The sequence below is a fragment of the Ruegeria arenilitoris genome, from assembly GCF_013035425.1.
Lineage (GTDB): Bacteria > Pseudomonadota > Alphaproteobacteria > Rhodobacterales > Rhodobacteraceae > Ruegeria > Ruegeria arenilitoris_A.
Genome location: NZ_WQHX01000002.1, coordinates 1 through 57,671 on the forward strand (window position 1 = coordinate 1; position 57,671 = coordinate 57,671).

Consider the following 57,671-nt stretch of genomic DNA (forward strand, 5'->3'; position numbering starts at 1 on the left):
GCTCGCCTTTCTTTCACCGAAGATCCAGGCTGCGATCCGTGATGGCACACAGCCGCCGGAGCTCACATTGAAACGCATTCTGGACCGACCTGTTCCGCTCGATTGGGACCTTCAGGACCGGCTTTACGGGTTTTCCTGATCACGCCTGAACCCCTCGTGCAGATTTCCCTGCAAATTCCCTGCTCGACACCTCAGGGAATTGCACGCTAACCCACTGATTCAGTGGGAAATATCTGCGTCAGAGACAGCTCAAAGAGCGCCAATGGGAGAAAATTCCCTGTAAATTCCCTGCTAGCAGGGAAATTACGGGGCAAAACCGACCCCCGGTATTTGCCGTGCAGAGACGCAGCGGGGAATACGAGAAAATACCGTCTCCGGGTGGCGTCTCCGCGCGTTGGAACACGGCGCAAGCCCCCGGAATAACGGGACAAAATCAGGAACTCACATTAATGTCTCACGATGAATTAGGTGTGTGGCGGAGAGACAGGGATTCGAACCCTGGAGACGGTTTCCCGCCTACACACTTTCCAGGCGTGCGCCTTCGACCACTCGGCCACCTCTCCATGTCGGCGATACTTGGACCATCGAAACGAGATTTGCAAGGCCAGAATAAAGTCGAATTATGCTTCGTCGCCGTCGTCGGATTCCATATCAGTTTGGTTTAGGTCAACAGGCCCGGCTTGCCTTTTAACTGCCGCACTTTTAGCAGGCACCTTGGGTTCTCCAACTGATGTTTCGTGAAGAACTTCGGCATTACGCAACCAAATATCGCGCTGGGCAAATGGGATTTCGATGCCTTCGTCGACGAACCTGCGGTTGATCTCATGGTTCATATCGGATTTGACAGATAGAACCCAGTTCACGTCCCGAAGTATCGCGCGGATTTCGAAATCAAGCGAGTCGGCCCCGAATCCTTGAAAAACTATGTTTGGCGCGGGATTGCCCAGAACCATGGGATGGTTGTTGGCAATTTCACGCAGAATATTCTCAACTTTTTTTGTATCAGTGCCATATGCAACACCCACTGGAACGATTACTCGACCAATTGTGTTACCTCGGGTGTAATTGGTTACGACCCCGCTTATCAGGTCTGAATTCGGAACAATCACGTCGGTCCGGTCGAAGGTTTCAATTCGTGTGGAACGAACGGAAATATCCCGAACGTAACCCATCATTCCGTTTACATCGATCCAATCACCCTTTGAGATAGGACGCTCGACCAATAAAATAATACCCGAGACGAAGTTTGAAACAATGGTCTGCAGTCCAAAACCGATCCCGACCGACAGTGCGCCAGCGACGATTGCAAGCGAAGACAGATCAAACCCAGCCACGATAATCGCAGCGAGTGCGGCAAAGAAAATGCCCACATACCCGGTTCCAGCGACAATGGCGTTCTGGCCGCCGGGATCGATACTCGTCTTCGGTAGAAGCGAATTGCGTAATCCGCTTTGCAACAATCGCGTCAGGGTATACCCGATGGCGAACACAGCGACGAATGTCAGAAAGTTGCTGGGGGAAATTGTGACACCGCCAATGTCAAAGCCCAACTTCAAACGTGACCAGGCCTCGCTTAAATCGGATTGTCGTGCGCCCCAATACAACGCGAGTATCGGCAGTGACAAAATTGCGAGTAAAAAGCCGACTAAAACAGAGAACAACGAATCCTGAGATTTTTCACCCTGACCAGTTATCCAACCGTAGATCGCGGTGATGAACCTCTGAAAAATTACGAGCGCTGCAATCAACACCAAAGTTTTGATGGTTGGAAAAACGATTGCCTCGGCAGCGTTAATAAATCCGGCAGCAGCAAGAACAGGCGTGGTAATTCCAAGCAAAAACAAAGCACGACGGATGAACTCAATCACTTGGCTAAAGCCAGCTGCCCTGCCGGAATAGGCTTCGTTTTCCGCCATTTCTGTCGTCGATTGGCGAACCTGCCGAATTCGAAGCAAAAGCAGAGAGCTCAGAACAATTACTGGGAACCCGACAACAGCCCGCGTCGCATCCGAAATATTTTCGATTTGTTCGAATAAAACAGCCAGCTCATGTAAAATTAACATCGCAGCGAGAAGATCAATGTAAACTCGCAATTCTTTGATTTTAGGGGCTGAAAGGCGCTTAAAGTTGTTGGACTGTCCCATCAAGAACGCTTGACGTCCGATCCAATCGAAGTAGAGGATTATCGCTGCCCAATACGGAATTTTCTCGAAAAGCAAGCTTCCACGCAGTCCAAGTACACCGGTCAGAACAACCGCTTCCACTAAGAAAACAACCCCGATCCACGGAAGAACTATACGCAACAGGGACACTATGAATGTCCATACACCGCTGCCCTTGCCACCAAAGCGCCTGAGATATTCGCCGCCTTTTTCGGACCATCGGCGACCATACAAAAGCAGTACCGCTGCGATAATAACCAAGATTAGAATTTGCGGTCCACGATCCTGCAACTGTTCTTTGAAAACGTCTGACCGAACGTTTTCAACTGTTTCATTGACCAAACTCCGCGCGGCTTCGGTCACGTCAATCCAGGCGGGTCTCCAATGAACCGGGTTAAGCGGCGAAGGCCCGCGCTCTAACAGTTCCTTTTTTTGGCGTTCGCGTATGATTTGGTCGATTTCGTTAATCAGACCGTTTGCTCTACTGTATGCTTCTTCGGAAATAATCCGTGGGACCTTGAGACTATCTAATTGGGTTTCCAGATGGGCCCTCAGCGTGGCGATGTCTTCTGGTTCGGTTGTCCCTTCTTCAGGTTTGGGGCCCAAAGCCTTCAACTGGTTCTCAAGCGTCTGAATGCGATCGGTATTTGCACTGCGGGCGCTGTTAAAGTCTTCCCTGTAACTATTTATTTCTGAACGTAGATTTTCTAGTGAAGCGTTCGATGCTCGGTTGGCCTCGATCACTGCTTCGGCGCGGTCCGCAGTACTTATCCACCCTCTATAATAATCGCTTTGCTTATCCGTTAGCTGGGCGAAAACCGGACCGCCCAGCCCGAACAGGCAAAGCATAACAAAGGCTAGGAACAGGCGAACCTGCTGCTGCATCATACGTCCTCAAACACGCCAGGTATGCTGCGAGGTGCTTCGGTCATCCAATCTGGAACAGGAAGCTCTTTTTCTCGCAAGAAGTCCGGATTGAACAATTTCGATTGATAGCGCGTGCCGTAATCGCAAAGGATGGTCACAATGGTGTGGCCCGGCCCAAGCTCACGTGCCAAACGCACAGCTCCGCCCATGTTTATAGCTGTCGAACCGCCCATAACCAAACCTTCCTCGCGCAGCAAATTGAAGATGTAAGGCAGTGCTTCGTTATCGGTCATCTGATAGGCGTAGTCCGGTTGGAACCCTTCAAGGTTTTTCGTGATCCGAACCTGGCCAATACCCTCGGCGATTGATCCGCCTTCCATCGCTATCTCGCCGGTGGTGTAGTAAGAATAAAGACCTGCACCCATCGGATCGACCAAACCGACCTTGACACCTTTTGGCTGTAGCGCCTCCGCCACCCCAGCAAGCGTGCCGCCAGACCCCACCGCGCAGACGAAGCCATCAACCTTGCCTTCGGTTTGCTCCCAAATTTCTGGTCCGGTGGTTTCAACATGCGCCCGACGGTTGGCAACGTTGTCGAATTGGTTGGCCCAGATCGCACCATTAGGCTCAGTGTGGGCCAATTCCTCTGCCAAGCGACGCGAGTAATGCACAAAGTTGTTGGGATTGCGATATGGCGCTGCTGGCACCTGAACCAGTTGAGCGCCAGCTAGACGCAGCATATCTTTTTTTTCTTCGGACTGAGTTTCTGGAATAACAATAACCGTTTTAAAACCCATCGACGCACCTACCAGGGCAAGTCCGATGCCGGTATTGCCCGCTGTACCCTCGACGATCGTTCCGCCCGGTTTCAATTCCCCCCGCGCAATCGCATCCCGGATAATAAACAGTGCTGCGCGGTCCTTAACCGATTGACCAGGATTCATAAATTCGGCCTTGCCCAGAATTTCGCACCCGGTTTCTTCGCTTATACGGCGCAGACGGATCAGTGGTGTTTTCCCGACCGCGTCGGCAAGGTCTCGTGCAATGCGCATGGCACCCTCTTGTCGTTAGGTTCGCAGAAGATTTACAGGTGCCCTGCCCCAACCACAAGCTGTGATAGCCAAGTACGTTGTCGTTCTGAATGAGGTGCTGGCCAGTGAACCGACATCGGCAAGGGAGAACTCTTGTTTTTCGGCTGTGCATCTGATCCTTGAAACCCGAGAACAGCTCTATTTTTCGACGTCCTTTTAGTCTTCGGCAGTCAGTCCACTACCTACGACGGTACAGACCAATTCCGCCAAAACTACAAATAAATATACGATTTCTACCAAAGCCCCGCATTCCGACTGAGCATCCCCAACAAACTCAAGGGCTGTCAATGCAATAAACGCTTCTTCCATTGCATCGTATCGTAGTGAATGGTCTGACTGGATGCTGCACCTTGTTCGGTCAATCCGGCAAAAGCATCCGAAATCCGCGGCTTGGGATCTTTGACTAGAAATCGGCAAACGGATTTGGTCAATCAGTAGACCCGAATCGCGCACTTGGGTAAAAAAAGAACGGCATCTGCACAGACAAAAAATGGACCGACATGCTTTCGCAAGTTCCAATGTGTCATGACGCTTTTTGTGCAGAAGGTTGGTGCTTTGATAACAGCGGCTTAGATCGGTTATTGACCTAGGGTCGATGGTGCGAAAATATCACTTTTTATTTATTTCAATAGGTTAGGAATCAAAGCTCATTTAATTTAAAAGAAAATTTTTTGGCAAATCGTGTGTTACTTAAATTTTTTACCGCCACAGTTTGCACAGTGCTTGTTTCAAGCCTGTAGCCTACAATACCCGTTTTGAGGACAATCTGGCCCAAATCGTTGCAACTCCGATAGGGTCCACGATCGGCCCATGTTGCGGAACCCGCCTTGGGCGCAATCACTGAAAAAATTCCTCTTGAATCTCGTGATCGGCCTATTCAGCCTTTAAAATTCGTTTCTCAGCACATTTACGTACTGGCAACCCTTTCTAAAACCAGAACATGTGGAAACACGGAAGAAAATGCAATTGTCACACCCAAAAACCTGCTTGCAGGGCTCCGCCAACCTAATTCCACCGACGAGCAGCAATCTCGGTCATTATACCAGATACTACGGCTCCAATTACCAGAGTTAGAATAATTTCGGATGCCCAGAGCTGCTCGGCAAACCCAACCCCAATTTCAAAAATCGCCAATATAGCCTCAAATGGCCCTTCGAAACGGTTACGCATGGCCTGCCTGACCATCTCATACGTACCCTGAACGAATAGCCCCCAGAACACCAACGAAGCAACGCCTGTAAGACCATTATTAACCGCAGCCGTCCAACCACGACCAGCCCGTTTGCCCATGACGGTCCAGCCACACGCGACACCAAGCGCCATATTCACCACGGGGAAATACCCGTAGGATTTACCTTCCTCGCCGTTGGCCATTATCATGGACGAAACCAAAAACCCTATGACCAACAGGCACGTGGCGGCAACAAGGCGTGCAGCGGTAGGCATTTTGCTTGGTCCGTCCATTAACTGGGTTTCGCTATTGTGATCTGTGTCACATCGCAATTACCCGTGTCAAAGGCTGCGCCACATGCGGTCAAATAATAATTCCACATGCGGCGAAAACGCTCATCAAAACCCATTTCTGAGATCTGATCCCATTTGGAATTAAAAGTTTCGTACCACCTTCGCAGGGTCAAATCGTAGCTTTTTCCAAACTCTTTAGATCGGACCAGTTCCAAACCGGCCAGACCAATTTGCTCTTTCAGAATTTTAGGAGCAGGCAGCATCCCACCTGGAAAAATGTATTTCTGAATGAAATCGATCCCGTTTTTATAAACATCCCAACGATGGTCAGCTACCGTGATAATCTGCAATGTGGCTTGAGCGCCAGGTTTCAAGCGCTCGCGTACAGTATCGAAATATACCGGCCAATATCTTTGACCAACGGCCTCGAACATCTCAATCGAAGCAATTCCATCGTATTGCCCACGTTCGTCGCGGTAGTCCTGGAGCTTGAAGCTCACAAGATCTGAAAGCCCTTTTTTATCAATACGTTCTCTGGCGAAATTAAGTTGTTCTTGACTAATAGTCAGGCCTGTGACACGCAATCCACGTTCTTTTGCTGCATACTCGGCAAAACCACCCCAACCACATCCTATCTCCAGAATATGATCCCCGGGCTTGGCACCCATCTCGTCCACAAGACTGGAATATTTCGCAGTCTGCGCATTTTCCAAGCTTTCCTGCCCTGTTTCAAAGATCGCGCTGGAATACGTCATGGTGTCATCCAGCCATAGGCCATAGAAATCATTACCCAAATCGTAATGGTAAGAAATATTCTTTTTCGCCTGCCGTCGATTGTTTCGGTGTAACCAAAATCGCAGTCTTTCATACGCACGGACCAAAAACTTGCCAGTGAAATCGTCATAGACTGTCTCGGTACCCAAGTGCACAAGGTCCATGAAAGCCCGAAGATCAGGAGTGCTCCAATCGCCCTCCAGATAACCATCCGAAAAGCCTAGTTCCCCCTCACGGATCAACCGCGAAAAGACCTCGGGATCGTGGATATCCACTCGGGCCACCGGCCCCGGTTCTGCACCCTCGGCTCGAAACACGCGACCATCTGGCAGCACTATATCAAGCCGCCCGGCCTTCATATGGCCCAGCATTTTGAAGACTTGCGTAAAATATCTTGGCAGGTTCTCCTGCCCATCAGTCGTCGTCAGAAACATCCGCTCTCCCCTTTGCGGTTGCGACGTAAGGCTAGGACGGGATTTCGTTTCTGGCAAGTTTTCAATTCCTTACCGGTGATTTTCTGCTTTCGTACGCGGCAAGCGCCCGTTCACGCCCTTCTTTCAATCCGACGATCGGTTGTGGGTAAGAATCACTAGGCTTAAGCCCCCATGATCGGGGTACTGCGTCGAAATAGGCTAGTGCCGTAGACGTTGGGCTGGTGCTGCCTTCCGCTATCCACTGCTTGAGGTACGTTCCCTTTGGATCAAATCTTTCCCGCTGTGTCTCTGGATTAAAAATTCTGAAGAAGGGCGCCGCATCCGGACCAGACCCGGCAACCCACTGCCACCCCATTGCGTTAGCTGCCGGATCCCAGTCCGTAAGGCATTCAGCGAACCAATCCATTCCGATCTTCCAGTGAACCATCAGATGTTTAGTCAGGTAACTAGCAACAATCATTCTTGCGCGGTTATGCATCCGACCGGTCACGAACATCTGCCTCAAACCGGCATCGACAATCGGAACACCGGTACGTGCCTGTTTCCAGCAAACAGCAGACTTCGCAATTGTGCAGGTTTCCCACGGAAATTGTCCCCAGTCAGGCTTCCAGTTGTCAGTCAGCATGTGCGGAGTGTGGTACATCAGGTGATATGAAAACTCGCGCCAAATCAGTTGCCTCAGAAACGCATCAGTTCCTGACGCACCTAGCCTCGCCGCATTCTGAACCCTATGCCAAATTACGCGAGGGCTAATTTCTCCCAGCGATAAATACTCCGACAAATCAGAGGTTCCGGCTTGGTCCAAGCTGTCGCGTCGACCTGCATAATCACTGATGCGCCGCAAGAACGCGTCTAGCCGATCAAGCGCGGCCGCCTCTCCCGCTTTAACAAAGGAACGAACTACGTCAGCACCACGATTCATTTTGCGATCAAGATGCCAATCACCCAGCCGATCAGATCGGGGCCATTTCGACATGGGCCGCAATGACCTGGGTTCTGGCCGCGGCGTCGCGACGTCGCGACCACTTACCGCGCGCCACATAGGGGTAAACACTCGAAAGGGCTGCCCTGCCTTTGTCGCGACCTCCCAAGGTTCGAATAACAAATGACCAGCAAACGAGCGCGCCTCAATGCCCCGCTCTGCTAATTTTGACTTAATCAGAGTATCCCGGGTAATCGAAGTTGGGTCGTAAGAGCGTGTCCAAAAGACGCTCGTTGCTCCAGTTTCGGCTATCACCGCTTCAAGAGCCTCCAGCGCAGATCCGCGACGGAAAATTAGGCGACTGCCGCGTGATTGTATTGTTTCGGCTAAAACTCCAAGGCCTAAACCCAACCGGAATTTTGGCGCAGCACCCAACTCTTGCACTGGGTCGTCATAGATAAACAACGGAAGAATTGGACGACCCGACGCTGACGCTGCCTCCAATGCAAAATGGTCATGCAGGCGCAGATCGCGCCTGAACCACAATATAATTGGAGAAAGCCCGTTGTTCATTTTCTAACCCGCTTTCCTACTGGTACGAAAACGAGCCGACGCTGGATCACAAAACGCTATCAAGCGCCTCAAGCAACTGATCAATTTCCTGTCGCGAAGTATAGTGCGTGAAACTTAGCCTCAACACACCCTGATCTGGGTCAACACTCATCGCCTGAAGCGGACGAACGGCATAAAAATCCCCTCCGCCAGCCATTATGCCGTGCCCTGCAAGTTCTGCGGCAACCACCTCTGCTTTCCTATTTAGCGCCAAAGCTACGGTTGGCGCGCGCCGCCCGGCATCACTCGGTCCGATCAACCTCACAGCGTTTCTGTTTTTCACTGCATCCAAAACAGGTTGCAGCAGAGAGATTTCGTGTTCGCGCATTAAATCGTGAACGAATGCTCCGCTTCCCGCCGCACTGTCTTTCGGCCCATTGTGATGATCGCAAAGTAAGTCAACATAATCCACCATTCCGGCGCTTGCGGCGATCTGAGCATGATCCGGACCGGCAGGTGTGAAGCGTTTATAAAGTATGTCACCGTTAAAATAATGGGCCTGATTGGGCAACAGATTGCCTAACGCTTGTCTAATAACCATGCAGCCTTGATGAGGGCCATAAGTTTTGTAGGCCGAAAACAAATAGATATCTGGGCCAAGCTCACCCACGTTCGGAAACCCATGCGGTGCATAGGACACTCCATCAACGCAGACGAACGCCCCAGCCGCATGAGCAATCGCGGTAATTTCGGTTACTGGATTGATTTCGCCCACAACGTTGGAACAATGCGGAAAACATACAAGACGCACACGCTCATCGAGTAGATTTTCAAGGTCTCGCGGGTTAAGCGACCCAGTCTCTGGGTCGATTTTCCATTCTCTGACTTCGACACCTTCTTCCGCCAAACGGCGCCATGGACCCGAGTTCGCCTCGTGATCTTGATTGGTGACGATAATAGCGTCACCCGCTTGCATCCATTGCCGGAAAGCTTGCGCCAGCACGTAAGTGTTTTGCGTTGTCGAGGGCCCGAAAGACAATTCATCCGTGTCCACTCCCAACACTGCCGCAAGACGCTGACGAGCTTCATCCATCTCTTCACCGCCCAATCTGCTGGCTTCGTAGGCCGAATAGGGTTGAACTTTGCGCTGCGTGTAAAAGCGAAACAGACGATCAATCACAGGCTTGCAGGTGTACGAACCACCCGCATTCTCAAAAAAAGCCTGCCCGCTGAGACTGGGTTCCGCGAAGGCCGGAAATTGAGTCCGAACGAAGTCAATATCTAAATTGCTCATGCCTCTACTCTCCTCGGATTTGCTTCTTTGACAGACCGTAGTCAAAACAATGTGGAATGAAGGTTGTTCATTTGCGCGGGACTTTTTGCTATAAGATCAGAAGCTTATCCCTGAACCTTGGTGTACGTGCCCTCGCCCGCCAAAATACCTCGGAAGCCGCCAGGCTCATCAAGTCCGAATACGATCAGCGGAAGATTATTGTCTCGCGCCAGCGCTATAGCCGAAGCATCCATTACTCTCAGGCGTTTTGCGAGAACGTCGTCGTAGGTAACAGTTTTTAATCGCACAGCATCCGAGTTCGTCTTAGGATCTTTGTCGTAAACACCGTCAACGCCGTTCTTGCCCATGAAGATCGCTTCGCAGGCCATCTCATTAGCGCGCAGCGTTGCAGCAGTGTCCGTAGTGAAATAAGGGTTTCCGGTGCCTGCCGCAAAGATACAGACCCTGTTTTTCTCTAGGTGTCGCACGGCGCGACGGCGGATATACGGCTCACAGACCTCGTCCATACGAATGGCTGAAATGACGCGGGTAAAAACACCAATGCCTTCCAGTGCAGACTGCATTGCAAGCGCGTTCATTACGGTTGCTAGCATCCCCATATAATCTGCCGTGGTTCTCTCCATCCCTTGCGCTGACCCCGATAGACCACGAAAAATGTTGCCGCCACCGATGACCATGCAAATTTCCACGCCCAGATCGTGAACAGATTTAACTTCTTGCGCAATACGTTGGACTGTCGGGGGGTGCAGTCCAAATCCCTGATCCCCCATCAGCGCTTCGCCTGATATTTTTAGCATCACACGCCTGTACTTTGTGTTTGGGGATTCATCTGTGTCTGTTGGCGGGGAAAGGGTCATATTGCGCTCCGGGCTGGCACGGGTTTATTTTCCGGCGCAAAATGGAGCAAAACTTCCGCAGGTTCAATGCGGATAGTCACGATTAAGGCGGACTTGAATGGCCGATACTACCAAGAACCGGCTGTTGGAACGGCTACCCGACCTTTCGGATGACAAACCTGTCCTAATCGCCGGACCAACCGCATCAGGAAAGTCCGAACTGGCCTTGCAAATTGCGGAATGCTTCGGCGGTGTGATCGTCAACGCGGACGCCAGTCAGGTTTACGATTGCTGGCGCATCATTTCGGCGCGTCCGTCAGAGCAAGACGAAATCAGGGCGCGGCATGCACTGTACGGCCATATCGCGTTTGACCAAGTCTACTCCACTGGCCATTGGCTACGTGAAGTCATTCCTTTGCTTTCACGCAACACGCGCCCGATCATAGTCGGGGGCACCGGCCTGTACTTTTCCGCACTTACCGAAGGGATGGCCGACATTCCCACAACGCCACCGTCTGTAAGGGCTCGAGCGGACGAAATGGAACTCCATGAGTTGATCCATGGTATCGAAACCAAAACCTTGCAAAGGCTAGATGCTAACAATCGCGCCCGCGTTCAGCGCGCTTGGGAGGTACAGGTCGCGACAGGTCGCTCATTGCGCGAATGGCAGGAGGAGACCCCTCCCCCGGCCTTATCACCGGATAACGCGGTTCCGATCGTCTTTGAAACGGACAAGGCTTGGCTGAACGAACGCATCACACGCAGATTTGACCAGATGGTGCAAATGGGTGCGCTGGATGAGGTTGCTGCTATGCGCGGTAAATATGATCCGGCTCTTCCATCTTTCAAAGCCATCGGTGTGCCGGAATTGATGGCACACTTGGACGGTCTATGTTCTTTGGAGGAAGCAACCGAAAAAGCCACTGTCGCTACCCGGCAATTTGCCAAACGCCAGCGGACTTGGTTTCGCGCTCGTATGAAAACTTGGCATCGCTTCGACGTCGCCAATTAGTCAAATTTCAGTACTGAGCAATTCAGGAAAAAGAAGCAATGACAAAACATTATGGCACCTTCTTTGCCGATGATTGGTTCTTGTTCGTTCGATCATTCAATATCCGTTTGTTCACAAATGGTTCAAACCACAGTTCGCCGACTTTCTAAACGAATGTCGTTTTTGTACTCTGGATGACGATTTCGAACATTGACGCGAGTCGAAAACTGGTGCCGAATACCCGCATGGGGATGTACAGTATCCGAAATCAAGAACCCTTCGCTTTACGGACCGGCCCTCAAAGGGTCGCGTAACGCATCGAACAATCAATAAAATACGTGTCACAGGGAGACATTTATGAGTAATCAACTATCCGCTAAGAATAAGGTGCACTGGGCGGCAGAGATGCACGCGCAAGAGTACCGCGATGGCAAACTTAGCCGTCGTGAGTTCATGGCACGCGCCACAGCGCTGGGCGTCGCGGCTCCGGCGGCTTACGGTCTGATCGGACTGAAATCGCCTGCAGCCGCGCAGGAGCCTCAGCGTGGCGGCACTATTCGCTATCAGATGGAAGTGCGCGCACTTAAAGATCCGCGTACTTATGACTGGACACAGATCGCCACGTTTACTGCAGGTTGGCTGGAATACCTGGTCGAGTACAACAACGACGGTTCGTTCAAGCCGATGCTGCTAGAAAGCTGGGAAGCCAACGATGACGCGACCGAATACACTTTGAATGTTCGCAAGGGCGTCAAGTGGAACAACGGAGACGATTTTACTGCAGAAGACGTCGCCAGGAATATCACGGGATGGTGCGACACAGCGCTCGAAGGTAACTCGATGGCGTCGCGTATGGCATCTTTGATTGACGAAGGGACGCAGCAAGCTGCGGACGGCGCAATCACTGTTGTCGACAGCCACACCGTTAAGTTGAAGTGTAACGCGCCTGACATCACCATCATTCCAGGTATGGCCGACTATCCAGCAGCTATCGTTCACAGCAGCCATGATGCCAACAACATGTTGGACAACCCTGTCGGTACAGGCTTCATGATCCCAGAAAGCCACGAAGTCGGCGTAAAGGGAGTATTGGTTCGCAACGAAGGCTTCGAATGGTGGGGCTACGAAGCGGGCAAAGGTGGTTATATCGACCGCATCGAGTTCATTGACTATGGCACTGACCCAGCAGCTTTCCTCGCTGCTTACGAAGCCGAAGAAATCGACATGAACTGGGAGTCCGTTGGCGAATTTGTCGACATCTTCGACGGCATCGGTCTGGTTCGGTCTGAAATCCCATCCGGGTTCACTATTGTTATTCGTCCGAACCAGTTGGCGGAAGACGCAAACGGCAACAAGATTTATGGCGACAAGCGTGTACGTCAGGCTCTTGCCATGGCTGTGGACAACGAAGTGTGTCTGGAACTTGGTATGTCGGGATACGGTATTCCTGCTGAAAACTGTCACGTTGGACCAATGCATCCGGAATATGACTCGGCAGTGACTCGCATCCCTTATGACCCAGCGGGTGCAAAAGCATTGATGGACGAAGCCGGAATGGGCGATTTCGAACATGAAGTGCAGTCAATTGACGATGACTGGCGTCGCAACACGACGGCGGCTGTCGTTGCCCAACTGAACGACGCGGGCATAAAGGCAAAGCATACAGTTCTTCCGGGATCTACCTTCTGGAATGACTGGACCAAGTATCCTTATTCCTCGACCAACTGGAACCATCGGCCGCTTGGCACGCAGGTACTTGCTTTGGCCTACAAATCAGGTGTCGCGTGGAATGAGTCCGGTTTTGCCAATGATGAGTTTGATAAGCTCTTGGCTGAAGCAAACTCCATTGCCGACGTTGACATGCGTCGGGAAGTGATGGCCAAGCTTCAGGCCATCATGATCGATGAGGGCGTGGTCATACAACCGTATTGGCGGACGGCAATGCGCCATCACCGTGACAATATGGTTGGCGTCGAAAAACACATTGCAGACCTTCCGCAGCTGTATAAATTCGGCATCGTTTCCTAAGCTGAAAAAGATAGGCCGCGCCAAACAGGCGCGGCCTTTTCGTCCTGATTGCGGCGAACATAAAAACAGCTAATCGTAAAGCCTTAAGGCATTTACGCAAGCCTACCAACAGGGGCTAACATGGGACTATTTATTCTAAGGCGCGTCGGCATCATGCTGCTGACTGCATTATGCCTAACTTTTTTGGTCTTTTTCCTTACAAACCTCTATCCGAACCTCGAAAAGCTCGCCAAAACGCAGGGCAATTTCAGAATGTCGGATGAGCAGGTCAGCAGTTACCTTGAGAAAAACGGGTACCTTCAGCCGACGCCTATCAAATATGGCGAATGGCTGGGCGTCCTTCCTTCATTCCGTCATACAAATGAAGACGGTACTGTTCAGGGTAGATGCATTCTTCCCGGTCAAGCAGCAGACGAAGCGCCTAAGTTTTGCGGTATACTTCAAGGATATTGGGGATACTCTACTGTTTTCAAAGAAGAGGTGTCGGTCGTTGTTGGCAACAGGTTGGCGTTAACCGGACGATTGATGTTTTGGGTTATGCTGTTGATGGTCCCGTCGGCGCTTATTCTGGGCATTCTTGCTGGTATGAAAGAAGGTTCAGCAACGGACCGCACTCTGTCCACCTTCGCTATTACGACTACGGCTACACCTGAATATGTGTCAGGTGTTATCTTCATTGCGATTTTCACATCATCCGCCGTGGGTTTAAAATGGTTCAAGGGTACGGCAACTCAGGCGATGGAAAATCCGACGTTTGAGAACTTTTTCCTGCCTGTTCTAACAATTGCGCTGTATGGAATGGGCTATATCGCCAGGATGACCCGCGCCTCGATGACCGAGGTCATGACGGCACAGTATATCCGAACAGCGCGGCTTAAGGGTGTATCGTTTCCGAACATTGTAATGAAACACGCACTGCGTAATGCTCTTATCGCGCCTTTCACCGTCATCATGCTGCAGTTCCCATGGCTGCTGAACGGCGTGGTGATCGTCGAGACCCTTTTCAATTACAAAGGGTTTGGTTGGGCGCTGGTTCAGGCGGCGGGGAACAACGACATCCAGCTATTGCTGGCAATTTCGGTCGTGTCTGTCTTTGTGGTGCTGGTTACGCAGCTGATCTCGGATATCGGCTATGTTTACCTCAACCCACGCATCCGTATTTCATAAGGGAGGATAGGACATGGAACCTCTTACCTGGACCGGCTCTATCGCCTTTCTGAACCCGCTGCTGGCCGTCGCTCTTGCTCTGATGGCTCTGTCGATTGTCGTGTGGATCCTGGCAAGCATCATCCTGCCCGAACCACAGATGACCGTGAACCCTGATGGTACTCTGACATCAGGCTCTGGTGTACGGAACCTCATTCAATCGGTGCTGCGTTACAGCTTTTTGGCAAGCGTAGGTCTGGCGGTTGCTTATATCTTGCTGGGCATTCTGTTGGGAACCGGCGCTGGAATTATCGGAGCGATGTCGCAGCAATTTCTACCTGTCTGGCTATCGCTGATTATCCTTTATGCAATGTCTATTGCTTTCAAACGCAAGCTTGGCCTTTACGGTAAACTATTCGACAGCCCCATTGGGATGATTGGATTTGGGCTTGTTATGTTCTGGGTGTTCACCGGTATTTTTGGAGCGCTTGATCTGATCGTCACTCACGATCCATTGGCTCAGATTTCGGGAATGAAAAACAAGGTGCCTGGAACACCGCTACCCGGCTCGGAAGAAGGTGCCTATTCCTGGTACTTGCTCGGCGGCGACAATCTGGCTCGTGATGTTTTCAGTCGCATGGTCAAGGGTGCTTGGATCGTTGTTCAAATTGCGCCTCTGGCGACAATGTTTGCCTTCATGGTAGGGATCACGTTGGGCTTGCCTGCCGGATATTATGGTGGACGTCTTGACACGCTTTTGTCGTTTCTGGCGAACCTGATTTTGGCATTCCCGGTGATCTTGCTATTCTACTTGCTGGTCACTCCCGAGATCGTCGCAACCGGCGTGCCGAACTATATGGCAGCCGTGCTATTCGTCTTTCCGATATTGTTCTTGGGCGTCCTGCTGAATTCGCGTTACTACACCCGCCCAAAATTCCGGACGCCTCTGTTGATCGGGGTTCTTGGTGTCGCGATCTGGCTCTACCTATCGCTAATCTCGACAGGCGGTTACATCATAAATACCGATAGCTACCGTATCTGGGGATTGCCGACCTATCTGGACCTGTTTGACATCCCCGGTGGTATTCTTGTGGTGTTTGTATCGGTTGTCTTTGTAAACTCGCCAACCGTGTTCCGTATTGTGCGCGGCCTGGCACTGGACATCAAAACCCGAGATTACGTTGCTGCAGCTCAAACCAGGGGCGAAGGTCCTTGGTACATCATGCTGTGGGAAATTCTGCCGAATGCGCGCGGTCCGCTGATCGTCGATTTCTGTCTACGTATTGGGTACACCACCATCCTTTTAGGAACCTTGGGTTTCTTCGGTCTTGGCTTGCCACCGGAAAGCCCGGACTGGGGCTCAACGATCAATGAGGGGCGTAAGCTTCTTTCGATTTATTTGCACCCTGCCCTTCCGCCTGCTTTGGCCCTTCTGTCACTGGTTCTTGGCTTGAACCTTTTGGCAGACGGATTGCGAGAAGAAAGTCTGAAGGACTGACGTGATCAAATCCGGGGGCCAGCGCCCCCGGGTGCATGACGTATTTTTAGCAAGATGACGGGAAAACCCCCGACTCTCGCGAGGAGATAGAAGATGAACAAACTGGCGGACTACGACGGCCCAATACTAGAGATTGACAAACTGTCCATTTCATTTTTCACCCGCCTCAGGGAAATTCCCGCAGTAATGGACTTTTCAGTCAGTGTTGAACCCGGCGAGGCTGTTGGGCTGGTCGGTGAATCTGGTTGCGGAAAATCCACTGTCGCGTTGGGCGTGATGCAGGATCTTGGAAAGAACGGTCGCATTGTTGGCGGTTCGATCAAGTTTAAAGGCCGCGATCTGTCCGAGATGACGACAGAAGAACTGCGAGACATTCGCGGCAATGAAATAGCGATGATCTATCAGGAACCGATGGCTTCGCTTAACCCCGCGATGAAAATCGGCAAGCAGTTGATGGAAGTGCCGATGATCCACGAAGGAGTCGGTGCAGAAGAGGCTTATGCGCGGGCCTTGGAAGTGGTCACTGACGTTCGCCTGCCTGACCCCGAGCGTATGCTGAACTCTTTCCCGCATCAGTTGTCCGGCGGACAACAGCAGCGCATCGTGATCGCGATGGCACTTATGTCTAAACCCGCCTTGTTGATCCTCGACGAACCGACGACCGCTTTGGACGTGACAGTCGAAGCGGCAGTAGTAGAACTGGTAAAAGATCTGGGCAAGAAATACGGCACCTCGATGCTTTTCATTTCGCACAACCTTGGCCTGGTGCTGGAAACCTGCGACAGGCTGTGCGTGATGTATTCAGGCGAAGCGGTCGAACGCGGATCAATCCATGACGTTTTCGACGAAATGCAGCACCCCTATACTCAGGCGCTCTTTCGGTCTATCCCTTTGCCCGGCGCTGACAAGAATTCGCGGCCGCTGGTGGCAATTCCCGGCAACTTTCCCTTGCCGCATGAACGTCCGTCAGGATGTAACTTTGGCCCACGCTGTGACTACTTCGAAGAGGGTCGTTGCGATGCGCAGGATGTCTTAATGCAAGCTGTGCCGGGGAATGATCGCCATCACACGCGCTGTTTGAAATTCCAGGAAATCGATTGGAATGCGCCAATCGCAGCGGCGGAACAAAAAGAAAAAGGTGCCATCGGTCGTACGGTACTTAAGATGGACAACCTCAAGAAATATTACGAGGTTGCGGCAAACGCCTTGTTCGGCGGCGGTGAAAAGAAAGTAGTCAAAGCCAATGAAACGTTAAGTTTCGAGGCGCACGAATCAGAAACTCTGGCAATTGTAGGTGAGTCAGGATGTGGCAAATCAACCTTTGCTAAGGTCCTGATGGGGCTTGAGACAGCTACCGACGGACAAATTTTGCTGGATAATCGCAATATCGAAGACGTGCCCATCGAAGAACGGGACGCCAAAACCGTGGGCGAGGTTCAGATGGTTTTCCAGAACCCGTTCGACACATTAAATCCCTCGATGACAGTTGGACGTCAGATTATTCGAGCACTGGAAATCTTTGGTGTTGGAAATTCGGAAGCCGAGCGCAAAAAACGCATGCTGGAGCTGCTGGACCTTGTTAAGCTGCCACGTGCCTTTGCGGATCGGATGCCGAGACAGTTGTCAGGTGGTCAAAAGCAACGTGTTGGCATCGCGCGTGCCTTTGCGGGCGACGCCCGTATTGTGGTCGCTGACGAGCCGGTTTCAGCCTTGGACGTTTCGGTGCAGGCTGCGGTCACGGATTTGTTGATGGAAATCCAGCGTGAACAAAAAACCACGCTATTGTTCATTAGCCATGACCTTTCCATTGTTCGCTACCTGAGTGACAGGGTCATGGTTATGTATCTGGGTCACGTGGTCGAGCTGGGCACCACCGATCAAGTGTTCAGCCCCCCTTATCACCCCTACACCGAGGCCCTTCTGAGTGCGGTTCCTATTGCGGATACTTCAGTAGAAAAACAACACATCGTTTTAGAGGGCGATATCCCGTCGGCTATGAACCCCCCACCCGGCTGTCCGTTCCAAACCCGGTGCCGTTGGAAATCCGAAGTTCCGGACGGTCGTTGTGAATCCCATGTACCCCCAGTGCAAACCCTCGCTGACGGCCATCAGGTCAAATGCCATCTGGCCGAGGACATTCTGGCGCGTATGGAACCCGTCATCAAAATTGCGGCCGAATAGCGTATTTTTTGACGCAGAAAAGGGCTGGTTGATCAAACCAGCCCACAATGCGCCTTGGGTTTGCAATTTGGTCAATCCAAACGTTGTTTGGAATTTTAACCGCCCCAGATGACTTTCACGTAATTCTGGGTTTCGGCATATGGTGGGATGCCATCATACTGCTCAACCGCCTTAGGTCCGGCATTGTAAGCAGCCAGCGCCAATCGCCAAGACTTAAACTTGCGATATTGCCAAGACAGATATCGAGCGCCACCTTCGAGATTTTGGATCGGATCGTACGGGTCAACGCCAAGCAATCGTGCGGTCTGGGGCATCAACTGAGCCAACCCAAGTGCGCCTTTATGGGACACCGCACCCGGATTCCATCCGCTTTCTTGTTGCACAAGGCGTAGAAACAGCTCCTCTGGCACGTCATGTTTGCGCGCAGCCTTTCGCGCATGATTCAGAAACTGACCCCGGTAACTTCCGGTGTACCGCTTGGAGAAGCCGGATGTTTCGGACTTTGGCTTCAGGCGTTCGGAATCGCGATACTGCGTCGCAGCGCGATTATCTAACACTCTGGCTTGCTTTAGAAAAATCGCCTTGCGATTCTTGGTAGATAGCACCTGCGAATGCACCGGAACGGACGTCAGGCACAGACATAAAGCCGCAAAACCACTCACCAGAACACGCATTAAAGGCAATCCCGTTCGCATATCAACCAGACCAATTATAAGTATCAGACCCCAAAATGAAAGCTTGGTTAACGCAGTCCTAAAATTTTTGCAGCGAAAGTTGCATGATCATCGATGTTTTAACCCTGGCACAGGCCGTATAGGGTCGATTCCAGAATTGGGCGCCAGATTCGGGTGTCCACCAGTCAGAAAAGAACGAGGTTTAAATGGCGGGTTCAGTCAACAAGGTCATTCTGGTCGGCAATTTGGGCCGCGATCCTGAGGTGCGGACTTTCCAGAACGGCGGTAAAGTCTGCAACCTGCGGATCGCGACATCGGAAACTTGGAAAGACCGCAATACCGGGGAACGCCGAGAACGTACGGAATGGCACTCGGTCGCGATCTTCAACGAAGGTCTTGTCAGGGTCGCTGAGCAATACCTGCGCAAGGGCTCGAAAGTTTATCTGGAAGGGCAACTGCAAACCCGCAAATGGCAGGACCAGTCCGGGCAGGACCGCTACTCGACCGAAGTCGTCCTGCAGGGCTTTGGTTCAACGCTCGTAATGCTGGATGCACGCGGTGAAGGCGGCGGAGGCGGGTTCGGCGGCGGTCAAGCCGGTGGTGGCTATGGCGACCCATATGGCGGATCGTCTAACGCACCTGCACCTGCATCGGGCGGGATCGACGACGACGAGATTCCGTTCTAAGAAAAGCGGAGATAGAAATGGCATGGTCCTTCCCTCTTGGGCGATTATTCGGCTCAGAGCTTAGGGTGCATGCCACCTTTTTCCTGCTTCTTGCGTGGATCGGGTTCGCTGCTTACTCCGAAGGCGGATGGCCGGCGGCGATAAACAATCTCATATTTGTTGTGGCCCTGTTTGCCTGCGTTGTCGCTCACGAATTTGGCCATGCGCTAATGGCACGTCGGTATGGCATCCGTACACCAGACATTACCTTGTTGCCGATTGGCGGGTTGGCCCGGCTGGAGCGGATGCCTGAAAATCCTATCCAAGAAGTCTGGGTCGCTTTAGCCGGACCTGCCGTAAATGTTGTCATATGGGCAATTCTTATGGTGTTAGGCTCGGGTACGCAGGTCGATACACTTGCACAGTTGGATTCAGGCCACGGGAATTTGTTGGGACGCCTTGCGTTCGTGAACCTGCTTTTGGCCGCATTTAACATGATCCCGGCATTTCCAATGGACGGTGGACGTGTGTTTAGGGCGCTGTTGTGCCTGAAAATGGACCGCGTCAAAGCCACACACATAGCGGCTGTTAGTGGCCAGATGGTTGCTGTTGGCCTCGGGTTTCTCGGATTGACCACAGGTAATCCAATTCTCGTCTTGATTGCAGTATTCGTTTTCATTGCAGCAAATGCTGAAAGTCAGGATGTAGCGTTGCGCGCCGTAACCCGCAAAGTATTGGCACGTGACGCAATGATCACCGAATTCCAATCGCTATCACCAAATGACACTCTGAATATGGCGGCGCAGGCAGTCATTCATACGACACAGCCCGAGTTTCCCGTTTTAGATGGACACGGCCGTCTTCTTGGGTTCCTCACGCGCAATCGCCTTTTGAGCGCTCTTGCCAGCGAACATCCAAGATCCGATCCGATCACCTCGATCATGGATGTCGATATCCCGCAAGTCGCTTTGACCAGTGGGCTAAACGATGTTCTTGACGGCTTGCACATGGGCGCTCCAGCAATTGCAGTCAAAACCAAAGCTGGAAAGATCGTCGGCTACATCACGCGCGAAAACATCGGTGAGCTGATGGTGATAAGCGGACGTTGATCAATTCGATCTGCGATTGGCCAACGCGTCTTGAAGAACCGAAGCGACTGCTTCTTGCGGAACATCCGATGTCACGAAAGCTTCCCCGATACCGCGGGCCAGAATGAACCTTAACTGGCCGTCTACTACTTTTTTATCTTGTGCCATTAGGGCGACCAAAGCCGCCGCATCGGGCAAATCACCAGGTATGTCTGCCAAATCCGTTTTCATTCCCATCGCACGCAGATGCGCGCGCACTCGGCTTGGGTCTTCTTGTGCGCAAAGTCCCAACCGCGCAGATAACTCAAACGCCAAAGCACATCCGATTGCCACGCCTTCACCATGCAGCAAACGGTCAGAATAGCCGGTTGCCGCCTCAAGAGCATGACAAAAAGTATGGCCAAGATTCAGTAAGGCGCGATCCCCTTGCTCGGTTTCGTCTCGCGCGACAATATCGGCCTTCATCTGTACCGAACGGGTAACAGCCTGCACCCGCGCCAACATATCGCCCGATGACAAAGCCGGACCATTCGCCTCAAGCCACTCAAAAAAAACCTCGTCGCCCAACAATCCGTATTTAACTACCTCCCCGTAGCCAGCCAAAAAGTCTCGGGCGTTAAGAGTGCTGAGAACTGAAGTGTCCGCAAGTACCAGAGACGGTTGATGGAAAGCTCCGATCAGGTTTTTACCCTGCGGCGCATTGATCCCGGTCTTGCCCCCGACCGAGCTATCAACTTGCGCCAGTAACGAAGTAGGGATTTGCACAAAACGAACACCACGGCGAAGAACCGAGGCCGCAAAACCTGCCAAATCGCCAATCACACCACCGCCAAGTGCCACAACCACATCACGCCGCTCGACCTTTTCTGACAACAACCATTCAACGGCACGTTCAAATTGTGGCCAACTCTTAGTGGCCTCCCCCGCAGGTAAAGCAAGCGACGTCATTTCAATTCCAGCTGAACCCAACCCATCCCGCAGAGCTTCCAAATGCAATGCTGCAACTGTCTCGTCGGTTATAACGGCAACGCGAGGGCGCGGTAATAGTGGGGCAATACGCACGCCGGCCTGCGGCAACAGATCTGGTCCGATTTCCACGTCATATGAGCGCTCGCCCAGCTCTACATGTACTGATTGATGCATTTACTTTAGTTCCAAAACATCCGGGCGCGTCACCAACGCTTCCAATACCCGATCGACCATGTCATCGATTGCGGTTTCACCGTCGGATTCCGCCACCAAATCGGCCTGCGAATAAACCGGAATCCGGTCTTCATACAGCGCGCGCAAGGTCGCATGTGGATCTGAGGTGCGCAAAAGTGGACGCGTATCCTTGTGGCGTACCCGGTTCCATAACACACTGAGATCGGCTCGCAGCCAGATCGAAACACCTCTGTCTGAGATCATCTTGCGGTTTCTTTCCGATAGAAAGGCGCCGCCGCCAGTTGAAAGAATACATTTTTCTTCATCCAGCAGCCGGCTTATGACTTGGCTTTCCTTTTCACGAAAGAACGCCTCTCCATCTCGTGCGAAAATTTCTGGAATGGTCATATTAGCGGCCGATTCGATCTCGGCATCGCTGTCCAAAAAGGGGACACCCAGACGCATGGCCAGCGATCGACCTACTGCTGTTTTACCTGCGCCCATCATACCGACCAAAACAACCGTTTTGCGCAGGTCAAAACGCTGCGGCGGCTTATCCAAAGGTGCATTTTGCTGTAATTCGCTCATTTCATCTTGAATGACGTGATCTTGGAGAAAATGCCAGTTATAACTTGGACAAAATGAAAAAATGAGGCAGCGTTTACCATGGGCCGCATAATAAAGTTCTTCCTGTACCTAATTTGCCTGTGTTTCATCGGGTTGGTGGGCTACGCGTACCTAGGTCCGTTTTTTGGCGCGGACTTTTCGGCACCTCAAAGTGAAATTCGCGAGCCGGTCAACTTGAATGCCGATTAGGACTGCCCTTTTAGCAATGTCTCTGGCGGGGGCAGCGCAAGCTCAGAGTGAAAAACCGCTGTCGGTGATCGACTGGTTGACTAATCCGCCGGAAAACTTGCCGGTTACCGTTCTGCTTGAGCCTCCCGTGACCGAGACAGGATTGCAGCCTGACGTTCAAGTGACTCCACTCGAATCTTTGTCGCCACCTCTGGGGCTAGTTTCTTCTTCTGTCACGGGACTGCCTGTAACCATGTGGCAAGGCAGCGATCCCAATCGATTGGATGAATTGATCCGGCGTGTACCTGTCAAGTCTATCCCAGCCATGCAAAGGCTCCTGTTTACGCTGCTATTATCCGAAGCCCGCCCACCCTCTGGGCCCGATACGCAAGATCAACTTTTAATGTCCCGACTGAACCGTTTGATGCAGCTTGGAGCTGCCGATCCGGTTCAATCGCTCGTTCAGTTGGCGGGTCCAACCGATACGCAATCGCGGTTTCAGAAATGGTTTGACGCAACACTTCTGACCGGGGACGAAGACAGAAGCTGCAGTGCCCTAATCGCACAGCCCAGTCTGTCGCGAGATTACTCCGCGCAAATTTTTTGCAAGGCACGAAGGGGTGACTGGGCATCGGCAGCCCTGACGCTTGAGGCTGCTCACGCATTAGAAATTTTGCCGCCAGAGGAGCTGGCTCTTTTGGATCGTTTTCTCAGTCCCGAACTGTTTGAGGGAGCAGATTACCTTCCGGAACCCGAAAGCCCGGATCCGCTGACCTTCCGGTTGTTTGAGGCGATTGGAGAGCGTCTGCCAACCGCATCTTTGCCGCGCGCCTTTGCAAATGCAGATTTGCGCGATGTTGCGGGGTGGAAAGCTCAGATTGAAGCGGCGGAACGCCTGACCCGAATTGGGGCACTGACACCCAATCAATTGCTTGGGTTGTACACCGAAAGATCTCCGGCGGCATCAGGCGCCGTCTGGGACAGGGTATATGCTGTTCAGAAGTTTGAGTCGGCCCTTCAATCGACCGACCGGCAGGAAATAGCGAAGCGCCTCACTATTGTTTGGCAGCAGATGCAAAATATTGGACTCGAAGTGCCTTTTGCTGAACTGTTCGCTGAAAGACTGGCAAACTTGCCATTGTCGGACCCGGAAGCAGAAAATTTACGGTGGCGCGTTTTGTTGCTGTCCGAAATTTACGAAGATGTGGCTCGCACAGTGCCGGAAGGACCAACCGAGAACAAGTTTCTGGCAGCGTTGGCACTTGGAGACCCAAGTGGTGCTCAGTCCCCTTCACCGCTAGCGGACGCAATCTCTGAAGGTTTTGTGTGGTCAGCGCCTATCCCTTCCGAAATCGAAGCTCTGTTGGACGACGGCCAATTAGGTGAAGCAATTTTGGAATCTATGACATTATTTGGTCATGGTGCCCGCGGAAACTTGGTCGATTTGACTGCTGCAATCGCCGCATTTCGCCGAGTGGGGCTTGAAAACACGGCAAGACGCGCGGCTTTACAATTGATGATCTTAGGCGGAGCCTGACCATGCCTTCACCGGCCTCTCAGGACTTATGGATTTCAACATTCCTGGAAGCGCAGGCGGCCGAACTTGGAGCGGCCACCAACACGCTTCTGGCGTATGGCCGTGATCTGCAAGATTTTTCGTCTTGGCTGGATCGCCACAAATCTGAATTTAATTTGGCCAGCAGAGACCAGATCGAAGGCTATCTAATTGACTGCGATGCCCTGGGGTTATCCCGCTCCACGCTGGCACGTAGGCTATCCGCGATAAAACAACTTTACCGATTTGCATTCGAGGAAGGCTGGCGCGAAACGAACCCCGCCATTCAAATAAAAGGTCCGGGGCGGCAGAAACGCTTGCCGAAAACGCTAGATGTAGCCGAGGTAGATCGCCTGCTTGAGGCCGCTCGTCGAACAGGTCGCAGTACGAGCGACAAGGTCCGAAATACGTGCTTGATGGAGCTTCTTTACGCAACCGGAATGCGCGTGACAGAGCTGGTGTCGTTGCCAGTTTCATCTGCGCGCGGTGATCCACGCATGTTGCTTATTTTGGGTAAAGGCGGCAAGGAAAGGATGGTTCCTCTGTCTCCCCCAGCCCGGGACGCGCTGGCCGCCTGGTTGATCTTGCGGGATGAGGCCGAAGATCAGGCAGTTGCCAAAGGCGTTCAAAGATCCCGTTTTCTGTTCCCTTCGCGAGGAAAATCAGGGCACCTAACGCGCCATCGTTTTTTTCTGTTGGTGAAAGAATTGGCGGTCGAGGGCGGCGTTTCACCTGAGAAAGTCACCCCTCATACCCTTCGTCATGCCTTTGCTACCCACCTCTTAGCAAATGGCGCGGATCTGCGATCCATTCAGACCCTGCTGGGTCACGCTGACGTGGCTACCACTGAAATTTACACCCATGTTCTGGACGAGCGCCTGTCCAAGCTGGTGCTGGAACACCACCCTTTGGCCAAAGATGATGGGTCGAACTAGGGCTAAACCCTTGATTGCACGAGGCCGCACCCCCATAACGGATGCAGAAACAGTAATTATCAAGGACCGATGGAACCCACTCCTTCTCTGCTAGATGGCGCTTTTTGGATCACTTCCTGCTCCATCCTCCTGCTACTAGTGCTCTCGGGCTTTTTTTCCGGATCGGAAACCGCGCTTACTGCTTCATCCCGAGGCAAGCTGAGGGCGCAGGCAGATAAGGGATCGAGGGGTGCTAAAAAAGCTTTGGACATTACCGACGACAACGAACGCCTGATTGGATCGGTTCTGCTAGGCAACAACCTTGTGAACATCCTTGCGGCTTCGCTGGCAACAGCCCTATTCACACGCCTGTTCGGTGAAAGTGGCGTCGCTTTGGCCACCCTTGTCATGACTTTTCTGGTGTTGATCTTCGCGGAAGTGTTGCCCAAGACCTACGCTATTACGAACGCGGAAAAAGCAGCGGCAGCAGTCGCTCCGGTCATCAGTATCGTTGTGACCGTTTTCTCACCCATCGTTGCTGCGGTGCGTCTTTTGGTACGCGGTGTATTACGTATTTTTGGCGTGCAAATCGACCCTGACAGCAACATTCTGGCAGTACGAGAGGAAATCGCCGGAGCCTTGCAACTGGGCCACTCCGAAGGCGTCGTTGAAAAAGAAGACCGGGATCGCATTCTTGGCGCGTTGGATCTAGGAGACCGCGCCGTTGAAGAGATCATGCTGCATCGATCAAACATCGAGATGATCGATGCTGACGACGAACCCGAAGCCATTCTAAAACAGTGTCTCGAAAGTCAGCATACTCGCCTGCCGGTGTTCCGGGACGAACCGGAAAACATCGTAGGGGTTGTTCATGCTAAGGACCTGTTTCGAGCGATGTACGCTCAAGCCGGGGGAGCAGATGGCGACACAGAGCGATTGAAAACATTTGATATCTCAAAAGTGGCGAACGATCCCTATTTCGTACCCGAGACGACAACGCTGGATGACCAGATGCGGGAGTTTTTACGAATGCACAGCCACTTTGCCCTTGTGGTTGACGAATACGGATCGCTACGCGGTCTGATCACGCTGGAGGATATTCTGGAAGAGATCGTTGGTGAAATCGCTGACGAATTCGACATTGACGAAGAAGTTCCTGTCACCCGAACGGAAGACGGCCAATATCTTGTCGAAGGTGCCATGACGATCCGCGATGCTAATCGCGCGCTCGAGTGGAACTTACCCGATGAGGAGGCAAACACGGTTGCCGGACTTGTCATTCACGAAGCTCAGATGATCCCTACCGTCGGTCAGGTATTCTCATTTCATGGATTCCGTTTCGAAGTGACAGCCCGCGAGGGCAACCGGATTACTGGCCTGAAAGTCAGGCCCTTGTAAACGTTGTTTCTCGCTTGGTGAAAACGACAATTTCGGTCGTTCCCGCGACAGAACAGTATCGCTCTGCCTTGCACCGTCTCGGCAACAATTGGAGGCGCAGATGAAAAACGCATGTCAGGTGGTCGTCATTGGCGGCGGAGTAGTAGGGTGTTCCGTATTGTACCACCTGACTAAGTTAGGTTGGTCGGACGTGATGTTATTGGAACGGTCCGAGCTGACTTCGGGCTCAACATGGCACGCGGCAGGAGGTTTCCACACGCTTAACGGCGACACTAACATGGCCGCGCTCCAAGGATATACGATCCGATTATACAAAGAGCTGGAAGAGATTACCGGAATGTCCTGTGGGCTGCACCATGTCGGCGGTATTACTCTGGCTGACAACCAAGACCGCTTCGACATGTTGTTGGCCGAGCGGGCCAAGCATCGGTTTATGGGTCTTGAAACTGAAATTGTCGGGCCCGAGGAAATTAAGCGGATCGCGCCCACAACGAACACCGATGGCATTATTGGAGCGCTATATGATCCATTGGATGGACACCTTGATCCGTCAGGCACCACTCACGCTTATGCCAAGGCTGCCAGGATGGGTGGCGCAGCAATCGAAACTCATTGCATGGTGGTCGAAACCAATCAGCGCGCCGATGGCACATGGAACGTTGTAACGGACAAGGGAACCATTCATACAGAACACGTTGTAAACGCGGGCGGGCTTTGGGCACGCGAAGTCGGAGCAATGGCAGGCATCTATTTCCCCCTGCACCCCATGGAACATCAATACCTAGTAACTGACGCGATTCCAGAAATCGAAGCTATTATCGACGCCGGTGGAGAGCATCCACACGTCATGGACCCAGCCGGAGAAAGCTATTTGAGGCAAGAGGGACTCGGCCTTTGCATCGGCTTTTACGAACAGCCGTGCAAACCTTGGGCAGTTGACGGAACGCCGTGGAGCTTTGGGCACGAGTTACTGCCTGACGACTACGACAAAATCACTGACAGTATCGAGTTCGCTTATCGTCGGTTTCCGGTTCTTGCCAAGGCAGGCATAAAATCGGTCATTCATGGCCCGTTTACCTTTGCGCCTGACGGAAATCCACTGGTTGGGCCAGTACCGGGGATGAGAAATTATTGGTCCGCCTGCGGTGTGATGGCCGGGTTTAGTCAGGGCGGAGGCGTGGGTTTAACCCTTGCTCAATGGATGATCGAAGGCGAGCCGGAACGAGACGTCTTCGCCATGGACGTAGCTAGATTTGGAGACTGGATTAGCCCTGGCTATACACGGCCCAAGGTGATTGAAAACTATCAGAAACGTTTCAGCGTCGCTTACCCAAACGAAGAACTGCCCGCCGCGCGCCCCAATCGAACAACGCCCATGTATGATATTTTCAGCGAAATGGGCGCAGTTTGGGGACAGCAATACGGGCTGGAAGTGCCCAACTATTTTGCTCAGCGCGGTGAACCGGGATATGAAACACCGTCATTTCGCAGGTCAGACGCCTTTGACGCGACCGGGCGTGAGGTGCGAGCCGTGCGAAACGGTGTCGGCATCAACGAGGTCCACAACTTCGGTAAGTACCTTATCACCGGTCCGGGTGCCCGTGCATGGTTAGACCGGATCATGGCAGGCCGGATGCCAAAGCCTGGCCGCTTGTCGCTAACTCCAATGTTGTCTCACAAAGGCAAACTGATTGGGGACTTCACTGTGTCCTGCCTTAGCGAAACCGAATTTCAACTGACTGCATCATACGGCAGTCAGGCTTTTCATATGCGTTGGTTTGAGCGGAATGCTCAAGAAGACGTCGTTGTCGAAAACGTTAGTGACCGTTTGAATGGTTTTCAGATCGCAGGGCCGAAAGCCGCAAGTGTATTGGCCGAATGCACGCGAGATGACATCAAGGATTTCAAGTTTCTTGATGTCCGCCGCATGATCGTTGGCATGACCGACTGTACCGTTCAAAGGGTAAGCTACACCGGCGATCTTGGCTTTGAGATTTACTGCGATCCGATGGCTCAGCGCCAACTTTGGCAAACATTGTGGCAGGCTGGAAAGCCGCACAGTATGCAACCGTTTGGAATGCGGGCAATGATGAGCTTGAGACTGGATAAGTTCTTTGGGTCATGGATGCGGGAATTTTCGCCGGACTATACAGCGGCCGAAACCGGATTGGATCGTTTTATCGCGTTTTCCAAAAATGCAGATTTCATCGGTCGTGCACCTGCGGAGGATGAAAGAGACAAGGGGTTGACCAGAAAACTAGTCTCATTCGAGGTAGATGCCGCCGACGCTGATGTGAATGCTTATGAACCGATCTGGTTGGATGGAAACGTTGTCGGTTTCTGTACTTCGGGCGGGTATTCACATTATGCTCAAAAATCCGTGGCGATGGGTTTTCTACCTATCGAACGAGTAAGCGATGGCTTGGAAGTTGAGATCGAAATACTGGGGCAGATGCGAAAAGCGCGGGTAATATTGGAGCCTCTTTTTGACCCAGGCGGAGACAGAATGCGGGGATGACATAACCCCGCTTGGGTTACATGGTAACGACATGAAAAAGATACCAGTCATTCTGTTGGCCGCTGGCCAGTCCCAACGTATGGGCGGCGCAGACAAATTGATACAAAAGATTGACGGTGTTCCGCTGCTTCGCCGCATGGCGCAGATTGCCGAACCAGTTGGGCCGGTTATAGTTGCCCTTCCTCCAGCGCCCCATCCCAGATACGAAGTTCTGAAAGGGCTGGACGTGTTGACAGAACCAATCCCAAACGCTTCAGAGGGGATGAACGCTAGTCTGCGAGGCGCTTTGACCAGAGTGCCCCAAAAAGCAGATGCAGTTATGGTTCTGTTGTCGGATTTGCCGGAACTGACAAGTGATGACCTATTGGCGGTTTCACAGTCGATGATATCGCATCCACACAACCTGATCTGGAGAGGAGCCACTAACGATGGAAAACCCGGCCATCCGGTTATTTTTCATCATTCTCTGTTTCCCCAGTTATCCGAGTTATCCGGCGATAGCGGAGCGCAGGCGGTCGTTAGAAACAACATCGACAGGCTACATTTGCAGATACTGCCCAACCAAAACGCATTGATGGATCTGGATACGCCGGAAGAGTGGGCAATATGGCAGGCAAAGCGGGCAAAGTGACTTAACGGAAGTTTCAAAAAAAACACAGCCCGGTCTTTTCAGACCGGGCTGCTGCCCAAAACAGGACTACCACTTTCACCAATCTCAACGAGCGCAGCCATTCAGCCTAATAGGCTTACTGACCATTCCGCTGCCGAACCTAAACAAGACCCCCTCGTTAACATGCCGCTCCGCGCTATGGAGACTGAGATGTGCCTTCAACACCCCCTAGTGTCTCAGGCCCCTCACTTGGGCAAGATCATCGTCGCCTATCAGTCGCCTACAAACAATCTAAAATTGGACAAAAGGGTTAATTTTGACGCCTTCAGGTTGGCAATTTCGCAACAACAAACCAACTCCGTTTCTACTTTAAGCAGAATTTAAAAACCTGCCCGCAGATCAACTATCTATCCAATAAAATAGCTGTGCAGATATCGATATGAATTGTCAGAACTAGATCGCCAGACCACACAACGGCTACAACAAAGAGAACAATTTTAAGTTGATTGCCTTGACAGACCGAGCTAGTTCGACTTGATCGTTAACAAAATTGAATCAAATCCGCACTTGCGGCCAATAAGCATTCAAATCGACACAAAACGACCGATTCGCCACACGGCGTCGGCGTGATTCGTTTCTCATCCTGTATTAGAAACGCGAAAAGTGGCAAAATTAAGGTATCTTAATTTTTTGATCAGAATCCACCAACACTCGGATGTCATTTCCTGACCATAAGCGCGGATCAAACCGCCCAAACAGACAGGAGTCATAATGAGCATCCGTAAATCCTCACTGCTTTTCCCTCGTACTTCCAATTGGGTCGGAGTCGGCGCACTTGGTGCCGCCTTACTGGCGACGACCGCCCTGCCCTCTTTGGCAGACGAGGCTCTGGCCGACCTTGTGGAATCCGTTTCACCATCGGTCGTAACAATCATCGCTGAACAAAAATCTTCCCCAGCGCCAGCTCGTGGCCAAGACTTTGATTTCAAAGGCCATCCATTCGGTGAGTTCTTCGAGCGTTTTGGCGGGCCCGAAGGCTTTCAAATGCCCGACCGTGGTCCTGGACAAGGGTTGGGTTCCGGTTTCGTCCTTGATGAGGATGGCTACATCGTAACCAATCATCACGTGGTCGACAACGCCAGTTCCGTAACTGTACGTCTCAGCGACAACCGGTCATACGAAGCGGAAGTCGTTGGCACTGACGCATTAACCGACATCGCCGTTTTGAAGATTGACGCCGGTGAAGACCTTCAGGCCGTGCGGCTTGGCGACAGCGACGTAATACGCGTTGGCGAAGATGTTGTTGCGATTGGCAATCCGTTTGGGCTTAGCTCGACGGTAACCACAGGGATCGTTTCGGCCAAAGGCCGCAATATCTCTGAAGGTCCTTACGCTGAATTCATCCAAACAGATGCAGCTATAAACAAAGGCAATTCAGGCGGTCCGCTATTCAATATGGAAGGCGAAGTAATCGGCGTGAACTCGGCCATTTATTCACCCAGTGGTGGTTCTGTGGGCCTTGGGTTTGCTGTTACTTCGAACATCGTTGAACACATCACCGCAGATCTTCGGGATGATGGTCAGGTAAGCCGTGGCTGGTTGGGTGTCTCTATCCAGAATGTCAGCCCTCAGCTGGCAGCAGCTCTTGGTATTGACGAAACTTCGGGGGCGTTGGTCTCGGATGTTGTTGACGGCAGCCCAGCGGACGGAACTCTTCAACAGGGCGACGTTATCCTGAGCTTTAACGATGAAGCCATCGACTCCAGCAGCGATTTGCCGATCCTTGTCGGCACGACCAAGGTGGGATCTGACAGCGTTCTAACCGTTCTTCGCGATGGCAAAGAACAAAAGATCGAAGTGACTATAGGTCAACACCAATCGGCTGAAGCCCAGATCGACAACATCACCGACGACAAGGTTGAAGGCACGTCATTGGGCGTTACCGTGGCACCACTGACAGAAAGCACCCGGACTGAAATGGGCATGTCCGAAACAGTGGACGGTGTGGTTGTAACAGAATTGCAACCTGAAAGCCCAGCAGCCAAAGCCGGACTTCAGCGTGGCGACGTCATCGTTCGGATTGGAAATCAGGACACAGTGACGCCAGATGCCCTGAAAGCAGCGCTGGAAAGCGAAAAGACTGACCCTGCGTTGCTGTTGATCAACCGTGGCGGGAATCAGATCTTTGTCGCAGTCGAGATAGCCTGACACCAAGCCCAAGTGCGCCACTTGATGGGGAGATCTGGCGCACTATTCCGGCCAGCGCGGTTTGTCCACGTGCTGTCGGAAAGGCCGGGTGCGGCTGTGCACCCGGCCAGTTTTTTTTAGGAAGAGACTATGTTTATATCGCGAGTAAAGGGAGCCCCGACCATGAGCAGACGGCTGTTGATCGTTGAAGATGACGAAGACACACGTGACTTCATCGCCAAAGGTTTTAGCGAAGAGGGCTATATAATCGAGGCCGCTTCTGATGGTCGCGAAGGACTGTACCATGCCACTGACGGCGGGTTCGATGCTGTTGTGCTGGACCGAATGCTGCCTGGGCTGGATGGCTTGTCGTTGATCAAGTCGATGCGAGCTGCAGGAGTAAAAACCCCTGTATTGATGCTTACGGCCATGAGTGCGGTCGACGAGCGTGTCAAAGGCCTACGGGCCGGAGCAGACGACTACTTGGTTAAGCCGTTTTCATTTCAGGAACTCCATGCCCGTATCGAAGCCCTCTTGCGCCGCCCTCAGGAGTCGGAAGAAACTGCCACCTTGGGGTGTCGCGACCTTGAGATGGATTTGCTGACTCGCAAAGTGACACGCAATGGTCGCGAAATCACGCTCACACCGCGCGAATTTCAAATTCTCGAGTTTTTCTTGCGCCGCAAAAACCGCGTCGTTTCCCGCACAATGTTGCTGGAAGGCGTATGGGATTATCATTTCGACCCCAACACGAATGTCGTCGATGTCCATATTTCTAAACTGCGCCGTCAGCTGGACGAAGGTGGCGACGATCCGATAATTGAAACCGTCCGGGGCGCCGGATATATGGTTTCGGATGCATAACGTTCTGCTTTCACTAAAGAATTCCCGGACAAGATTAGTGCTGGCCAGTATGGTGCTCAGCACATTGTTGACTGCGGCCATTCTGGCAATGGTATACGTCACGGCCAACCGAACCATCGCCAGTGAAACCAGATCCGTTGTCTCCGCAGAATTGACCGGGTTATCAGACGAATATGAGCGGCGCGGTTTGATCGGCCTGATGAACGCGATAGAGCGACGACTTCCCACCGCCGCGGATCGCGACGCGCTTTACTTGCTTACCGGTCGGCAAGGAACCAAGTTGGCCGGAAACCTTGTGAGTTGGCCCGACGATGTAATAGCCGGCAGCGGTTGGGTCGAGTTGCAGCTCCGAAAAGGCGAAACTGACGAATACGTGCCGATTTCTGCTGCATCAATCCGTCTTCCCGGTGGTGAGCGTCTTTTGGTCGGGCGCGACGCCCTGGCGCGACAGCAATTTGATCGTATCTTATTCAGAACGGTCGGACTGGCGCTTTTAACAGCATTTGCGCTCAGTTTATTGACCGGCTGGTTGCTTACAAGGCTGGTTTTCTCGCGACTAAAGGACTTCGCTGATACGGCAGACAACATAGTTTCAGGCGATCTTTCGCTTCGAATGCCGTTGCGAGGTACAGGAGACGAGTTCGATCAAGTGGCCGGAACGCTTAACAACATGCTGGATCGAATTGAAGAGCTGATTAGTAATCTACGTACCACATCAAACTCCATCGCCCATGACTTGCGCTCGCCTCTGTCGCGGCTGCGCCAACGTGTCGAAGCGCTTAGTGAACCAGAAAAGACCGACGAAGAGCGCGAAGTCGACATGGCGCGGGCAACTGGCGAGATCGATCATGTTCTGCGTGTTCTGACACAATTGACCGAAATTTCACGCGCCGAAGCAGGATTGGGCCGAGAGCAGTTCGAACCGATAAACCTTCGCCAACTAGTCGAAGACGTAGTGGAACTGTATGAACCTGTGGCGTCCGATCAAGGCATACAACTTGAAGTAGTAGGCGCTTCTGAACCAATTCAGGGCCATCGCCCACTGCTGTCCCAAGCTCTGTCCAATCTGCTGGAGAATGCGATGCGATATGCGCCGCACGCCTCAAAAATCACCATCGGAATCCGCGAAAATGGCCCATACACTCTATTAAGCGTTCGAGATCGCGGACCCGGGGTGCCTGAGGCCGATCTTCCACGCCTGCAAATGCCTTTTGTCACACTGGACCCAGCCAGAACACAACGGAACGCAGGTTTGGGGCTGGCTTTAGTCGCCGCCATTTCACACATGCACGGCGGAGCTTTCATGGCACGTAATTGCCAGCCGGGGCTTGAAACTATCTTGAAACTGGCGCGGACTCCCTAATTAGGAATGCCGTTGATCGCCAAAGTTTTGTTTTTGTAGCGTTTATCCTCGGTCACATCCGCACCGAACCAATCAGGAGGTGAATAAGCGCGCGCGGCTTCTTCGGAGTTGAACTCAATCTCGACCAAACACAAAGAAGAAAGAGAGCCCAAGAATACATCTAACTCAAATGTCCGCCCGTCAGGCAGTAAGCCAGTGTAGCGCTCCTTCTCTACCCTTCTACCCTCTGTTTCAGGCCAAAAGATTTCGAACTGCGTACCTGAAATTTCAGCCTCACGCTCGACCCGTGCGATGTCACCTCCTCCCTTAAGGGTCATAAAATATTGGTCATTTTTTTGTCGAAGTCGCAATTCAGTCGAATCGTCAGGGTGGGTCAAATAGCCTTGGCGCACGAACGCTTTGCGGGTCTGCGAAAGGTCAGGCATCGTCGCGACCAAAAATTTGCGTTCAATTTCTAAGCTCATCTTTTTGAATCCAACCCTTTTTTCAATTCCTTGAACAGTTCCCTGTAAGCCAATCCGGCAACGCTCCGACTGGCGTAAGTGACGACCGGAGCGCGATATAGACCCATTCGTTCAATATCAGCTGAAAAGGGGATGCTCGTACTCATAAAACGCTTGCGGTATTGCTTGCGCATGGCTGCTATCGTTTCCACGTGCAGTTTTTTACGCCTCTGCACCATAGAGAAGAAGGCGCGTAGTTTTTTCTTGGGAAGTTTGTGTTCATCAAAGAAACCGACCAATTGGTCGAACGTTCGTTCAGACAAGGTACTTGGAATAACCGGAACCACAATAGTATCAGCGGCCTTAAAGATGTTTTCGGATAGGGTCGAAAAGTTTGGCGGGCAATCCAAAACAATCACGTCGTAGTCCCCACCAACAGACTTCAGTGCCTTTTTCAAACGCGATCTTTTATTGCGCATTCGGGATAGAAAGACGTCAAAATCGCGATACGTCATATTTGCCGGTAATACGTCCAAGTTCTTAAAATCACTGGCTCTTATCGATTTGGTAAAGCGTTTGACGTCTTCGAAAAAACGCGCTTCCGTAAGTTTCTTTGAAGGTTTAACCCGAAGGTAAAACCCAGATGCCCCTTGCGGATCGAGATCACACAGTAAAACACGCATTCCTGCCTGTGCACAGGCATAAGCCAAGTTAACCGAAGTTGCAGTTTTTCCAACACCGCCCTTATTGCTGTAACAGGCAATGATTTTCATTCCTCAGTCCCCCGGTGTTTGAAACAGGATACGGAACAGCTCTCGGATGTCCGGACTGTCGAAATGTTGGAAGTTAGAGACTACCCTTTCCCTCTCAGCCTGTTGCCTTTGGTTGAGAATTGCTATCAATCCTCCAACCGACAATCCAAGATTTGCGTCAACTTGACCCGAGCTGGAACTTTGTTGGACAGCAAAAGCCAACAAAGCGTCTTGCTGAACCGAACAATCATTGAAAGCTCCAAGATTGTCCTGTAGCCGTTTCAAGGGTTTGATAATTGTTTTGAATGCCTTAGCATCGAAAAGCTGGGCAAAAAACTCCATGAGGTACCGCAGCTTTTTGCAGTGAATGCGCAACTCATGAACTGCCTCATCAGGGGTTTCAGGATCGATACTACGAGCCAGCTTGCAGACCTTTCGGTAGCGTTTCCAGATCAGAGAGCACGCATATTTATAAGCACCAAGGTCGGCATTTTGGCCAAATTCCAAACGCGTTGGATCGTCAAATTGAGCTGCCAGCTCTTTCATCGACTGGTCGTAACTGGCACTCCGAAACCTGCGAGACAACTTCTTCTGCTCACGTGCGCGTTCTGTTTCAAATTGATCAAACATCTTGCCCAATCCGGCGTGAAGAGACGGCGGCACAAGTTTGAAGTAACTTTCTCTTTCCAGCAGATAGACATCAAGATCCCTTAGCCGACCGGTTGGAGACATCAGATCGGAAAAGATGCGTTTAAGTTCGGCAGTTTCTTGGTCGGAAAAAACTCCTTTGAAAAGGCTTAATACGGACCGGACTCGGCGCAAGGATACGCGGTAATCGTGAAGAAATTCGGTGTCGATGTCGGCAATCACGCCTGCTTCATTTTTTCGCGCGACGGCAATGAAAGTTCGGATGATTTCCGTCGCAGCCTCGGACGCCGGTTCCAACTTGCCAAAGTGTATGGTCGGCTTGGCTTGATATTGTTCGACATTCGGGAATAAAGCTCCGAACACGGTTTCTAGGCCGTGATGCGGTCCGGCCATTGAACGCAATGAGCCCTTAACAGTCTCAAAAGCGCGGTCGTAACCACGCAGTCTTTGGATCGAAGCCAATGAAACCTGCCCGGCATCGGACCTAAGTACTACAAAAGAGCCTCTGACCACTGTTTTCTGCAATTCGTCAAGCGCGGCTAAAGAGCCGGTTTCGATGATCCCCCTGCCTATCTCTGTCAACGCGCGCAGCGGTGGAAATCCAGCCAAGGAGTCCCGAACGGGTCCATCTGGCAATTCATTCACAAACTTGCCATAGCCTTTGCCGGCCTGCGAAACCCACACTTGGTCCGGCTGCAGCAATTGTAATCTATTTCCGGATTCGATCAGAAGACATCCAGAATTTCGAAGGGACTGGTCATGATCATCAAGAATGACAAATGGTTTTTTCTGCTGATGCAGTTCAGCTTGCAGCGTCAGGTTACTGTCAGCTTGCAGAGCAACATCCAAGTCGAACGCGCCGGGAAATACTACCAAATCGTTATCTGCATCCGACATGCTCAACCCTTTTTCGCCTTATTCAGGTAGTCTTGAACCAATGTCTCAACGATTTTTTGAACGCTGCTGCCTTCCTCGATGGCCCTGATCTTTAATGCCTTTAGAGTTTTTCCGTCCAACCTTAATGAGGTGTTCTTTTTCACTTTGGACATCATCACCCCTATGACAGCATGACGTCATGAAATCTCAACTTATCTATACAATCAAGGTTCCTTAAAGAATAAGTCGGAATTAATTGACAAATGGAGCCCTTTGTTCGCCAATTCGAATATGTGCCCGGTTTTAAGAACAGAAAAATAATCTGCCCGTGTTTTGACTTTAAATTGACCGATTGAGAGACGGTCGTCTTTAAGTCGATTATGGGCCGCTTTGAACTACTGCCATACGGCATGAGTTGGCCACGATTTCAATGTGAGCGTAAGTGTTTAAGTTTGATGAATAAACCAGGGTGACAGATTGGCAGCGCCCAGATAGAACGGCACCATGACCGATCCTGTCTCCTCCATTCGCAACCTTGGCCCTGCCTATGAGGACGCTTGCGCCCGCGCGGGAATTCATTCGGCGCAAGAGCTTCGAGATTTGGGTGCAGACGAAGCATACGCTAGGCTATTAACTGCTGGCACCAAACCGCACTTTATCGGTTATTACGTTCTGGTCATGGGCTTGCAGGGCCGCCCGTGGAACGATTGCAAAGGCGATGAAAAGAAAGCTTTGCGCGAGCGGTTCGACTTGATCAAAGCAAATGCGCGAAGCTCTCCGGCAAGCCAGATGATTTCAGAACTGGATGCACTTGGCGTTCGCGTTAATGTTCAAGACTTTGAACAAACTTAAAGTGCCGCGCCACAAATCGGGCGCGGCTCAGATATGATTATATGCAGGCCTATTAGCCGACCAATTCAATTCCGGAAAAGAAGTAGGCAATCTCTACCGCCGCAGTTTCAGGAGCGTCTGAACCGTGAACCGAGTTTTCCCCGACGGACTCAGCGAACTCAGCTCGGATGGTTCCGGGTGCCGCGTCAGCGGGATTGGTCGCGCCCATGACTTCGCGATTTTTCGCTATGGCACCTTCGCCTTCCAGAACCTGAACAACGACCGGAGCTGAGGACATAAATTCGCAAAGCTCGTCATAAAAAGGGCGCTCGGCATGTACTTCATAGAACTTGCCAGCTTGTTCCTTTGTCATATGGATACGCTTTTGCGCGACGATGCGCAGACCGGCTTCTTCAAATTTCGCGTTAATTTTGCCGGTCAGGTTGCGGCGTGTCGCATCCGGTTTGATGATTGAGAATGTGCGTTCCAGTGCCATGTAGGCCTCTCCTTAAGTTGCCAGCGCGGATTGCACCACGCCAAAATCCATCGCGCGCCGCGTAGCACGGTATTTAACTTAAGAAAAGCGTTATGATGGCTGCTGTTCACTCAGGTGATCAGATTGCGTCTGGCAAAGGGTCAGTCACATCCACCCATCGTACATAGAGCACGGCAAGCAGCCCCACAAAACTACTGGCGCACATCATTCCCAGTACCAGAAAGGGCCCATTTGTTGGACTAACAAAAGCACCTGTCATCGAGGTGAGCACCGCCCCAAGTGCGACGATCATAGCACCAGATAAACCTGCAGCACTTCCTGCCAATTTCGGGCGAACAGACATTAATCCCGACGATGCATTGGCGTTCGTTAGCCCGTTTCCAAAACCGACGAAAATTGCCGAACCAAAGAAAACCCACACGGAGCCTTGGCCGGCAAGGAACAAAGATAGTCCAACAAACGGGCCAACAGATGCGAATATCCGGCCTATCAGGATCATTGTCGTCAACCTAGTTCGCGTTGCTATACGTCCCGTTATGAAATTGCCGACCATGAACCCGCCGGTAATGATGCCTATTCCCAAACCCAACATTGCCGGACTCAGATCAAACCACGCCTGTGCGACCAGCGGCGCCCCGGTAATAAAACTGTAGAACCCCCCAATTGAAAACGCCATGCAAAGTGCATAACCCCAAAACCTGCGGGCCCGAAACAAATGCGGGTACTCGCTTAACTGTGCGCTAAAAGTAGACGAGCGTTCGGAATTGGTTTCCCCCATGTCCGCCCACAAAAGTGCTAGCAATCCTGTGCCTGCTAGCGAGTAAAAAACAAACCCCGCCCGCCAACCAAACAACATATCAAGTGCACCGCCCAGCATTGGCCCTAACATCGGGGCAAGCGCCATGGCCATAGCAACGTACCCCAACTTACTGGCCGCCTCGTTCGGCGGGTACATATCCCGGATCGTGGCACTGGATAAAACTGATCCTGCAACCACAGATGCCTGCAACAAACGAAATCCAAGAAATACCCAAATCGACTCGGCCAGAACGCAGCCGAACGAAGCACATGCAAAAAGCCCCATGCAAATCAACAACACCGGTCTTCGACCAAAACGATCTGACAGCGGCCCAATGATCAGTTGTAATACGGCTGACACCGCTAAATATCCGGCTACAGATATGTTGATCAGCGAATAGTCGACCTGGAAATCTTCGCTCATTCGAGCGAGCGAAGGCAAAAACAAATTCAGGGACAAAACCGACAGCGCCGTCGCAAATACCAGTGTTACCAACGATGGGGGCGTCCGTGCCGCGCGCATGATATGAACCGAATTAAAAATTTTGCCGGGTCAGCGCTAGCACATTGAACATCCGTTGAACACGTCAAGCTGCTGGCGGCTACTTTATTGCTCTGGTAATAGCGCGTCATGCTCAGGATCCAGAACATAAATTATGCCATCGAAGGCCGTCCGCTGTTTGATGGGGCCAGCGCAACAATACCCGCTGGTCACAAGGTCGGCTTGGTTGGTCGCAACGGGACCGGAAAAACTACGCTTTTCCGCCTGATCCGAGGGGAATTGGCACTGGAGTCTGGCGAAATCACGCTTCCAAAACTTGCTCGTATCGGTGGTGTCGCGCAAGAGGTGCCATCGTCAGAGGTATCACTGATCAACACAGTATTGGCCGCCGATACCGAACGCAGCGAGTTGATGGCCGAAGCCGAGAACGCGTCGGACGCAGATCGTATTGCCGAGATACAAACCCGGCTTGCCGATATCGACGCTTGGTCGGCCGAGGCTCGGGCAGCTTCGATTCTCAAAGGACTGGGGTTCGATGATGATGAGCAGCTAAAGCCATGCTCGGACTTTTCTGGTGGTTGGCGAATGCGGGTTGCTTTGGCGGCTGTCTTGTTTTCGCAACCAGATCTTTTGTTGCTGGACGAGCCAACCAATTATCTAGATTTGGAAGGCTCATTGTGGCTGGAAAGTTACCTGGCCAAATACCCCCACACTGTGATCATCATCAGCCATGATCGCGATTTGCTAAATCGCGCAGTCGGGTCGATCCTACATCTGGAAGACCGCAATTTAACGTACTATGCGGTGCCCTACGATAAATTCGCCGAACGCCGCGCTGAGCGGCTGGCACAAGCGGAATCAGAGAACGCAAAGGCCAAAGCGCGAATAGCACACTTACAAAGCTTTGTAGATCGGTTTCGGTACAAGGCATCCAAGGCAGTTCAAGCTCAATCCCGGCTGAAAATGATTGAGCGAATTCAACTGATTTCGACCCCGCAAGAGGCTGCACTTCGCGCATTCTCTTTCCCAAAGCCCGAGGAACTGTCACCGCCAATCATACAGCTCGAAGGAGGCGTGACCGGCTACGGCGAAACTGAGGTGTTGCGTAGGTTGAACCTCCGCATTGATCAGGATGACCGGATCGCGCTTTTGGGCAAGAACGGACAAGGCAAATCGACCCTGTCAAAGCTGCTTTCGGACAGGTTGCCTTTGATGGCTGGTAAAATGACACGTAGTTCGAAAATGCGGATAGGGTATTTCGCTCAGCATCAGGTGGATGAACTATATGTCGATGAAACACCGCTGGATCATTTGCGGCGGCTTCGCCCGGAAGAGGCACCTGGAAAGTGGCGATCGCGGCTGGCTGGTTTTGGGTTAAACGCCGATCAGGCGGAAACCAAAGTTGGTCGGCTATCAGGTGGACAAAAGGCGCGGCTTTCACTGTTGATCGCAACAATCGATGCGCCGCATATGCTGATTTTGGACGAACCAACCAACCATCTTGACATCGAAAGTCGTGAGGCGTTGGTCGAAGCGCTAACTGCTTATTCAGGAGCAGTTATTCTAGTCAGCCACGACATGCACCTGCTGTCACTTGTTGCAGACCGCCTGTGGCTGGTCTCGGATGGCACTGTAAAAACCTATGAAGGTGATCTTGAGACTTATCGTTCAATGCTTTTGGCGCGGGACAAACCAATCAAAGAAAAACCTTTGACACCCAAGCTCAAACGGCCCTCCCGCGATGCAGTGTTGGCTATGCGCGCGGATCTGCGCAAATGCGAGGACCGGATCGAAAAGTTGACTGACATGCATGAAAAACTGTCAACGAAACTGGCCGACCCAGCGTTGTACCAAGACGACAGGATCGACGATTTGGAAACCTGGAACCGCAAATTTGCAGAAGTGGTCGAGGCGATGCAAAAAGCCGAGGCACTGTGGGTCGCGGCGGCTGAACGGCTGGAACAGGCGGAAACCACATGAATGATCCCGTTTTTGAAACCAAAGCCATGATCGCAGGCATGCGCCCCGCAATCCAACCGGGCGAGTTCGCATTTGTGATCTGGCCTAAAGATAAGGTGTGGCCCAAAGGAACACGTGCAAGCATTGTCGAAGCGGAAGGTCTTTCGCTTGTGGTGCCAATCGATGCAGCCCCGTCGGACGCGCTCGCAATGCGTTGCATAACGTTGCAAGTGCACTCCTCATTAGAAGGTGTGGGCCTTATGGCCGCCGTATCTGACACCTTGGCGAAATCAGGAATTCCTGCAAATGTGATTGCGGGCTATCACCACGACCATGTCTTTGTACCTACCCATCAGGCGCAATCGGCGTTGGACCTTCTGATGACACTGCAGCAGAGCGCGATGGAATGATGGAATTTGCGTTCTTCGTAACTGCATTCACCACATTATTCGTGGTCATCGACCCGTTTGGCACAACGCCAATCTTTGTTGCAATGACGCAGGATATGGACGCTCGCGACCGTCGTCGAACGGCGCTGCGAACGTGCCTGACGGCATCCTGTATATTGATTGCATTTGCCGCCTTTGGCGAGGCAGTGCTTGGTTTTGTCGGCATCTCGATGGAGGCGTTCAGAGTGGCCGGCGGGGCGCTGCTGTTTCTGACCGCTCTCGACATGCTGTTTGAACGTCGGACTAAGCGACGGGAAGATCGTGCTGAGCAGGAGGAGCATCCTGACCCTTCGGTTTTCCCATTGGCCATTCCATTGGTCGCCGGACCGGGTTCAATCGCGACGATTATTCTGCTTGCAGGAGAGCACCCAGGAATTCAGGGAATTGTCACCGCCTGCGTAGTCATGCTTGCGGTCATGGCTGTCGTTCTAGCGTTCTTTATGGCGGGGGGCTTGATCGGCCAAATTCTTGGTAAGACTGGGCTGAATGTCCTGACCCGCCTTCTTGGCATGTTGCTTGCGGCACTGTCAGTTCAGTTCATATTGGACGGGCTCAAGGCCTTTGGTTTTGCGTCATAAATACCCATATAGGGCACACGTGAACTTATCTGGGTGACAGCATGGGATTGGATGGCGACAGTTTAGCAAGATTGGCTTACCTGAGCCTGCTGGGCGCGGCCTTGATTGCGTGGTTCTTTACACAGAACCGGCAGTCGATTGGTAAGACTATGCAGCAGGCTTTGGCTTGGGTTTTCATTTTTATCGGCGTCATAGCTATTGTCGGCCTGTGGGAAGATATCCGCACGACTGTTGGCCCTTCAGCGCATCTTTCCGTCACTGAAAGCTCTATTGAAGTGCCTCGTTCCGTTGATGGGCATTATTACCTTTCAATGCTGGTGGATGGAGAACCCATAACGTTTCTGGTCGATACAGGTGCCAGCCAAATCGTTCTAAGTTCGCAGGATGCAAAACGGGTCGGGATCGACCCCGATCAACTTAATTATATTGGCCGTGCTTTTACAGCTAACGGAGAAGTCCGTACTGCTCCGGTACGTCTTCAAAGTTTAACGCTGGGACCAATTTCAGATAAAAATGTTTCCGCCTGGGTCAATGAAGGTGAATTGCACCAGTCTTTGCTGGGTATGGATTATCTACAGCGTTTTTCCGCGGTTCAATTCTCTGATGGCCGCTTGATCTTGTCCCGTTAAGCGGCCTGCTGTCACTTTACAGATTGAGAACAAAATAGGAACATGTTAATCTGTCAGTATGTCTACGCATCTTCTTGGCCGCAAACCTGCGCGTGAAACGCCGGGGGTTGCTCTTCATCCGCAGATCACACTGCAACTAGCCCGCGTGCACGAGGCCTGCGGTCCAGCCAGGCGCAGCTTTGCCATGTGGTTGGCCGGTCAGACACAAGGTCCGGTCCTGTGGATTTCTCCTGCATGGGAGCCCGGCCAGCTAAACCCAGACGGGATGATGGCCTTTGCCGATCCGGCCCGCTTCCTGTTTGTCCGCCCTACCCGCGCCGAAGATCTGCTGTGGTGTATGGAAGAGGCGCTGCGGAGCGGGGCGATTCCATTAGTCATTGGCGACCTACCTGGCGCACCGGGGCTGACACCGGTGCGCCGCATGCACTTGGCTGCCGAACAAGGCGGCACGATGGGGCAAGCCCCACTAGGGCTTTTGCTGACACCCGGAAACGGTGGCGCACAAGGGGTCGAGACGCGCTGGCACATGGCTGCGGTCCATAAAGGCGAGGCAAGGCGCTGGACACTGACCCGCCGCCGTGCCCGCGCACTGCCCCCGGTAAGTTGGCGCGCCACCCAAACCGAGTCGCGCGCCGGACTGAACCTGCAACGCATCGCCTCAAAAAACGCAACCAAATAAACCTAAAAAAAACGCGCAACTTTTGACTGGCCAAAACATAAGGCGAGTCATAGCGTCCCGCCATGACCCATCCGATTCACGATAGCCGCTACGCTTGGACCCGCCTTGCGATCACCCTGATAATTGCAACCGTAGCGAACGTCGGAATGTGGGCCGTAATTGTCGTAATGCCGGCAATCGAAACAGAATTTGGTGCAGGACGCGCCGAGGCGTCCATGCCCTACACTCTGGCGATGATCGGCTTTGCCCTGGGAAATATGTGGCTGGGGCGGCTTGTAGACCGGATGGGAGTTACCAAAGCCCTGATCGGGGCTGCAGTGTTAAGCGCCATCAGTTATCTACTAGCAACACTCGCGCCAAACATGATTTTGCTTGCAGCAGCACATCTCCTGCTGGGTCTCGGTACGTCGGTCGGCTTTGGCCCACTAATTGCCGATATATCACACTGGTTCATGCGTCGGCGCGGGATTGCAGTGGCTCTCGTCGCAAGTGGGAATTACCTGTCCGGCGCAATCTGGCCGACTTTGCTGTCGGGAATTCTGGCGCGCGACGGTTGGCAACTGGTTTATTTGACGCTGGCGGCGATGACACTGATTGTTGTAATCCCACTGTCTCTGCTTCTGCGTCGCCAGGTCCCGATCGAGGCCCACCAAACCGCTGCTGTAAACGCACAGACAAATGCGCGCAGTGTCGGGATATCACCTCGGGCGCTGCAATATATCCTAGGACTCGCAGGGATAGGTTGCTGTGTCGCCATGTCTATGCCGCAAGTCCATATCGTCGCGTACTGCGTGGGTCTGGGATATGGTCCGGCCGTGGGCGCCGAGATGCTTTCGCTGATGCTGTTGGGTGGTGTGGTCAGCCGGGTCGTGTCGGGGTTAGTCGCAGACCAACTGGGCGGAGTATATACACTGCTGATTGGCTCAACCCTCCAATGTATAGCGCTTTTTCTTTTCTTGCCCTACGATGGGATGGTGTCGCTGTATATTATCAGCCTCCTTTTTGGGCTGGCTCAGGGAGGTATTGTGCCAAGTTACGCATTGGTTGTACGCGAATACATGCCACCACAGGAAGCCGGCGCCCGGGTCGGTTTTGTTATGATGATGACAATCATGGGCATGGCACTGGGCGGGTGGATGTCCGGATGGATTTACGACTTAACCGGAAATTACCAATTGGCCTTTATTAACGGAATTCTGTGGAATGGCCTGAACATTGCTATACTTCTGTTCTTGCTCGGCCGCTCACGGCCCAAAAAGCAAGAGGTTTTGGCTTGAAACACCTGACACGGCGGTCCGTTATCGCGGGCATAGCAACGTTACCGTTGGCACGTTCCGCGCAAGCAGCGCTGGTCCCGTATACGTTATCAACACAAAGCACTTCAGTTGGTTTCACCTTTAACCTGTCGGGGGTTGCCCAAAGCGGTACGATGCCGATTAAGGCAGCAAATATTGAAATTGATACGTCGCGTCTGCAAAACAGCCGTGTCAGCGTGACACTTAATGTAGCAGCTGCGCGCACCCGATTGCCGTTTGCCCGTGGGCCTATGCTAGGTCAAAGCGTTCTAGATGCAGAGGCCTACCCTACGATCACTTTCAATTCGACCGATATTCAGCTGAGTCCTTCGGGGCACATTTCCAACGGCGCTCAGATCACCGGAGAATTAACCGTCCGAGGAGTGACAAAGCCTGTAACTTTACTGGCGGACCTTTATCGCCGGCCAGGAAGCAAAGTGGACGATCTGAACTCCCTTTCGATCCGTCTGGCCGGCGCACTGGATCGTCATGCTTTTGGTGCTTCGGGATATCCAGAACTGGTCGCTGACGAGGTCGGGCTTAACATTCGCGCAGAGGTAATCCGTACGCTCTAAAGCCCGAAGGACGAAAAACGACGCGACAAAGTCGAATTGTTACGCGCAATGTCGAAAGATGCCGTCATTCTGCACCTGTTATGCGCACGATCATTTCCTTTGCTGCCCTTTTTCTTTCCGTCATTCTGCTGCAGCTCTCAACTGGCGGCGTAGGTCCTTTGGACGCCATTTCTGGCCTGACTCTCGAATTCAGCACTGAACAGATCGGTTTATTGGGGTCAGCGCATTTTCTTGGCTTCTTTATCGGTTGCTGGTGGGCCCCAAGGTTGATGGGCAACATCGGTCATTCCCGCGCTTTCGCCGTTTGTACCGCGCTTGGTGCGATGGGACTGATTGGCCATACCCTGACCGACAACGCCTATGTCTGGGCGTTGTTGCGCGTTGCCTCGGGTACCTGTGTCGCAGGGGCTTACACCGTAATTGAGGCTTGGCTAAACGCAAAGGTTACCAACGAAACCCGTGGGCGTGCCATGGGAACCTATCGGATCGTTGATATGGGCGCCTCATTGGGCGCGCAGCTGATTATTGCAGTGCTGCCGCCCGCCTCTTACGTATCCTATAACTTACTGGCGATCTTGTGTTGCGCTTCTCTGCTTCCGCTTACGCTTACCAAAGCCAGCCAGCCGAAAACGCCCGATGCTCCGCGCCTGCGACCAAAACTTGCTTGGCGCAGTTCACCATTGGCCGTTGCTGGTGTGATAGTGGCGGCGCTTAGTTCCGCCTCGTTCAGAATGGTCGGCCCCGTTTATGGACAAGAGGTCGGTTTAGACGTCGATCAAATCGCGTTTTTCTTGGCTTCGTTCGTTTTAGGCGGGGCATTGGCGCAATATCCAGTGGGTTGGTTGGCCGACAAATACGATCGCCGATGGGTATTGATTTGGCTTTCAGCTGCTGCAGTTCTCAGCAGCTTTGTTACGATGGCCGCGAGTGGCACTGGCACTGTGGGAGTGATGTTGACCGCCGGGTTCTTCGGGCTGACGACATTTCCGATCTTCTCAGTCTCCTCTGCCCATGCCAATGACTTTGCCACGACTGAGGAACGGGTGGAACTTTCTGCTGCTTTGATGTTCTGGTTTGCACTAGGGGCAATTGCATCGCCCTATGTTTCATCCACTTTGATCCAGAGTTTCGGCCCCGGCGCACTGTTCGCGTTTGTGGCCCTGGGGCACTTAGGCTTAATTGTTTTTGGCCTTGCCCGCATGCGTTCTCGCCCTACACCGGAAGAACGTACCAATTATGTCTACGCCCCGAGAACATCGTTCACAATCGGGCGCCTGCTAAAGCGTGCCCGAGAGGAATAGTTCCGGGTCAAGAACATCCTAGCCTGACTGTGTTTGCGGGCCGGACATTAGACCAAAGAACCGCTTGTCAAAGTTGGAACCAGAACAATCAAGCAGAATTTGACAGAGACATCTTTTCATTCGTCGACCGCAAACACTGACGGCGACACAGGGATCAATTCATCCAGAATTGAACCGGCCTCATAGCCCAGAAGGTCGACCTCCATCCGAGCCGGGTCACCAAATGCCCAGGCACCCACAAGCCTTTGCATCTTTGCATAACCCGCATACTTTGCCATTGCGTCAGTCCCGTGGGCGCTTTCTGCGAACAACACCTGCCCGGCAGTCACCTTTTCAGGCATCACCCTCTGCAAGTACAAGAGTACAACATTGACGTTTTTAACGTTAGATCCACCGTGGTGTACCACGTACATTTTATTCCAATCGTCTTCGTCCATTTCCGAACGCGCATCTGATACTGCTTTGTGTAATGCCTCAAGCTCGGCCCGAGCTGCATCGCGCATGTTGGCCGACCATTCTGGCCTCATGTCGTTAATAACTTTAATAACCGCCTCGCGGGTCAGCTTTTGCTCGGACAATGCTTGGTCGACAAATGCCTTAGCCGTTTCCAGCATTTTTTTCTGACGAACCATAGCGGACTCGGAAATTTTGAGGCCGTCAATCAATGGAAGAAGCTTTTCTATTTCTTCAGAAATGGTTGAGAACTCGTTCTTCCAGAGCTCACTGGCCGCATCCCCCTGTGGCCACGGCGTGACGGCGCCGATAATGCCCAGCAAAATATGCGACGTGGACTTGAAGACTAGGTAATGCGGGGCGTCTCTGGAATATGTTGCTTGCCCGCCGTCGTCTGAAAGAACCGTAACGTCACGCGCAATGATCATAACAGGACGCGTAGTAGCTGTTAGTGCATCTTGCCCCCGACGAAAAATCGAAAGCATGGCGTGATCGAAGTCTTCGATTGCATTTATCGCATCGCTTTGATCGGCTTTCGCGTAAGGTGTTAAATTAACGAAAGCTGCACAAAACATGGCAAAGATAGTCAGACCGTGCCTGAACCATGGTGTAAGCATTCACCCCTCCCAATTTGAGCCGTAGAATTATGATACATTATTGGCTCATTTGCGCGAACAGAGTGATACGGCGGTGAAACTGGGGCGTTAAGCAGCCGCAGCTGAACGCATCGACTGGCAAGATTCACCTGTTACAGAGACCTAAGGTCAATCCAAAAGGTTTTTTAACGTTGGATACGCTTTTCCAGATTATTTATAGTCGTTTGGTTGCGAAACCGGGCTTTTGCTGGACGGTGACATAAGGTAGACGGGCGCGCAGACAGATACGTGGAAACGCAAAAATGGCCCGGATACTCATCACCTCGGCGATCCCTTACATAAATGGGATCAAGCACCTCGGAAATCTCATCGGATCGCAACTTCCGGCCGATTTGTACGCGCGGTATCAGCGCGGCCGCGGGAATGAGGTCATGTTTCTTTGCGCCACCGATGAACACGGGACCCCTGCAGAACTAGCTGCGGCAAAGGCAGGCAAGCCGGTCGCCGAATATTGCGCCGAGATGTATGGAATACAAGCAGACATCGCCAATCGTTTTGGACTTAGTTTTGATCATTTTGGTCGATCTTCGAGTGAACAGAACAAACATCTTACGCAACATTTCGCAGGAAAGCTGGACGAATCTGGTTTAATCCGCGAAGTCAGCGAGAAACAAATCTATTCTAATGCGGATGGCAGGTTTCTTCCCGACCGCTATATCGAAGGTACCTGCCCCAATTGTGGTTACGACCGAGCGCGCGGTGACCAGTGTGAGAATTGTACGAAACAGTTGGACCCCACCGATCTAATCGAGCCACGCTCGGCCATTTCGGGCTCAACGGATTTAGAGGTGCGTGAAACTAAACACCTCTATTTACGTCAATCCGCGATGAAGGATCAGTTGGATGAATGGATTGACAGTAAGACAGACTGGCCGATCCTGACCACATCTATCGCGAAAAAATGGCTTCATGACGGCGACGGGCTGCAAGACCGAGGGATAACTCGCGATCTGGATTGGGGTGTACCGGTCAAGAAAGGCGATCAAGACTGGCCTGGCATGGAAGGAAAAGTCTTCTACGTGTGGTTTGACGCACCTATCGAATACATCGCCTGCGCAAAAGAATGGGCCGACGCAAATGGCAGAACAGACGCAGATTGGCAGCGTTGGTGGCGTACTGACAAAGGGGCCGACGATGTACGCTATGTTCAGTTTATGGGTAAGGACAACGTCCCGTTTCACACCCTGAGCTTCCCCGCGACTATTTTGGGATCAGGCGAGCCATGGAAGATGGTCGATCACCTAAAGTCGTTTAACTATCTCAATTATGACGGAGGCCAGTTTTCTACTTCGCAGGGACGCGGCGTATTCATGGACCAAGCTCTTGAGATTTTGCCGGCCGATTATTGGCGTTGGTGGCTACTAAGTCACGCACCGGAAAGCAGTGACAGCGAATTCACATGGGAAAACTTCCAGCAATCGGTGAACAAAGATTTGGCAGACGTTCTGGGCAACTTTGTAAGCCGTATCACCAAATTCTGCCGCTCGAAATTCGGGGAAACCGTTCCCGAAGGTGGCGACTTTGGTGAAAGGGAACAAACGCTAATTTCAGAACTCACGCGCCGCATTCGCGCCTATGAGGGCCATATGGAAGCGATGGAGGTTCGTAAATCGGCACAGGAACTGCGCGCCATATGGGTCGCTGGAAATGAATACCTGCAAGCGGCCGCACCTTGGTCAACCTTTAAGGAAGACCGGGAACTTGCCGCTACGCAAGTTCGTCTGGGTTTGAACTTGATCCGTCTTTACGCAGTCCTGAGTGCACCATTTATCCCGGAAACTTCCGCCCGAATGCTCAGCGCAATGAACACGCTGGATACAAGCTGGCCCGACGATGTGGCGGTCGCTTTGACGTCCCTACCCGCTGGGCATGAATTTTCTGTACCTGACGTTTTATTCGCCAAAATTACGGATGAGCAACGCGAAGATTGGCAAACTCGGTTCGCCGGGACACGCGACTAAAATTTCGCATTTCAAAAGGCAACCGGTGTCCTTGACGTATTTGGAGCGCCATCAGAGGTTGCTTATGTTTAAAATCGGGGGAAGGACAACAGGGCACTTGGCTAAGTTGTCCAACCGATAGGAAAATTAATGATCTTTTATCCATGACTTCTCATTCAAGAAGCTTGAGATATGAAAACAAAACGGCCATCCTGACCAAAAATTAAAACGACTCGTCCGGACAAGTTCGATGTCTGGAACGAATTCTTTGGTCTGAATGGGGCGCGTGCCATGTCTTTTGCTTTTATCAATACGAATTTCTTTGGAAGAGAGTCGGCTCGCGGGATCGGAACGAAAATCGCCTTGATCTTCTGCCTCAGCACTGCACACGCAGCGCTCGCCCAAGATCAAGAAAACGCGCCGCCGCCAAAAGTTTCGATCGCCGCCGCCTATACCGAAGAGATCACCGATGAAGCAGTGTTCATCGGCCGGGCCGAGGCAATTGATAAGGTCGACATAGTGGCGCGTGTCAACGGGTTCCTCGATAGTCAGGCTGTAGAAGACGGAGCTTTGGTCAAAAAGGACGACCTGCTGTTTACAATCGAGCCTGACCTTTATGAGGCCACATTGGAAGCTCGCAAGGCCGATCTGGACAGAGCCGAAGCCAACCTTGAGCTCGCGAAAGTCGATCTGGCGCGTAAGGAAGAACTGTACAAGCGGGATGCAACACCCGAGTCCGAGCGCGACATAGCTCGCGCCAATGAGCTCGTCGCCGAGGCCGAAGTCAAAGCGGCAAATGCTGCCATTCAACAGGCGCAACTTGACCTAAGTTATACTCAGATACACGCCCCTTTTGACGGGCGTATCGGACGCGTAACAACCAGTGTTGGCGACGTCGTTGGCCCAACCAATCCACCATTGGTGAACTTGGTCCGAGAAGCGCCGATCTATGTAAATTTTTCTTTAAATGAGAAGCAGTTCACTACGGTTCTGGAGCAGGTAGGGGAGAACCCGGCCTCCTTAGCAGAAAGTAATAAGAGCCCGAATGTGCACGTCACGCTTCCAAATGGGACAGAACTGGACGAAACCGGGGAAATCGTTTTTGTGGACAACCGAATTGACCCGTTGACCGGTGCCATCACTGTACGGGCCGAGTTTGATAATGCTGATCGTCTGATAGTCGACGGGGCTTTCCTTAGCGTCCATATCGAAGCGCTGGAACCGACACTTCAAGTCCTCATCCCGCAGGCCGCCCTGCAGCGTGATCAACGGGGTGAATTTGTTCTGGTGGTTAACGACAAACAAATGGTTGAACAAAGGTATATCACCACCGGTGATGTGGTTGGGTCGGCGATAATCGTTTCGGAGGGGCTGCGAGAAGGGGAAAGCGTGATTGTCGAGGGCCTCCAAAGGGTGCGACCAGGCGTGGCCGTCGACGCGGTTGTTGCCACTGAACAACCGGGAGAATAACTGATGTTCTCAGCCCTGTTCATCAGCCGGCCAAAGCTGGCGCTTGTAATCTCGCTCGTTCTCACCATCATGGGTGGGATTGGCTATCTGGTGTTGCCAGTGGCCCAATTCCCGGACATCACGCCGCCAGTTGTTAGTGTCTCGACAACTTACACCGGGGCTAACGCGGAAACCGTTGAAAATACCGTGGCCGCGCCAATCGAGGCCCAGGTAAACGGTGTGGACGATATGATTTACATGACGTCGACCTCATCAGACAACGGCAATTATTCGTTAAATATCACCTTCGAGGTGGGCACCGATCCTGACATCGCCTCAGTAAACGTGCAAAACCGCGTGGCACAGGCAATGTCTTCGCTGCCAACTGAGGTCACATCTTCGGGTGTGGTGACACAAAAAGCATCCACAAATATGCTGTTGCTTGTCACTCTGACGTCGCCCAACGGCACGTACGACAGTGTATTTCTTTCGAACTATGCCTCGATAAACCTGAAAGATGCCCTTGCGCGCATTCAAGGCGTCGGTAAGGCGGACGTTTTGACCAATCTGGAATATGCCATGCGTATCTGGATGGACCCGGACAAAATGGCTGCGCTTGCGATTACGCCTGGGGACGTCATCAACGCCATTCGGGAACAGAATATCGAGGTTTCAGCAGGCTCGATTGGTGCGCCTCCAGTTCCTGAGGGGCAAACTTTTCAGTATACGATTAAAACCAAAGGTCGCCTGACTTCGGCCGCAGAGTTTGGTGAGATCGTCATTCGAACCGGTGATGCCGGTTCGATTGTGCGAGTTCGTGATATCGCAAGAGTAGAACTGGGAGCCGAATATTATCAGGCGTCAGGATACTTCGACAGCGTCCCTGCAACTGTACTTGGCATTTATCAGGCCCCAGGCGCAAACGCATTGGCAGTATCGGACAGAGTCGAAGCTGAACTTGAACGCTTATCCCGCGCCTTCCCTACCGATGTGGAATATCAGGTTCCGTTCAATACCACTGACTTTGTGGAACAATCGCTGAACGATGTGGTTTCAACTTTGATCCTCACATTTATCCTCGTGATCTCGGTTGTCTTTGTCTTCTTGGGCAGTTGGCGAGCGACAATTATTCCAGCAGTTGCCATTCCCGTATCATTGATCGGCACATTCGCTTTCTTGCTTGCTTTCGGCATGTCGCTGAACACGATTTCTCTTTTCGCACTGGTACTGGCGATTGGTATCGTCGTTGATGATGCGATCGTTGTGGTCGAAAACGTTGAACGCATTATCGCCGAAGAAGGGCTGGCACCTGCCGAGGCTACGCGCAAAGCTATGGGCCAGATCACTGGACCTGTTATAGCGACCACGTTGGTTTTGCTTGCGGTCTTTGTACCAGTCACTTTCATGCCGGGTATTTCTGGTCGATTATATTCTCAGTTTGCCGTTACAATCTCGACCGCGGTTGTTATCTCGTCGATCAACGCGCTGACACTTTCGCCTGCACTTTGTGGCTTGGTGTTGCAGGCTCGTTCCGGACCACCAAAGGGTCTTCTGGCCGTTTTCGAAGGTTTCATAGGTGGATTGCGTAACGGCTATGTCGCAATCGTTCGAAAATTGCTTATCGTACCTATCATATCGTTGGGCATCATCGCGGCGTTTGCGTTTGGCGGCGTGACTATTATGTCAAACACTTCCAGTGGCTTCCTGCCTTTAGAGGACAACGGATATTTGTTCGTGGATATCCAGCTACCGGATGCCGCCACATTGGAACGAACCGAAGCGGTTTCTGAACGGGTGGATGCACAGATACAACAGATCCCCGGAGTTGCGAGTACTGTTCTGATCAACGGTTTCTCGCTTCTAAATGGGACGATCACAAACGGATCCGCTATTTTTGTTAACCTCGATAATTGGGACGACCGGCAAGAGGACGATCTGAGCGCCGATGCAATTCTGGGAAAGGTCCTAACAATCGCAAACGGGGAGTCGGCGGCCTCGATTGTGGCCTTCAACCCTCCGCCTATTCAAGGTCTCGGAATGTCTGCTGGTGTTGAAATGGAGGTGCAGCAAACCGGAGGAGGAAGTCCGCAAGATCTAGCCTCTGCCGTTGGGTCTTTCGTCTACTCGGCCAATCAAAGGCCTGAAATCGGTCAGGCCTACACAACTTTCCGGGCAAATGTCCCTCAATTATTTGTCGATCTGGATCGAGAAAAAGCGAAAACACTGCAAGTTTCCGTGGCCGAGATTTTCCAGACCATGCAGGCGCAGTTGGGGTCGTACTATGTCAACGACTTCAACCTATTTGGTCGGGTTTATCGTGTAATGATCCAAGCCGAAGGGTCATATCGCGATAATGTCGAGGATATCTCAAACCTGTACGTGCGATCGACGAAGGGCGAAATGGTGCCACTTGGAACATTAATTGACGTCGAAAATGTCTTGGGGCCCGTTCTGCTGAAACGGCATAACCTTTTCCGATCCGCCACAGTTACTGCGGTTCCGGCCGAAGGGTTGTCTACAGGCGATGCTATTAACGTGATGACAGAGGAATCGGCAACCGCCCTCCCGCCCGGATATTCGTTTGAATGGACTGGAACGGCGCAGCAGCAGCTTGCTTCTGGCGGCCTTGTGATCATTATTCTGGGACTTGCTGTTCTGTTTGGATACCTCTTTCTGGTTGGACAGTACGAAAGCTGGACCATGCCGGTTTCGATCCTGCTATCTGTGATCGTTGCACTGTTTGGGGCCGTTTCAGCCGTGGCCATCGTTGGTAGCGACATCAACCTCTACACACAGATCGGGATGATAATGCTTGTTGGCTTGGCCTCTAAGAACGGCATTTTGATCGTAGAATTCGCGATGGAGCAACGCGCGAATGGACTGTCGATCAAAGACGCGGCAGCTGAGGCCGCTCATCAACGATTCCGAGCCGTGATGATGACAGCCTTGTCATTCCTTCTTGGCGTTGTGCCGCTGCTTGCCGCCAGCGGTGCTGGCGCTGCCAGCCAAAAGGCAATTGGAGTTGCGGTATTCGGCGGAATGCTGGCTGCAACTTTATTTGGCGTCATCTTGGTGCCTGTGCTCTACGCCGTGATGCAGGGCTTGCGCGAATGGATCAAAGGCTCCAAAGGTGGCTCCGACAAGGAAGCCAGCGACGCTTTGACAGACGCATAGGGCTATAAATTCTTGGCGCCCCGTCCAGATGACGGGACGCTCGCCCATTTTTGGGCAATTGCTATTCGCAATGCTAATAAACGCACCAACCCAAAGGTTCAAAAGCATTTTCCGCCAGTCAGTTCCGTTGCGACTTGTCAGGTATTGATCCAACTGACACTATCCATGTTATTCAGAACTGGCACACGGAAGGGGAGAACCGGGCCATGATCGCTCTTTTGTTTGCGTTATTTGTCGCCACGATGGGCCTTAATTATTATGGCCGCACACAAGCAGGCACGACGCTTTTCCTGATAACGCTGGCGATGAGTATTTATTGGTTAAAGTATCACGCCACTAGTCAGCTATCCATTCAACTTTAGGGGCCGAGGATGACCATGACACCTGAACTGTCCCGCACACTAAACGCCGTGGGAATGCTGGCTGTATGCTTGGTACTGGCGCTGGCTTACGGCTACCAAATTGCGCTTTATGAACTCCCCTGCCCGCTATGCTTGCTACAGCGCGTTGGCTTTGTAGCCGTTGGCGTCGGGCTTGGATTGAACCTGCTATATGGCTCTCGGCCACAACACTATGCAATCATGCTGCTTGCAGCGCTTTTTGGTGGCAGCGTAGCAATTCGCCAGATTCTTCTGCACATCGTGCCAGGTACCGGGCACTATGGCTCACCAGTTCTGGGTCTGCATTACTACACTTGGGCGGCGATTTGTTTTTTTCTGATCCTTGTTGGAACAGCTGTCATGTTGATGTTCGAACGCCAGTATGCGTCCGAACCAAACACGGAACGATTTGGCGGAAACAAACTCGCACGTTTTGCATTTTTCACAATGTTGGGTTTGGCGGTGCTGAACGCCGCGTCAACCCTGATTGAATGCGGCCCAACTGTTTGCGCGGACCCGCCAACCAGCTACAAATTGATTGACGAATTGGACAGCAACAACTGAGGATAGAACAACTTCCCAACAGGAGGCGCGAGCATGGGATTATTGGGGCAGCCGCTTGGCTACTATGACTACCTGACGTTTGTGGCGCTGATACTGCTGTTGGCGGCGGTTATGGCACTGTTTCTTTTCCTAATGGGGCTGCCTGGTCGAATTGCTATAAAACGCAACCATCCGCACGCCGAGGCCGTCAAAATCATGGGTTGGATGGGGTTTTTAGCAGTTGTCCCATGGGTGCACGCCTTTATGTGGGCATTTCATGATGGTGTAACCGTCGACATTCGCCGAGGTCCGGACGAAGAAAAGGACGCGATCCGCAAAGATATTGAACGTATGGGTGGCACCGTAAAAGAAGAGTACCAACGCAAGTCCGGCGAAACCGAAAAGGGCTGAGGTTATAGAAAGAAACACACAATGCTTGTCGCCCTTGGCATAACCCTTTTTTATATCATTTTCGTCTGGTTCATCTTCTTCAAGATGCAGTGGCTGAAATTCAACATCACTTGGGGCATCGTTTCGTTCTGGGTTGGTGCCCACTTGTTGTTGATTTTTCTGGTTGCGCTACGGTTTTTCCAACCCTTTTCAGCCGACAGTCATGTCGTTCGTTCGACAATACAAATTGTTCCAAAACTGACCCAACCCACGATCTTGACCGAGGTTCTGGTCGAGCCCAACACTCAAGTCACCAAGGGAGATCCGCTCTTTCGCTTCGACGACACTGTGTTTTCGTTGGCCGTCGACAACGCCAAAGCGCAATTGGTCGCCGCAGAGCAAAACGCAAAAATTCTTGAACAGGATGTGATTTCTTCAACCGAAGCGGTTGAGCGTGCCAACGCGCAACTGGCGTATGCGCAAACGCAACAAGCTCGGTATGAGAACCTTGTACCGGCTGGAGGAGCTCGACAAGACGAACTGGATCGATGGAATGAACAGGTCACCGAGGATCAAGCGGCCGTAAAACAAGCGGAAGCAAACTTGCAAAAAGCTAACCTCGCGCTGGAATCTCAGATAGACGGCGTTAACACGGGTATATTGCAAGCGCAGGCGCAATTGTCAGAAGCTGAGTATTTCCTTGAAAACACTACGATTTACGCACCCGAAAACGGCATGATCGTTTCGCAGCAGGCCCGCCCCGGCTTGGTCGTGGGCGACGTCAGGCTTGGCGCAATCGCCAGTTTTGTAACCGAGGACGAGCCATACATTCTTGCTACATTTCGCCAGCAGAACCTGAAATTTGTCGAGCCAGGCCAACCCGTCGAAGTAGCGCTGGATCTATACCCCGGAGAAATTTTACCTGGCAAAGTCGAGGCGATTTGGTGGGCTACCCGCCAAGGTCAGTACCTTCCATCGGGCCGCCTTCCGGGTTTTGAAGTGCCGAAACTGCCAGGTCGGATAGCGGTACAAATCACGGTTGATGTGCCCGAAGGCCACACATTTCCAGCGGGCGGCCATGCCGCCGTAGCAATTTATACCGGTCAGGGGAAAAGCTTTGAATTTCTGAGACGCATTAACATCCGTCTCTATTCTTTTGCAAACTTTATCAGACCACTGGATATTTGAGGATGCGCTCCATGAAACTCCATTGGCTGATGGGCCCTGCAATATGCGTAGCTTCTCTTGTTGCCTGCGCCCCGGTTGGGCCAGATTTCGTGCGACCAAACTCTCCGGTTTTAAAACAATGGATCGAAGTAAACAGCCCAAACGCAAATGCCAGTGGTTTAACATCACGCAGCGCGCCGGTCGTCAAATGGTGGGAGACATTTAACGACCCGACCCTGAACAAACTGATTGCGCAGGCTTATTCACAGAACCTGAGCCTTCAGGTCGCCGGAGCCAGAGTTTTGCAGGCCCGCGCCCAGTTGGGCATAGCATTTGGCGAGCTGTATCCGCAGTCGCAAGCCATAGGTGGCTCGTTACAGCAGCGTCGGATCAGCGAAAACTTAGGACCGATCTCGGACATTCGACGCATTATCCCGTTGGACACCGAATTCTCAACTTCACAAGTTGGTTTTGACGCACAGTGGGAGTTGGACGTTTGGGGCGCGCAAAGGCGCGGTGTTCAGGCGGCAAGATCCAACTTGGCCCTACAAGTTGCAAACTATGACGATGCTCTTGTAACGCTGACTGGCGACGTCGCCGCGATTTATATTAATATTCGTTCATTACAAGAGGCACAGCAGGTCGCGCGCGAGAATATCAAACTGCAACAAGAAGCGTTGGACCTTACCGAGTT

Annotated in this window: 51 protein-coding genes and 1 tRNA gene (1 of these 52 running past the window's edge); 33 read left to right on the plus strand and 19 right to left on the minus strand. The window is 52.2% G+C overall.

From position 1 onward, the window contains the following. Positions 1–473: 473 nt before the first annotated feature. From GOV45_RS05640 to pyrH, 9 genes are all read right to left on the minus strand, one after another. A tRNA-Ser gene (locus tag GOV45_RS05640) sits at positions 474–563 on the minus strand. A 57-nt stretch (positions 564–620) separates the two neighbouring features. Continuing rightward, a complete protein-coding gene (locus tag GOV45_RS05645; RefSeq protein WP_170475413.1) occupies positions 621–3,047 on the minus strand; it encodes a DUF3772 domain-containing protein in 2,427 nt (808 codons plus the stop codon). Then, complete coding sequence (locus GOV45_RS05650) at positions 3,047–4,081, minus strand: cysteine synthase A (protein ID WP_170475414.1); 1,035 nt, start codon at positions 4,079–4,081, stop codon at positions 3,047–3,049. Before GOV45_RS05650 ends, GOV45_RS05645 begins: the two co-directional genes overlap by 1 nt. Before the next feature lie 195 nt (positions 4,082–4,276). Next, complete coding sequence (locus GOV45_RS05655; protein ID WP_170475416.1) at positions 4,277–4,429, minus strand: hypothetical protein; 153 nt, start codon at positions 4,427–4,429, stop codon at positions 4,277–4,279. A gap of 696 nt (positions 4,430–5,125) precedes the next feature. After that, complete coding sequence (locus GOV45_RS05660; protein WP_170475418.1) at positions 5,126–5,566, minus strand: TrgA family protein; 441 nt, start codon at positions 5,564–5,566, stop codon at positions 5,126–5,128. A gap of 17 nt (positions 5,567–5,583) precedes the next feature. Continuing rightward, positions 5,584–6,792: an SAM-dependent methyltransferase gene (locus GOV45_RS05665; RefSeq protein WP_170475420.1), complete on the minus strand. Its 1,209-nt coding sequence runs from the start codon at positions 6,790–6,792 to the stop codon at positions 5,584–5,586. A 61-nt stretch (positions 6,793–6,853) separates the two neighbouring features. Continuing rightward, positions 6,854–8,287 carry a cryptochrome/photolyase family protein gene (locus tag GOV45_RS05670; protein WP_170475422.1) on the minus strand — a complete coding sequence of 478 codons (1,434 nt, stop codon included), beginning with the start codon at positions 8,285–8,287 and terminating at the stop codon, positions 6,854–6,856. A gap of 46 nt (positions 8,288–8,333) precedes the next feature. Further along, complete coding sequence (locus tag GOV45_RS05675; RefSeq protein WP_170475424.1) at positions 8,334–9,560, minus strand: aminotransferase class V-fold PLP-dependent enzyme; 1,227 nt, start codon at positions 9,558–9,560, stop codon at positions 8,334–8,336. Between the two features lie 104 nt (positions 9,561–9,664). Then, complete coding sequence (gene pyrH / locus GOV45_RS05680; protein ID WP_170475426.1) at positions 9,665–10,417, minus strand: UMP kinase; 753 nt, start codon at positions 10,415–10,417, stop codon at positions 9,665–9,667. Between the two features lie 97 nt (positions 10,418–10,514). Here pyrH and miaA point away from each other — a divergent pair, with 97 nt between their 5' ends. The 5 genes from miaA (at position 10,515) to GOV45_RS05705 (ending at position 18,240) form a co-directional block, all read left to right on the plus strand. Beyond that, on the plus strand, positions 10,515–11,408 hold the full coding sequence (miaA, locus tag GOV45_RS05685; RefSeq protein WP_170475427.1) for a tRNA (adenosine(37)-N6)-dimethylallyltransferase MiaA: 894 nt from the start codon (positions 10,515–10,517) through the stop codon (positions 11,406–11,408). Between the two features lie 336 nt (positions 11,409–11,744). Further along, positions 11,745–13,415, plus strand: coding sequence for an ABC transporter substrate-binding protein (locus tag GOV45_RS05690; RefSeq protein WP_170475429.1), 1,671 nt, complete (start codon positions 11,745–11,747; stop codon positions 13,413–13,415). 120 nt (positions 13,416–13,535) lie between these two features. After that, positions 13,536–14,582 (plus strand): ABC transporter permease, encoded by a 1,047-nt coding sequence (locus GOV45_RS05695; protein WP_170475431.1) that lies wholly within the window; start codon positions 13,536–13,538, stop codon positions 14,580–14,582. Positions 14,583–14,595: 13 nt separating this feature from the next. Beyond that, positions 14,596–16,059, plus strand: coding sequence for an ABC transporter permease (locus GOV45_RS05700; protein ID WP_170475433.1), 1,464 nt, complete (start codon positions 14,596–14,598; stop codon positions 16,057–16,059). Positions 16,060–16,152: 93 nt separating this feature from the next. Then, positions 16,153–18,240: a dipeptide ABC transporter ATP-binding protein gene (locus tag GOV45_RS05705; RefSeq protein ID WP_170475435.1), complete on the plus strand. Its 2,088-nt coding sequence runs from the start codon at positions 16,153–16,155 to the stop codon at positions 18,238–18,240. A 95-nt stretch (positions 18,241–18,335) separates the two neighbouring features. Here GOV45_RS05705 and GOV45_RS05710 read toward each other — a convergent pair whose 3' ends face one another. Continuing rightward, positions 18,336–18,914: a lytic transglycosylase domain-containing protein gene (locus tag GOV45_RS05710; RefSeq protein WP_170475437.1), complete on the minus strand. Its 579-nt coding sequence runs from the start codon at positions 18,912–18,914 to the stop codon at positions 18,336–18,338. Between the two features lie 206 nt (positions 18,915–19,120). On the opposite strand from GOV45_RS05710, the gene ssb reads away from it, so the two are divergent. Beyond that, the gene (gene ssb, locus GOV45_RS05715; protein ID WP_170475439.1) at positions 19,121–19,600 is read left to right on the plus strand and encodes a single-stranded DNA-binding protein; all 480 of its coding nucleotides are present in this window, start codon (positions 19,121–19,123) and stop codon (positions 19,598–19,600) included. Positions 19,601–19,617: 17 nt separating this feature from the next. Further along, positions 19,618–20,688 carry a site-2 protease family protein gene (locus GOV45_RS05720; RefSeq protein WP_170475440.1) on the plus strand — a complete coding sequence of 357 codons (1,071 nt, stop codon included), beginning with the start codon at positions 19,618–19,620 and terminating at the stop codon, positions 20,686–20,688. Here the strand turns inward: GOV45_RS05720 and aroB are convergent, their stop codons facing one another. Next, a complete protein-coding gene (aroB, locus tag GOV45_RS05725; protein ID WP_170475442.1) occupies positions 20,689–21,810 on the minus strand; it encodes a 3-dehydroquinate synthase in 1,122 nt (373 codons plus the stop codon). Continuing rightward, positions 21,811–22,398: a shikimate kinase gene (locus tag GOV45_RS05730; RefSeq protein ID WP_170475444.1), complete on the minus strand. Its 588-nt coding sequence runs from the start codon at positions 22,396–22,398 to the stop codon at positions 21,811–21,813. It lies immediately after the preceding gene. A 78-nt stretch (positions 22,399–22,476) separates the two neighbouring features. Here GOV45_RS05730 and GOV45_RS05735 point away from each other — a divergent pair, with 78 nt between their 5' ends. From GOV45_RS05735 to GOV45_RS05775, 9 genes are all read left to right on the plus strand, one after another. Further along, on the plus strand, positions 22,477–22,626 hold the full coding sequence (locus GOV45_RS05735) for a hypothetical protein (RefSeq protein WP_170475446.1): 150 nt from the start codon (positions 22,477–22,479) through the stop codon (positions 22,624–22,626). Then, a complete protein-coding gene (locus GOV45_RS05740; RefSeq protein WP_170475448.1) occupies positions 22,616–24,142 on the plus strand; it encodes a hypothetical protein in 1,527 nt (508 codons plus the stop codon). Before GOV45_RS05735 ends, GOV45_RS05740 begins: the two co-directional genes overlap by 11 nt. Positions 24,143–24,144: 2 nt before the next feature. Next, the gene (locus GOV45_RS05745; RefSeq protein WP_170475450.1) at positions 24,145–25,095 is read left to right on the plus strand and encodes a tyrosine recombinase; all 951 of its coding nucleotides are present in this window, start codon (positions 24,145–24,147) and stop codon (positions 25,093–25,095) included. Positions 25,096–25,164: 69 nt separating this feature from the next. Continuing rightward, on the plus strand, positions 25,165–26,472 hold the full coding sequence (locus GOV45_RS05750; RefSeq protein ID WP_170475452.1) for an HlyC/CorC family transporter: 1,308 nt from the start codon (positions 25,165–25,167) through the stop codon (positions 26,470–26,472). Between the two features lie 100 nt (positions 26,473–26,572). Then, positions 26,573–28,990 (plus strand): GcvT family protein, encoded by a 2,418-nt coding sequence (locus GOV45_RS05755; protein ID WP_170475453.1) that lies wholly within the window; start codon positions 26,573–26,575, stop codon positions 28,988–28,990. A 31-nt stretch (positions 28,991–29,021) separates the two neighbouring features. Next, the gene (locus tag GOV45_RS05760; RefSeq protein WP_170475455.1) at positions 29,022–29,621 is read left to right on the plus strand and encodes a nucleotidyltransferase family protein; all 600 of its coding nucleotides are present in this window, start codon (positions 29,022–29,024) and stop codon (positions 29,619–29,621) included. A 750-nt stretch (positions 29,622–30,371) separates the two neighbouring features. Next, positions 30,372–31,808, plus strand: a complete 1,437-nt coding sequence (locus tag GOV45_RS05765) for a DegQ family serine endoprotease (RefSeq protein ID WP_170475457.1) — start codon at positions 30,372–30,374, stop codon at positions 31,806–31,808. A gap of 162 nt (positions 31,809–31,970) precedes the next feature. Then, positions 31,971–32,651: a response regulator transcription factor gene (locus tag GOV45_RS05770; protein WP_170475459.1), complete on the plus strand. Its 681-nt coding sequence runs from the start codon at positions 31,971–31,973 to the stop codon at positions 32,649–32,651. Beyond that, positions 32,644–34,014 carry a sensor histidine kinase gene (locus GOV45_RS05775; protein WP_170475460.1) on the plus strand — a complete coding sequence of 457 codons (1,371 nt, stop codon included), beginning with the start codon at positions 32,644–32,646 and terminating at the stop codon, positions 34,012–34,014. The genes GOV45_RS05770 and GOV45_RS05775 overlap by 8 nt, the downstream gene beginning before the upstream one ends. Here the strand turns inward: GOV45_RS05775 and GOV45_RS05780 are convergent. The 4 genes from GOV45_RS05780 to GOV45_RS05795 are packed head-to-tail and all read right to left on the minus strand — an operon-like array spanning position 34,011 to position 36,906. Then, entirely contained in the window at positions 34,011–34,478 is a 468-nt protein-coding gene (locus GOV45_RS05780) for a CYTH domain-containing protein (protein ID WP_170475462.1), read from the minus strand. The genes GOV45_RS05775 and GOV45_RS05780 overlap by 4 nt on opposite strands. Next, positions 34,475–35,230, minus strand: a complete 756-nt coding sequence (locus GOV45_RS05785) for a ParA family protein (RefSeq protein ID WP_170475464.1) — start codon at positions 35,228–35,230, stop codon at positions 34,475–34,477. The genes GOV45_RS05780 and GOV45_RS05785 overlap by 4 nt, the downstream gene beginning before the upstream one ends. Before the next feature lie 3 nt (positions 35,231–35,233). Beyond that, entirely contained in the window at positions 35,234–36,754 is a 1,521-nt protein-coding gene (locus GOV45_RS05790) for a CHAD domain-containing protein (RefSeq protein ID WP_170475466.1), read from the minus strand. Positions 36,755–36,756: 2 nt separating this feature from the next. Further along, the gene (locus GOV45_RS05795; RefSeq protein ID WP_170475468.1) at positions 36,757–36,906 is read right to left on the minus strand and encodes a hypothetical protein; all 150 of its coding nucleotides are present in this window, start codon (positions 36,904–36,906) and stop codon (positions 36,757–36,759) included. A 331-nt stretch (positions 36,907–37,237) separates the two neighbouring features. Here GOV45_RS05795 and GOV45_RS05800 point away from each other — a divergent pair, with 331 nt between their 5' ends. Next, a complete protein-coding gene (locus GOV45_RS05800) occupies positions 37,238–37,585 on the plus strand; it encodes a TfoX/Sxy family protein (protein WP_170475470.1) in 348 nt (115 codons plus the stop codon). A gap of 52 nt (positions 37,586–37,637) precedes the next feature. Here the strand turns inward: GOV45_RS05800 and ndk are convergent, their stop codons facing one another. Both ndk and GOV45_RS05810 read right to left on the minus strand, forming a co-directional pair. Next, entirely contained in the window at positions 37,638–38,060 is a 423-nt protein-coding gene (ndk, locus tag GOV45_RS05805; RefSeq protein WP_068334875.1) for a nucleoside-diphosphate kinase, read from the minus strand. Positions 38,061–38,178: 118 nt separating this feature from the next. After that, a complete protein-coding gene (locus GOV45_RS05810) occupies positions 38,179–39,381 on the minus strand; it encodes a multidrug effflux MFS transporter (protein ID WP_170475471.1) in 1,203 nt (400 codons plus the stop codon). 108 nt (positions 39,382–39,489) lie between these two features. Here GOV45_RS05810 and GOV45_RS05815 point away from each other — a divergent pair, with 108 nt between their 5' ends. The 8 genes from GOV45_RS05815 (at position 39,490) to GOV45_RS05850 (ending at position 46,825) form a co-directional block, all read left to right on the plus strand. Further along, positions 39,490–41,340: an ABC-F family ATP-binding cassette domain-containing protein gene (locus tag GOV45_RS05815; protein ID WP_170475473.1), complete on the plus strand. Its 1,851-nt coding sequence runs from the start codon at positions 39,490–39,492 to the stop codon at positions 41,338–41,340. Then, on the plus strand, positions 41,337–41,729 hold the full coding sequence (locus GOV45_RS05820; protein WP_170475475.1) for an ACT domain-containing protein: 393 nt from the start codon (positions 41,337–41,339) through the stop codon (positions 41,727–41,729). Before GOV45_RS05815 ends, GOV45_RS05820 begins: the two co-directional genes overlap by 4 nt. Further along, positions 41,726–42,346, plus strand: a complete 621-nt coding sequence (locus GOV45_RS05825; protein ID WP_170475477.1) for a MarC family protein — start codon at positions 41,726–41,728, stop codon at positions 42,344–42,346. The genes GOV45_RS05820 and GOV45_RS05825 overlap by 4 nt, the downstream gene beginning before the upstream one ends. A gap of 41 nt (positions 42,347–42,387) precedes the next feature. Next, complete coding sequence (locus GOV45_RS05830; RefSeq protein ID WP_437436512.1) at positions 42,388–42,975, plus strand: retropepsin-like aspartic protease family protein; 588 nt, start codon at positions 42,388–42,390, stop codon at positions 42,973–42,975. Between the two features lie 58 nt (positions 42,976–43,033). Further along, positions 43,034–43,654 (plus strand): ImuA family protein, encoded by a 621-nt coding sequence (locus GOV45_RS05835; RefSeq protein WP_170475479.1) that lies wholly within the window; start codon positions 43,034–43,036, stop codon positions 43,652–43,654. A gap of 62 nt (positions 43,655–43,716) precedes the next feature. Next, positions 43,717–44,931, plus strand: coding sequence for an MFS transporter (locus GOV45_RS05840; protein ID WP_170475481.1), 1,215 nt, complete (start codon positions 43,717–43,719; stop codon positions 44,929–44,931). Beyond that, entirely contained in the window at positions 44,928–45,524 is a 597-nt protein-coding gene (locus GOV45_RS05845; RefSeq protein ID WP_170475483.1) for a YceI family protein, read from the plus strand. The genes GOV45_RS05840 and GOV45_RS05845 overlap by 4 nt, the downstream gene beginning before the upstream one ends. 80 nt (positions 45,525–45,604) lie before the next feature. Beyond that, positions 45,605–46,825: an MFS transporter gene (locus GOV45_RS05850; RefSeq protein WP_170475484.1), complete on the plus strand. Its 1,221-nt coding sequence runs from the start codon at positions 45,605–45,607 to the stop codon at positions 46,823–46,825. Positions 46,826–46,941: 116 nt separating this feature from the next. Here the strand turns inward: GOV45_RS05850 and GOV45_RS05855 are convergent, their stop codons facing one another. Next, entirely contained in the window at positions 46,942–47,895 is a 954-nt protein-coding gene (locus GOV45_RS05855; RefSeq protein WP_170475486.1) for a hypothetical protein, read from the minus strand. 281 nt (positions 47,896–48,176) lie between these two features. On the opposite strand from GOV45_RS05855, the gene metG reads away from it, so the two are divergent. The 8 genes from metG to GOV45_RS05895 all read left to right on the plus strand — a co-directional run. Further along, positions 48,177–49,895 carry a methionine--tRNA ligase gene (metG, locus tag GOV45_RS05860; protein WP_170475488.1) on the plus strand — a complete coding sequence of 573 codons (1,719 nt, stop codon included), beginning with the start codon at positions 48,177–48,179 and terminating at the stop codon, positions 49,893–49,895. A 270-nt stretch (positions 49,896–50,165) separates the two neighbouring features. Beyond that, a complete protein-coding gene (locus GOV45_RS05865; protein WP_170475490.1) occupies positions 50,166–51,344 on the plus strand; it encodes an efflux RND transporter periplasmic adaptor subunit in 1,179 nt (392 codons plus the stop codon). A 3-nt stretch (positions 51,345–51,347) separates the two neighbouring features. Next, positions 51,348–54,497, plus strand: coding sequence for an efflux RND transporter permease subunit (locus tag GOV45_RS05870; RefSeq protein ID WP_170475491.1), 3,150 nt, complete (start codon positions 51,348–51,350; stop codon positions 54,495–54,497). A gap of 206 nt (positions 54,498–54,703) precedes the next feature. After that, complete coding sequence (locus GOV45_RS05875) at positions 54,704–54,859, plus strand: DUF5993 family protein (RefSeq protein ID WP_170475493.1); 156 nt, start codon at positions 54,704–54,706, stop codon at positions 54,857–54,859. 9 nt (positions 54,860–54,868) lie between these two features. Continuing rightward, complete coding sequence (locus tag GOV45_RS05880; protein WP_254447928.1) at positions 54,869–55,441, plus strand: disulfide bond formation protein B; 573 nt, start codon at positions 54,869–54,871, stop codon at positions 55,439–55,441. A gap of 33 nt (positions 55,442–55,474) precedes the next feature. Further along, positions 55,475–55,831, plus strand: a complete 357-nt coding sequence (locus GOV45_RS05885) for a DUF3302 domain-containing protein (protein WP_170475495.1) — start codon at positions 55,475–55,477, stop codon at positions 55,829–55,831. A gap of 21 nt (positions 55,832–55,852) precedes the next feature. Further along, a complete protein-coding gene (locus tag GOV45_RS05890; RefSeq protein ID WP_170475497.1) occupies positions 55,853–56,998 on the plus strand; it encodes an HlyD family secretion protein in 1,146 nt (381 codons plus the stop codon). 11 nt (positions 56,999–57,009) lie between these two features. Next, on the plus strand, positions 57,010–57,671 hold the start of the coding sequence (locus tag GOV45_RS05895) for an efflux transporter outer membrane subunit (RefSeq protein ID WP_254447929.1). The gene runs 889 nt beyond the window's last position; only the first 662 of its 1,551 coding nucleotides appear in the window; the start codon lies at positions 57,010–57,012; its stop codon lies beyond the right edge, outside the window.

Coding starts and splice junctions, on each gene's coding strand:
- GOV45_RS05675 (WP_170475424.1), bottom strand. CDS start 9,560: ATGAGCAATTTAGATATTGACTTCGTTCGGACTCAATTTCCGGCCTTC.
- ssb (WP_170475439.1), top strand. CDS start 19,121: ATGGCGGGTTCAGTCAACAAGGTCATTCTGGTCGGCAATTTGGGCCGC.
- GOV45_RS05765 (WP_170475457.1), top strand. CDS start 30,372: ATGAGCATCCGTAAATCCTCACTGCTTTTCCCTCGTACTTCCAATTGG.
- GOV45_RS05700 (WP_170475433.1), top strand. CDS start 14,596: ATGGAACCTCTTACCTGGACCGGCTCTATCGCCTTTCTGAACCCGCTG.
- GOV45_RS05770 (WP_170475459.1), top strand. CDS start 31,971: ATGAGCAGACGGCTGTTGATCGTTGAAGATGACGAAGACACACGTGAC.
- GOV45_RS05840 (WP_170475481.1), top strand. CDS start 43,717: ATGACCCATCCGATTCACGATAGCCGCTACGCTTGGACCCGCCTTGCG.
- GOV45_RS05755 (WP_170475453.1), top strand. CDS start 26,573: ATGAAAAACGCATGTCAGGTGGTCGTCATTGGCGGCGGAGTAGTAGGG.
- GOV45_RS05740 (WP_170475448.1), top strand. CDS start 22,616: ATGCCGATTAGGACTGCCCTTTTAGCAATGTCTCTGGCGGGGGCAGCG.
- GOV45_RS05785 (WP_170475464.1), bottom strand. CDS start 35,230: ATGAAAATCATTGCCTGTTACAGCAATAAGGGCGGTGTTGGAAAAACT.
- GOV45_RS05810 (WP_170475471.1), bottom strand. CDS start 39,381: ATGCGCGCGGCACGGACGCCCCCATCGTTGGTAACACTGGTATTTGCG.
- GOV45_RS05760 (WP_170475455.1), top strand. CDS start 29,022: ATGAAAAAGATACCAGTCATTCTGTTGGCCGCTGGCCAGTCCCAACGT.
- GOV45_RS05815 (WP_170475473.1), top strand. CDS start 39,490: ATGCTCAGGATCCAGAACATAAATTATGCCATCGAAGGCCGTCCGCTG.
- GOV45_RS05660 (WP_170475418.1), bottom strand. CDS start 5,566: ATGCCTACCGCTGCACGCCTTGTTGCCGCCACGTGCCTGTTGGTCATA.
- GOV45_RS05745 (WP_170475450.1), top strand. CDS start 24,145: ATGCCTTCACCGGCCTCTCAGGACTTATGGATTTCAACATTCCTGGAA.
- GOV45_RS05880 (WP_254447928.1), top strand. CDS start 54,869: ATGACCATGACACCTGAACTGTCCCGCACACTAAACGCCGTGGGAATG.
- GOV45_RS05835 (WP_170475479.1), top strand. CDS start 43,034: ATGTCTACGCATCTTCTTGGCCGCAAACCTGCGCGTGAAACGCCGGGG.
- GOV45_RS05790 (WP_170475466.1), bottom strand. CDS start 36,754: ATGTCGGATGCAGATAACGATTTGGTAGTATTTCCCGGCGCGTTCGAC.
- pyrH (WP_170475426.1), bottom strand. CDS start 10,417: ATGACCCTTTCCCCGCCAACAGACACAGATGAATCCCCAAACACAAAG.
- GOV45_RS05885 (WP_170475495.1), top strand. CDS start 55,475: ATGGGATTATTGGGGCAGCCGCTTGGCTACTATGACTACCTGACGTTT.
- GOV45_RS05795 (WP_170475468.1), bottom strand. CDS start 36,906: ATGTCCAAAGTGAAAAAGAACACCTCATTAAGGTTGGACGGAAAAACT.
- miaA (WP_170475427.1), top strand. CDS start 10,515: ATGGCCGATACTACCAAGAACCGGCTGTTGGAACGGCTACCCGACCTT.
- aroB (WP_170475442.1), bottom strand. CDS start 21,810: ATGCATCAATCAGTACATGTAGAGCTGGGCGAGCGCTCATATGACGTG.
- GOV45_RS05890 (WP_170475497.1), top strand. CDS start 55,853: ATGCTTGTCGCCCTTGGCATAACCCTTTTTTATATCATTTTCGTCTGG.
- GOV45_RS05800 (WP_170475470.1), top strand. CDS start 37,238: ATGACCGATCCTGTCTCCTCCATTCGCAACCTTGGCCCTGCCTATGAG.
- GOV45_RS05670 (WP_170475422.1), bottom strand. CDS start 8,287: ATGAACAACGGGCTTTCTCCAATTATATTGTGGTTCAGGCGCGATCTG.
- GOV45_RS05690 (WP_170475429.1), top strand. CDS start 11,745: ATGAGTAATCAACTATCCGCTAAGAATAAGGTGCACTGGGCGGCAGAG.
- GOV45_RS05650 (WP_170475414.1), bottom strand. CDS start 4,081: ATGCGCATTGCACGAGACCTTGCCGACGCGGTCGGGAAAACACCACTG.
- GOV45_RS05780 (WP_170475462.1), bottom strand. CDS start 34,478: ATGAGCTTAGAAATTGAACGCAAATTTTTGGTCGCGACGATGCCTGAC.
- GOV45_RS05705 (WP_170475435.1), top strand. CDS start 16,153: ATGAACAAACTGGCGGACTACGACGGCCCAATACTAGAGATTGACAAA.
- GOV45_RS05875 (WP_170475493.1), top strand. CDS start 54,704: ATGATCGCTCTTTTGTTTGCGTTATTTGTCGCCACGATGGGCCTTAAT.
- GOV45_RS05830 (WP_437436512.1), top strand. CDS start 42,388: ATGGGATTGGATGGCGACAGTTTAGCAAGATTGGCTTACCTGAGCCTG.
- GOV45_RS05730 (WP_170475444.1), bottom strand. CDS start 22,398: ATGAGCGAATTACAGCAAAATGCACCTTTGGATAAGCCGCCGCAGCGT.
- ndk (WP_068334875.1), bottom strand. CDS start 38,060: ATGGCACTGGAACGCACATTCTCAATCATCAAACCGGATGCGACACGC.
- GOV45_RS05695 (WP_170475431.1), top strand. CDS start 13,536: ATGGGACTATTTATTCTAAGGCGCGTCGGCATCATGCTGCTGACTGCA.
- GOV45_RS05645 (WP_170475413.1), bottom strand. CDS start 3,047: ATGCAGCAGCAGGTTCGCCTGTTCCTAGCCTTTGTTATGCTTTGCCTG.
- GOV45_RS05850 (WP_170475484.1), top strand. CDS start 45,605: ATGCGCACGATCATTTCCTTTGCTGCCCTTTTTCTTTCCGTCATTCTG.
- GOV45_RS05825 (WP_170475477.1), top strand. CDS start 41,726: ATGATGGAATTTGCGTTCTTCGTAACTGCATTCACCACATTATTCGTG.
- metG (WP_170475488.1), top strand. CDS start 48,177: ATGGCCCGGATACTCATCACCTCGGCGATCCCTTACATAAATGGGATC.
- GOV45_RS05665 (WP_170475420.1), bottom strand. CDS start 6,792: ATGTTTCTGACGACGACTGATGGGCAGGAGAACCTGCCAAGATATTTT.
- GOV45_RS05820 (WP_170475475.1), top strand. CDS start 41,337: ATGAATGATCCCGTTTTTGAAACCAAAGCCATGATCGCAGGCATGCGC.
- GOV45_RS05775 (WP_170475460.1), top strand. CDS start 32,644: ATGCATAACGTTCTGCTTTCACTAAAGAATTCCCGGACAAGATTAGTG.
- GOV45_RS05720 (WP_170475440.1), top strand. CDS start 19,618: ATGGCATGGTCCTTCCCTCTTGGGCGATTATTCGGCTCAGAGCTTAGG.
- GOV45_RS05865 (WP_170475490.1), top strand. CDS start 50,166: ATGTCTTTTGCTTTTATCAATACGAATTTCTTTGGAAGAGAGTCGGCT.
- GOV45_RS05735 (WP_170475446.1), top strand. CDS start 22,477: ATGGGCCGCATAATAAAGTTCTTCCTGTACCTAATTTGCCTGTGTTTC.
- GOV45_RS05655 (WP_170475416.1), bottom strand. CDS start 4,429: ATGGAAGAAGCGTTTATTGCATTGACAGCCCTTGAGTTTGTTGGGGAT.
- GOV45_RS05710 (WP_170475437.1), bottom strand. CDS start 18,914: ATGCGTGTTCTGGTGAGTGGTTTTGCGGCTTTATGTCTGTGCCTGACG.
- GOV45_RS05855 (WP_170475486.1), bottom strand. CDS start 47,895: ATGCTTACACCATGGTTCAGGCACGGTCTGACTATCTTTGCCATGTTT.
- GOV45_RS05750 (WP_170475452.1), top strand. CDS start 25,165: ATGGAACCCACTCCTTCTCTGCTAGATGGCGCTTTTTGGATCACTTCC.
- GOV45_RS05870 (WP_170475491.1), top strand. CDS start 51,348: ATGTTCTCAGCCCTGTTCATCAGCCGGCCAAAGCTGGCGCTTGTAATC.